We start from the raw sequence: 53,073 nt of genomic DNA on the forward strand, positions 1-53,073 counted from the left end.
GCTTCAGAACGGCAACAATCTGTTCTGCAGGAAAATGTTTTCGCTTCATGGTCATCCTCCATCCGCTAAGGGATTATTGACCAAAAAACTCGCGCTCAAAAGCGTCTAATTTTTCCAGAGCAGATCACACCATGCCCCGGTCGCGGCCACCAAGTTCATCCGGATCAGCCAGCAACAACATGCGCTCTTGCAGCGCACTCAACGCCTGTTGGCGCCGCCCTTCCCGTACTTCGTGTGTGTCATCGGCATGGTGCTGGTCTCCTCCATGGTATGGCGACAGGCTGGCCAGCAAGTCGCGCACCAATGCATGCTGGCCGGGAATGGTTTTATCCGACTGCAGCTTGCCCATCAGGTAAGTCTGAATGCGTTCAGACCGGCTGGCCGTTTGGCTCAGCCTTGCTTTGAACAAGTGGCCATCTTTATAGCCCAGTTCGACGTTGCTGTCGGCCGCGTCATCAATCTGGTGGTATTCATACGTTTGCGATTGCGGCGTGACGTCCAGTTTGACGTCGCCCCCCTTCTTCACCGCCGTATGGAATTGCGCCGTTAAATGCGCCTGCTGGGTTTGCGTCACGGTGCGGTCATCTACACGGGGGCCGTCAATGCTGGTGGCTTGCGAGACGGCATAGCTGAAACTTTCTTTTTCCGCTGACCGCAGCGGGTTATTCCACTTCGGCGCTTGCGTGATGGAAGCACTGAAGTCGGCCAGGCCGGTCAGCGCAGCATGGTCTTCATCGGCCAGCGGCCATTGCGCCGGCAACGTTAGCCCCGTGCTGCGTTCTTCTTCGCGCACAGCCGTGCGGTTCATGTCGGAAAACGCATCCTTGAACATGGCCATCAACTTCTTGTCGCCGTGTCCCCGCTCGGCAGCCTGATCGAACTGCTTCAAATAATTGCCGATGGCTTTGGTTTGCTGTTCCTTCGTCCCCAGGCTGGCCAGTTTGCTGGTATCGACCGACACGTCAGCATTGCCGGCCGGGCCGCCAATGCTGACCTTGCGCTGCTTGCCGTCCGCATGGAAGTCCAGCGACTGGGTTCCCGCCGGCTGCTTGACGTCCGCATGGAAATCCACGGCCTGCAACGCCTTGCTGTCGAACTGTGCCAGCGCGCCTATGCGGATTTGCGGGTCGGCCGCCGCCATGCCGTCTATCGCTGCCTGAAAACCGTCGGCCAGCCGCGCTAAGGCCGTGCGCTCAGAATCGCTCAGCTCGGCATCGGCGCTGATCTGGTACAGCATGCCATCGTCCTGGCTGGCCAGGGTCAAGTCTACTTTGACGCCGCTGCGCGTAACGATATCGAGCGTGAACTTGTTATCGAGATTGTCCGGCAGCGCCGCCTGCGTGGCGGGGACCGGCGCCCCCGTGCTCAGTTGCCTCAGCATGGCCGCGCCCACCTCCTTGAAACGGGCGGCCGCTGGCAACACGGCTTGTTCCGTGTCGGCTTGCCGGGCAGCCGCCAGGCTTTCCGGACTGAGCTTGACGATGGAAGACGGCGCCGCAGTGGGCGTGTCATAGACGGCAGCGCGGCTGGCCGCTGCGCTGGGTAAGCGCACGGCCGGCTGCCAGTTGGAAAGCGAAGATATCGGGTTCATGAGTCCGTTAACGGCAAATGTTTCTGTTTCGTTAAGCACGTGAACAAATTTTCCTTGTAGAAACTTTGTTGTTTTCACGTCAATCCCAAGGCATAAAAACGTTATCAAGATTGACCTGCTTCGGGAAGGTTCATAACATCGCCTTTCCATGCCGCCGCCAGCCGCACTACCGTGCCAGCGGTTTTACGTTCACGATTCCACTTACCAGGGAAGACCATGTTCCAATCCACCAAGAGCACCATCGCAGCAGCGGTAACGGTATTGATTGCAACTGCCGCAACGTCCAGTGCTGTCCACGCAGCGCCAGCCGCCACCGACGACACCGCACGCGTGATCGTCGGCTTCAAGGCCGGCGGAAAACAAAACGGCAAGGCCGCCATCGCCGCAGCAAAAGGCAACGTCAAAGTGGATATGGACGACATCAACGCCACCGTGGCGGAAATGCCTGCCAGCGCCGTCAAGGATTTGCGCAATAACCCGAACATTGAATTCGTGGAAAACGACAGCAAGCGCTACCTGACGTCGCTGACCACGCCATCGACCGGCGCCCCATACAAAACCGGCCAGCAAGTGCCGTACGGTATCACCATGGTGCAAGCCGACCAGCTGCCGGACACGTATGCCAGCAACCGCACCGTCTGCATCATTGACTCCGGCATCAACCTGGCGCACGAAGACTTGTCCGGCAACCACGTGACGGGCCAGACCAACCCAGGCACCGGCGACTGGTTCACCGATGAAAACCACCATGGCACCCACGTGGCCGGCACCATTGCCGCCCTCAACAATGCCGGTAAAGGCGTGGTAGGCGTCAATGCGAATGGCCAGCTGAACCTGCACATCATCAAGGTGTTTGGCGCGGATGGCTGGGCTTACACGTCGACCTTGATTGCCGCCGCCAACAAGTGCGGCGCGGCAGGCGCGAACGTCATCAGCATGTCGCTGGGCGGCGGCGAGCGCAGCATCGCGGAAGAGCGCGTATTTGACGGCCTGGCCAAGCGCGGCGTGCTGTCGATCGCGGCAGCGGGCAATGACGGCGACAATACGCAATCGTATCCGGCCGGTTACACCAGCGTGATGTCGGTGGCTGCGCTGGATGAAAACAAGAAAATTGCCGACTTCTCGCAATTTACGGACAAGGTGGAAATCGCCGGCCCAGGCGTCGGCGTGCTGTCGACCGTACCGATGGGCAGCGGCCGCGAATCCGCGTTGAAAGTGGGTTCCACCACGTACGCGCCAGGCGGCATGGATGGGTCGCCAGCCGCATCGGTGACGGCGCCGCTGGCGGACTTTGGCATTGGCGACGCCACCAATGCCGCCATGGCCGGCAAAGTGTGCCTGATCAAGCGCGGCAGCATTGCGTTCTCCGTCAAAGTCGCCAATTGCCAGGCCAGCGGCGGCGTGGGCGCCGTGGTCTACAACAATGCACCGGAAGGCTTTGCCGGCACCCTGGGCGGCGCCGCATCGGCCATCCCGTCGGTTACCGCATCGGGCGTGGAAGGCGCCACGCTGGTAACCCAGCTGGGCCAGGCTGCCAATGTCAACGTGACCGCCACCAACTACGCGTACTTCAACGGCACGTCGATGGCAACGCCGCACGTCTCGGCCGTGGCGGCGCTGGTGTGGAGCTACTTCCCGAAATGCACCGCTGCGCAAATCCGCAGCACGCTGGACAAGTCCGCACTGGACCTGGGCGCGCCAGGCCGCGATCCATACTATGGCTATGGACTGGTGCAGGCCAAAGCAGCGTATGACCGCATCCGCACGGGCGGCTGCAACAACTGATCCTGCTAACCACAGGGCGGTGCTGCCGGCCGGCAGCCCGCCCTGCGTGTCCCTGTCACGATTACCGCACCGGCTTGCCACAATGCCCGCCATGCGGGCTGCCAGCGCCAGCTGCGGGCGGCTTGAACGGCTACGGGTGGCTGGCTTCCGCCGCCTGCGCCCTGGCCGCCTTGTGCGCAGCCTTGCATGCGTACATGGCCTGGTCCGCATAGCGCATTAATTGGTCAGCGGCGTCGCCATGTTCCGGATAGAGCGCTATGCCGATGCTGGCAGCGGCCTGCAGGCAGACGCCCGGCAGCGGCAAGGGCTTGCCGATCGCCTTGTGGATTTTTTCCGTCACGGCCCTGGCCTGCGCCATCGTCTCGACATGTTCCAGCAAGGCCACGAATTCATCGCCGCCGATACGGGCCACCGTGTCGCATTCGCGCACGCATGCGGTGATGCGGCGCGCGACGGCTTGCAGCAACTGGTCGCCAATCGCGTGGCCATATGCATCATTGACGCGCTTGAAGTCATCAAGGTCGATAAACAGCAGCGCGCCGCCCGAGCGGTCGCGGCGGCAGCGCGCAAAAGCGGATTGGATGCGGTCCTGGAACAGGCGCCGGTTCGGCAAGCCCGTCAATTCATCATAGCGCGCCGCGTAAGCCAGGTCCGCATTGAGCGCCAGCCGTTCCACCACGGCGGCAGCCTGGGCGGCGGCAAATTGCAACACGTCGCGGTCATGCCCGGACAGCAGGGCGGCGCGCTCCACATCGAAACGCAATTCGCCGAATTTCATGCCCGGCGTCGACATGGGTTCCGCATACCAGCGCGTCGTGTCAGGCACGGCGCCGCCGGTGGCTCCCGGCAGCGCAGCCGCATACGCCACGCGCGCGCCCGGATCGAGCACGGCGGCCAAGCCGCGCAGCGGCATCAAGTCCAGCAAGATCGCGTGGAACGCTGTGAACAGCGCGTCCAGCGATTCCGCGCCATGGGCCGCCGTCGACAGCGCCAGCATGCCGGCCTGGCGCTGCTCGGCCATCTTGCGTTCACTGACATCGCGCGCCACGCCGATGCGCAACTGGTCTTCTTCCGACCAGCGCGCCGTCCACATGATGTGCGCCACGCTGCCATCCTTGCGCAGGTAGCGGTTTTCAAAGCCCAATCCATGGCGCCCCTTCACCACGTGGCGCATTTCATCGATAGTGCGCTGCAAATCGGCGGGATGGATAAAATCCAGGATCTGGCGCCCCGTCATTTCACTGGGCAAATAGCCGAACACGGCGGTGCAGGCATCGTTCACATATGCAATGCGGCCGCCCTCTTCCACCAGGAAAACCACGTCCAGCAGCAAGTCAGCCAAGCGGTGCAAAGTGTTATTCATTGCCGGGATTAAACGTCGAAGTTGCTTGATTATAGCAAGCTGCTTTGGGGAAACGGCCGGGATAGCTTGTATAGTGTCGTCTCCAATTGACGAATTGAGACGAGCGGCACATGGATGATTTTATCGGGGTATACGACAACGCCCTCACACCGGAGCAGTGCGAGCACATCATCGGGCGTTTCAACGCCAGCAAGGACGTCATCCGCGGCAAAACGGGGCAAGGCGTCGACATCAGCAAGAAAGACAGCTATGACTTGACCATTTCCAGCCACCAGGAATGGAACGATGTCTCGAACCTGATCATGTCGGCGCTGCTGCAACACCTGGTCAGCTATGTAGACCAATACCGCATGCTGCTGATGGGAGCGCTGTCGCCGACGCTGCTGCACCTGAAAACCGGGCAGCCGGCCGTGTTATCACTGGACAACTTTGACGATTTCGATGCCGGCCGCATCAGCGACGTCCTTCGCGCCATGTACCGGGGCGGCGCCATCAATGTGCAAAAGTACCTGCAAGACAGCGGCGGCTACCACCATTGGCATTCCGAGGTGTATCCGCAAAACGCCAGTTGCGAGACGCTGCACCGGGTATTGCTGTTCCAGTTTTACCTGAACGACGTGCAGGAAGGCGGTTCGACTGAATTTTATTACCAGAAGCGCCACGTGGAAGCGCGCCAGGGCCGCCTGGTGATCGCCCCGGCCGGGTTCACGCATTCCCACAAGGGACACATCGCAAAAAGCGGCGACAAATACATCGTCACGTCGTGGATTCTGTTCCAGCGGGCGGAGACGCTGTACGGCAAATAAAGACACTTAGTGTTACATGCAGCCAATTGACCGCCGCCAGCGCAGCCCGGATACTTGCCGGATTTCTGACGCCATTCACCCACAAGGAGATTCCCAGTGAAGAAAAACGCCATGCTGGCTACCACCATGCTGTTGGCTACTGCCGCCGCCACCGCGGCGGACGTGCAGTTTGATGCACAGCGCCTGTCGCAAGACGTCAAAGTACTGGCTTCCGACGAATTCGAAGGCCGCGGCCCGAATACCGCCGGCGAAACCAAGACCGTCAATTACCTGATCGAGCAATTCAAGGCGGCCGGTTTGAAACCCGGAGGCGACATGATCAAAGGCAAGCGCGCGTGGACACAGGAAGTGCCGCTGGGCCGCTTTGAAATCAAAGGCCCTGTCGCCCTGGCCTTAAACGATGGCAAATCCAGCCAGACCTACGTGCAAGGCGACCAGATGGCCGTGCGCGCCGCCATGAATGGCCAAAAACGCGTGGATTTCGACAAGGTTCCCCTGGTCTTCGTCGGCTATGGCGTCAAGGCGCCGGAGCGCAACTGGGACGACTTCAAAGGCGTCAACTTGAAAGGCAAGCTGGCTGTCGTGCTGATCAACGACCCTGATTTCGAAACCGGCGAAGGCGATTTCGGCGGCAAGGCCATGACGTACTATGGCCGCTGGACCTATAAATTTGAAGAAATGGCGCGCCAGGGCGCGGTCGGCACCATCATCGTGCACGAAACGGCGCCGGCGTCGTATGGCTGGCCGACTGTGAAAAATTCCAACACCAACGTCATGTATGACATCGTGCGCAAGGAACCGGGCAAGGCCCACGCGCCGATGGAAGCGTGGATCCAGCGCGACGTCATCGCGGACTTGTTCAAGCGCGCCGGCCTGGACTTCGAAGCTGCGAAAAAACAGGCGCAAACGCGCGCCTTCAAGCCGGTGGAATTGAAAGGCATGACCTTGTCCGCGCACTATGCGGTGGATACGCAAGTGATCAAGTCGAAGAACGTGGCTGCCGTCAAGGAAGGCACGGACCAGAAAGACCAGACCGTCATGTACACGGGCCACTGGGACCACCTGGGCGTGGGTGAGCCGGACGCCAAGGGCGACAAGATTTATAACGGCGCCATCGACAACGCCACCGGCATTGCCGCGCTGCTGGAACTGGCCCGCGCCTACGGCAAGGCGCCGGCGCCGAAGCGCAGCGTGCTGTTCCTGGCTGTGACGGCGGAAGAAAAAGGTTTGCTGGGTTCCGAATACTATGCCGCCAACCCGCTGTATCCGCTGGCCACGACGGTAGCCATGATCAACACGGATGCGCTGTCGCCATTCGGTCCATCGCGCGATTTCAGCACGTCCGGCAGCGCCAAGCAGGATTTGCTGGACATGCTGGTGGCCAAGGCCAAGAACTGGAACTTGACCTACTCGCCGGATTCCAAGCCGGAAGCGGGCCACTTCTTCCGTTCCGACCACTTCCCGATGGCCAAGCGCGGCGTGCCGGCGCTGTCGTTTGAATCCGGTGAAAATCTTGAAGAGGGCGGGCTGGCTGCCGGCAAGGCATGGAAGGATGCCTACAACGAAAACAATTACCACCAGCCGTCCGATGAGTGGAGCGCCAGCTGGCCCTTCACCGGCATGGCGCGCGACTTGCAATTGCTGTACAGCGTAGGGCGCGACCTGGCGGAATCAAAAGACTGGCCTAACTGGAGCAAGGATTCTGAATTCCGTGCACCACGCGACGCCAGCGCCGCCAAGCGCCATTAATTAATGTTTGTACGCCCCCGGCCGCTGTGCCGGGGGTGCGTAGTTTATCGACAACACCGCAATAGTTCCCCGCACGCGTGTAACCAAGCACAGCTAAAATCAAATCACAGACTATCCCATGCGGGGAGGATTTGTGATGTCTCGCCGGCCACAGTATATTGCCCGGGTTGCCAATCTTGCAGCAGCGCTGCTGGCTTTCCCTATGCTGCGCGCCTCCCTGCAAGCTGCCTGCTTTTCCCGCCCTAGCATCCCAGCCTGTATCAATTTGGCGACGGCTACCGTTCCAGCCTGGCTTAGTGCGCCACGGCGCCGCCACTGCAGCTGGCATTTGCGTGGACCGGGCCGTCCGCAAGCCCCCCGGCAAACGCCATTTTCCATCATACAAAAACCGGTTCCCACATCGTGAAATCGAACTGGTCAAAAATCGCCCGCGATCGCTTCATTTCCTGAAAAACGGTTTCACATAATAAAAACATGATCGTAAGTACTTGATTTACAACGATCAACACAAGTTATATGTCTTATATAAGACATCTTTTACAAAACCAAAAAAGGCGCTACTATTTAGTCATGCAGTGAGCGTTTGAATTCAGTAACTTTAGTACCGGACCGCGTTGCATAACGCTTTCTTTATCCAGCTTTTTAAATAGGATCACTACCATGTCTACCTACACCGACGACATCAAATCCATCGCTACCCTGAAAGACAAAGAAGGCAGCTCGTGGAACGCCATCAATCCTGAATACGCTGCCCGCATGCGCGCGCAGAACAAATTCAAGACCGGCCTGGATATCGCCCGCTACACTGCAAAAATCATGCGCGCCGACATGGCCCGCTACGATGCCGATCCTTCGCAATACACGCAATCGCTGGGCTGCTGGCACGGTTTCATCGGCCAGCAAAAGCTGATCTCGATTAAAAAGCACTTCAACAGCACCGACCGCCGCTACCTGTACCTGTCCGGCTGGATGGTTGCCGCGCTGCGTTCGGAATTCGGCCCGCTGCCAGACCAGTCGATGCACGAAAAAACCGCCGTGTCGGCCCTGATCAAAGAGCTGTACACGTTCCTGCGCCAGGCGGACGCCCGCGAACTGGGCGGCCTGTTCCGCGAACTGGACGCTGCCGCTCCTGCCGACAAGCCAGCCATCCAGGCCAAGATCGACAACCACGTGACCCACGTGGTGCCGATCATCGCCGACATCGACGCAGGTTTCGGCAATGCGGAAGCGACTTACCTGCTGGCCAAGCAATTCATCGAAGCCGGCGCCTGCTGCATCCAGATTGAAAACCAGGTGTCCGATGAAAAACAATGCGGCCACCAGGACGGCAAAGTCACCGTGCCGCACGAAGATTTCCTGGCCAAGATCCGCGCGATCCGCTACGCATTCCTGGAACTGGGCGTGGAAGACGGCGTGATCGTTGCCCGTACCGACTCGCTGGGCGCCGGCCTGACCAAGCAAATCGCTTACACCTCGGAACCAGGCGACCTGGGCGACCAATACAACTCGTTCCTGGACGTGGAAGAAGTCACCACCGACACCATGAACAATGGCGACGTCGTCATCAAGCAAGGCGGCAAGCTGGTACGTCCTAAGCGCCTGCCAAGCAACCTGTTCCAGTTCCGTTCGGGCACCGGCGAAGCGCGTTGCGTGCTGGATTGCATCACGTCGCTGCAAAACGGCGCCGACCTGCTGTGGATCGAAACGGAAAAACCGCATATCGCCCAGATCGGCGGCATGGTGAAAGAAATCCGCAAGGTGATCCCGAACGCAAAACTGGTGTACAACAACAGCCCATCGTTCAACTGGACGCTGAACTTCCGCCAGCAGGTTTATGACGCAATGAAAGAAGCAGGCAAGGACGTGTCGGCTTACGAGCGCAGCAAGCTGATGAGCGTGGAATACGACAACACGGAACTGGCGCGCGAAGCCGACGAACGGATCCGCACGTTCCAGGCGGACGCTTCCCGCGAAGCCGGCATCTTCCACCACCTGATCACGCTGCCGACTTACCACACCGCCGCGCTGTCGACCGACAACCTGGCCAAGGAATACTTCGGCGACCAGGGCATGCTGGGCTACGTGGCTGGCGTACAGCGCAAGGAAATCCGCCAGGGCATCGCTTGCGTCAAGCACCAGAACATGTCTGGTTCGGACATCGGCGACGACCACAAGGAATACTTCAGCGGCGAAGCAGCACTGAAAGCTGCTGGTAAAGACAACACGATGAATCAGTTCCATTAATTCATCGGTTGTACCGGCTGGACTGGTCGCTGGCCGGTTCTCCAGTGAAACAAGGCGCCACCTTCGGGTGGCGTTTTGCATGCAGCTTATGAAAAAACATGCATGTTTCTGAGTATATGTGCAATTGACAATTTGATATGCCGCAGAGATACTCCTGCGCATGATCGAACTCCGCAATATCCGCAAGACTTACCGTCAAGGCGGCAGCGCTATCCACGCGCTCGATGGCATCGACTTGCATATCCGGCAGGGCGAATTCATCGCCATCATGGGACCCTCCGGTTCCGGTAAATCCACGCTGCTCAATGTGCTGGGCGGGCTGGACCGCCCCGACAGCGGCCGCTACCGGCTTGCCGACGATGAAATCAGCGCGCTAGACGATGACGCTGCTTCCGACGTGCGCAACCGCCGCATCGGCTTTGTGTTCCAGTCTTTTCACCTGTTGCCGCGCCTGACCGTGCTGGAAAACGTCTTGCTGCCGCAGCGCTATGCGCGCACGGCCGATACGCAGGCGCCGCAGCGCGCCCGCGCGCTGCTCGAACGCATCGGCCTGGGGCACCGTCTCGATCATTTGCCCGGCCAGCTGTCCGGCGGCCAGTTACAGCGCGCCGCCATTGCCCGCGCGTTGCTGAACCAGCCAGCCTTGCTGCTGGCCGATGAACCCACTGGCAACCTCGATTCCAGCAGCGCCGCCGACGTCATGGCCCTGCTGCGCGAATTGCATGCGGCCGGCCAGACCCTGGTGCTGGTCACGCACGATCCGGCCATCGCCGCCAGCGCACAGCGCACCATCCACTTGCGCGACGGCCGCATTGCCGGGGACCGCGCATGAAGCGCCGCTACCTTGCCGCGATTGGCGCGCTGCCCTTGCTGGGCGTGGTCATTGCCGCCGCCGTCAGCCATGCCAATACCGTCCCGGCCGCAACCTCCCCTGCAGGCAAAAGCGGGCCGACTGCGCACAGTGCAGCCGGCCCTCAAGCGCGGCCCGTCTTGCTGACCGGCGAAGTGGAAGCGCAAGATTCGCAAACCATCTTCGTGCCGCCGTCGAACAATTCACCGCTGGTGCTGCGCAATTTCGTTGCCGAGGGCAGCCAGGTCAAGGCAGGCGACGTCGTGCTGCGCATCGAGACGGGCGGCGCCGCCAATGTCGACCGCCTGAAAATTGAACTGGATGCGGCCCGTGCACGCGCCGAGCGCGAAACCGCCAACCTGGAAGTGGCGGCCGTCGAGGCGGAAAAAGCGCTGGCCACGGCACAAGCTGCGCTGGACAAGGCGAAGGTCGATGCGGCGCTGCCCAAGCAGCAAATCACGGCGCTCAATTACGACCGCTACCAGGCAGAACTGGACCGTGCCACGCGCGACTTCGCCATCAAGCAAGGCAGCCTGCAAAACGCCCGCGAAGCCGTCAAACGCCGCAAGGAAGATGGCGAACTGGAAGTCAAAAAACTGCAAATCAATGTCGCGTTCCAGATCGCCCAGTTGGCGCAGGCGGAAGTGCGCGCCGAACGCGACGGCGTCGTCGTGCATGGCTACAGCCCATGGCGCGGCGAACGCCTCGATGAAGGGTCCACCGCCTGGCCCGGCAATGCCGCCGGTGTGGTCATGGGCAATGGCCAGATGAACGTGACGGCATGGGTACTGGAAGCGGATCGCCCGTATTTGCGCGACAGCCAGCCCGTCACCGTGCGCTTCGATGCGCTGCCTGGCGTGGCGCTGGCCGCAAAGATCACCGCCATTACCAGCGCACCGGAAGCGCGTCCGCGCTGGGGCAGCGGACGCTATTTCAAGGCCACCATTACTTTGCCGGACAACCATGGCTTGCCGCTGGTGGCCGGCATGAGCGCACTGGCCGAACCGGTGGCGATGGACAAGCCGGCAGCCGCCAGAACGCCCGCAACCCAAGCGTCCGCTGCTGCCGCTGCACTGACTGTCGAAGGCGAAATCGCGTCACGCCGCGCCATGCCGGTTTCGCCGCCCACGATTCCCTACGTGTGGCAATACAAGCTGGCGCAACTGGCGCCGGAAGGCATGATGGTGGAAGCGGGCCAGCCGATTGCCGTGTTTGAATCGACGGAAGTCACGAACCAGCTGATGAGCCAGCAAAGCACGCTCAATGAACGCTTGCGCGCGCTGGAAAAATTGCAGCTGGACCAGGCCGAAGCGGAGCGCGCCGGTGCACTGGCCCTGGCGGAAGCGCAAGCCAATGCGGAAAAAGCTGAGCGCAAGGCCAGCCAGCCCAAGGAATTGATCCGCCGCGTCGATTACGACAAGCTCGTTATCGAGCGCGCCGAGAAAGCCGGACTGGCCAAGCTGGCGCAGGCGCAGCTCGATGCGCAGCGGCGCGCCCGCCAGGCCGAACGCGCCGGCCTGCAAACGGAAGCCGCACAATTGAAAGCCCAGCTGGCCGAGCTGCAACGGGGCCAGGCGGCACTGACCGTCACAGCGCCTCGGCGCGGGCTGGTGCTGTACCGGACCAATTTCAATGGCGAGAAATTCACCGCCGGCAGCCAGATCTGGATGGGCTTGTCGGTTGCCACCTTGGCCGATCCCGACCAGTTGTGCGTCAATGCCAAGGTGCCGGAAGCGCAGGCGGCTGCAGTCGCGGTGGGCCAGGCTGCGCGGGTCAAGGTGTCGGGTGCGCGCCAGGCGCTGCTGGCGAAAGTCAGCGCACTGGGCCGCGTATTCCACAGCAAGTCCGGCGCGCAATCGACCATCGTGCGCGACCTCGAACTGCAATTCGATACGCCGCCCAAAGACTTGAAACCTGGCGCCGCCGTCCAGGTCGAACTGTTGCCGCCTGCCGCCGCGCGCGCAGCGAAGACATCAACCCAGTCGTAAGCACGCCATGCACGTCCTAAGCAAAACTACCGGCCGTCCCGCCATTGCCGCCTTGTTCACGGCCAGTCTGGCGGCCGCCCTGCTGTCCGGCTGCGGTGCGCCGGATGCCTCTTCGACCAGCCCCAGCGAGACGCTGGCGGCGCGTGCCTGGAATGAAACGCTGGAAGCCGACGGTGAAATCAAAGCGGCCGCCAATACGCCGCTGACGGTGCCGGGCGGCGGCTGGTCCGCCCGGGTGCTGGTGGACATGGTGCCCGATGGCAGCAGCGTAAAGAAAGGCCAGGTGGTGGCCCGCTTCGATGCGCCGCAGGCGCGCGTGGATTTGAGCCAGGCTGAAATGGAATTGCTGCGCAAGACGCTGGCCGAAGAAGCCAGCCGCCAGAGTGCCGCCGTGGACCGCAGCGTGCTAGCCGGCGAGCGCGCCAAAGTTGAAGATGATCTCGGCCTGAGCCAGCGTTATGCCAAAGTCGACCTCAGCGTGTTTGCCCGCAATACCATCCTCGATGCGCTGGCCGACGTCGGCTTCCTGACCACCAAGCGCAATTACCTGGACTGGAAAAGCGGCCAGGCGCAGGCGCGCAATGCGGCGCAAGACGCCGTGCTGCACTCGCAGCGCGACAGCGTCGTGAAGACAGCCGACCAGAAACGCCGCAGCCTGGCCGCGCTGGAACTGGTGGCGCCGCACGATGGCGTGTTCTTGCTGGCGTCGCGCTGGGATGGCGCCAAGGCGCAAGTCGGCGCCAACCAGATGGGCGGCGAAGAATTCGGCGCCTTGCCGGACCTGGACCAGCTGGTCGCGCATTTCAGCGTGCCGGAAGGCCAGGCGTTCGGGCTGAAAACCGGCTTGCCGGTGCGCGTGCGGCTGGCCGGCACGGGCACGGAACTGGACTTGAAAGTCACGCGCGTCGGCAGCAGCGCCACCACCACGTCGCCTGAATCGCCCGTCAAATACAGTGATTTCGATGCGGCCATCGATACCGAGCAGGCGCACCGGCTGGGATTGAAACCGGGCCAGGCGCTGCATGGCACGGTCACGCTGGTGGCGCGCCCCGGCGTGCTGACGGTGCCCAATATCGCCATCGTGCAGGATGGCGCCAGCTATGCCGTCTATACCGGCGACGCCAGCCAGCCCGTCAAGCATCAGGTGGAACTGGGCCAGCGCGGCCCCGTGCGCAGTGAAGTCAAGGGCGGACTGGCGCCCGGCGCACGCATCTTGCTGGTGCCGCCAACGGATAAAAAAACGTCATGAACAAAGCATTATTACTGGAAGCCGTCGCCGAACTGCGGCGGCGCAAATTGCGCACCGGCCTGACGTTGCTGGGCATGATCTTCGGCGTGGGCGCAATTGTCGCCATGCTGGCGGTGGGCGAAGGCAGCAAGCGCGAAGCGCTGCGGCTGGTGGCGGAACTGGGACTGGACAACGTGCTGGTCGAGAGCAAAGCCATTGAAGCGGAACAGTTGAAGGAAGTGCGGACCCGCTCACTGGGCTTGTCGGCTGCCGATGGCGCGGCCGTGCTGGCCGTGGTGCCGGGCGCGCAATCGGTCGCGCTGAAAAAAGAAATCAAGGTCGAGCAGCTGGTGTATGGCGAACAGGTGGCCAGCGGGCGCGCCTTTGCCGTGTCGCCCGGCTATGCGCAACACAGTGGCTTGACGCTGGCGGCGGGCCGCTGGCTGGCGCCAAACGACAGCGCCACGCTGGCGCCCGTATGCGTGCTGGGCGCGCGGCTGGCGCGCTCGCTGTTTGGCGAGACGTCCGCTATCGGCCAGCGCATCAAGCTCAATCACGTGTGGCTGGAAGTGGTGGGCGTGCTGGCCGACCGTGCGCAAAGCAAGGCGGAATTCGAGGGCGTCAAACTGGGGCTCGACGACGAGCGCCTGTTCGTCGCCTGGGAAACGGGACGCGCACGCTTCGCGTTCAAGCGCATTGAAGATGAAGTCGACAGCCTCAGCGTACGGCTCGATGGCAACACCGCGCCGGACAGCGCGGCGCGCGTGCTGCAAGCGCTGATCAGCCAGCGCCACGGCGGCGCCGACGATACCAATCTGATTGTGCCGATGGGACTGTACCGCCAAAACCAGCAGACGCAGCGCATTTTCACCATCGTCATGAGTTCGATCGCGGCCGTGTCGCTGCTGGTAGGCGGCATCGGCATCATGAATATCATGCTGGCCAACGTACTGGAACGGCGCCGTGAAATCGGCTTGAAGCGGGCGCTGGGCGCGCGCCGCCGCGACGTGGTGGAACAATTCCTGGCCGAAGCGCTGGTGATTTCCGTCAGCGGCGCCGTACTGGGCATCGTGCTGGGCGCCGTGGCGGCCTACAGCATTGCCGCACTGGCCGGATGGTCGGTCGCGTGGTCGCCACTGAGTTTGCTGGCCGCCGTGCTGCTGTGCGTGGCGGCGGGCCTGGGCTTTGGCGTCTACCCTGCCCGCCAGGCTGCCGCGCTGGATCCGATCGCGTCGCTGCGCAGCGATTAAAAGGACCGCGCCACACTGAGCACCACGTCATGCGTGGTGCGCTCATCATTGCCGTAATAATAGCCGCCAGTCTTGCGCTTGCGCGCCGCATCGAATGACAGTTCCGCACGCCAGTCATGCCAGCCGCCCTGCACGCCGATGCGCGCGTCATAGCGGCCGATCATTGAACCCGGCGCGGCACGGATGGAACCCAGGTAACCCACGTGCCAAAAGGCGCGCAGCCGCATGGCGGGCAATTCAGGCAGTTCCGTGCCGCCACTGATTTCGCCATACCACGTGCGGGTATGCATGCCAAGGTAGTCGGGTGCATAGGAAATGCGCGCGCTGACATTGTCCAGCACCACGCCGCCATACAGCTCATTGAAATGCCAGCCAGGCCGCTGCGGGAAGGCATAGCGCGATACGCCCGCTTCCCAGCTGATGCCGGACGCCGTTTGCTGCGCATAGCCGGCATAACCAAGCCACTGCGCGCTGCGGTGCGTGGCGCCGCCCAGCCGGGCATCGGCCACCTGGCCGCCCGCATACCAGCCTTCGGCGCCGTCATAGTTGATGGCCACGCGCGGCGCGGGCTGGTCTGAACTCAGGCTGACGCCCCGGTATAAATAATTCGATACGATGCCGGCGCTGCCGCTCAGCTGGGCGTGCGCGGCAGGACTGTCCAGCAAGATGATGGCGGCGCACAGGCACGCAGAGCCCTTACGCAATGGAGCTCCCGCAAAGGCGGGCCATTATGGCGAGCGCGCATAGTTGGCCGCGCTGGCGTTGGCTGGTGTGCATCCGCATGGGCATTTTCCTGTAACGCGCGTCAAAGTCGCGCACATGTCGATGCTGGTGGAACTGGCCGTGGCGCCGGTCACCAGCGTGCCGCGCAATTCTGCCAGCGCCATGCGCGGCTTCAATTCCGTCAGCACGGCCATCATGCCAGAGACATGCGCGGCTGCATAGGATGACCCGGACACCAGGCCCCAGCGCGCACCGGTCAATGTGGTGGGAATGTCGCGGCCCGGCGCCACCAGCACCGATGCCGGCTGCGCTGCCTCGGCCGCCACGGCAAAGACGCCCGGATGCGAAGCGGGAAAGCCGCCGTCCGGCCGCGCCGCATCGTATGCGCCCACCAGGCGCACGCCGCGCGCCTGGGCCAGGCCGATCAATTGCTGCAGCAGGCGGTCGTCCGGTCCGGACAAGCTCATGTTGATGACTTGCGCACCATGCAGCAGCGCATAATTGAGCGCCTTGGCCAGTGTAAAGCTGTTGCAGCGCGTCGCGCCACTGGCTTCTTGCCAGCACGCGCGCAGCGCCATCAGCCGCGCGCCCGGCGCCACGCCTTCAATGCCGACGCCATTGCCCGCGTGGGCGGCGATCACGCCCGCCACTGCCGTGCCATGCGTTTCACTGGCATAGCGCTGGCCATCGACAAAGTTTTCCTGCACGGCCACTTGCCCGTCCAGGTCGGGATGGTCCGCTTCAATGCCGCTGTCCACCACGGCCACCAGCACCTTGCGGCCGGTGGCGACTTTGCGCACTTCCGCCAGTTGCCACAGTTGCGCGGCCGGCTGCACGGGATATAACGGGTCGCTGGCGGCTTGCGCCGAATAGCTTTGTACGGGCTGCGCCCATTTCACGCGGCTGTCGCGCGCCAGCGCTTCTAAGATTGGCGCGCTGGCCGCGCCGGGCGGCAATTGCATGCGGTAGCAATCGACATTCAAGGCCGGCATGGCCCAGTCTTCCACCAGCGCCAGCCCATGTTCACGTGCCAGCGCCTCAGCTGTGCGGCGGCGCGCGGCGCGGGCCGCGTCATCGCGGTAATTGGCGCCATGGTAGCCGTCCGGACGGAAATGCGGCGGCGGCAGGTGCAGCATGATGAGGATTTCACGGGGCGCCTGCGCGTCAGCCGCGGGCGCGTCCGTTGCTGCGGATTGTGCAGCAGCAGCGCCTGCCGCCATGGCGATGGCGGCCAGCAGCGGGACGCGCAACTGCACGCGCCGTATCCAGCACAGGGCTGCGCGCAGCGGCCCTGCCGCCTGGCGCCCCGCCGCGACCATAGGGATAGCTGACAGCTTCACCGCGCCACTCCCGTACCCAGCGGCTCGGCCAGCCGCACGGCAGGATCCGCGCGCAGCGCCGCCAGCAATTGCGGCTGGTGCGCCGCATCCACGCCGATCAGATAAGCGCCAGCCACCGTCGGCCCATCGACGATGCGGGCGCCCGACGCCTGCAGCACGCGCTGCACTTGATCGAAGCGCGCATCCGGCTGGAACATCACGACGACGTCCGGCGCGGCCGCCTTGCCGCTGCCCAGCGCGCGGTACGACGGTTCATTGCTGCCAATGGCTTGCCACAGCGTCACTCCCAACCCGGCAATGATGGCAAATTGCGCGGCCAGCGCCCAGTTGCGCCAGCCGCCGGCGTCAAAGTAAGCAGCAATGCGGTGCAGGACGCCATGCCGTGGCGGCTGTGCCGCGCCATTTAACTGCGGCATCAGCCGCGCCAATGCAGCTTCTGCATCCAGTCCGGCCGGCAATGGCGGTTCAGCCGACATCAGGCGGCGTTCCCGCGCCACGTCGGCACGGCAGGCAGCGCAACTGTCCAGGTGCTGCGCCACCCTGGCTTGTTCGGTGGCCGGCAGCGTGCCGGCCACATGCCACGGCAACAATTCCTGCACGGCCAAATGTTCGTGCAATTGGGGGGATGGCTGCGGTTTCACTCTATTTCTTCCCTATGCGAAGACAGCATGGTTTTCAAACGCTGGCGAGCGTGAAACATGCGCGTTTTGACCGTGTTGACGGGGCAGCCCATGGTGTCGGCGATTTCCTGATACGCCATGCCATGAAAATACGTCAGGCTGACCACCATGCGCTGTTCCAGCGGCAAGGCGTCCAGTGCTGCGCTGACGCCCTGCTGCAATTGTTTACCCGATGCGGCGCGTTCCGGTTCCAGTTCTTCGCCGCCCGGCAATTCCGATGTGAATTCTTCCGGTTCATCGACGCCCCGCAGCGCCTTCAGCGCCTGCCGGTAGGCGATGCCGAATATCCACGTCGACACTTTGCTGCTGCCATCAAATGTTTGCGCTTTTTGCCACACGACCAGCAGCGTGTCATTGATGACTTCCTCAATCAGCGGGGCATTGCGCGTCATGCGCCCCAGGAAGCGCGCCAGGCGGGGAAAATAGGCGCGGTACAATTCTTGAAAAGCATGGCGGTCGCCACGGCTGATGGACGCAATCAGCCGCGCGTCGCCGTCGCCGGCGCCAATTCCTGCCCATCCCCAGTTTTTCAGCATGCAGCTATTCTCCAGCTTATCTTCCTTTGAGCGGTCTATACCCGTTCGGCGCAGAAAGGTTCAATAGCGCAGCACAATTTTACGCCCGCCCGAGCCCACGCCCGCGCCATGTTCTGGACAATTTGCCATCAGGCACGACACAATGGACTGTCTCCACTCTCTGACGCCACCATGTTCCGCACCGTGCTGCTTGCCTGCTTGCTAACGACAGCGCCCGCCATGGCGGCAACTTGTCCCGACCCGCTACGCGCCGGCATCAGCGAACTGGGCTATTCCGGCTACCTGGAGCAGGAACTGCCCCGTGGCGCCGCAGCCGACGTGCTGCGCGAAGCGGCGCGCCGCAGCGGCTGCACGGTCGAATTGACGCTTTATCCCCGTTCCCGCCTGTTTGTGGAATTCGATCAGGGCCACGTGGACGTGGCGGCCAGCGCTGCCCGCTCCGATGAACGGGACCGCAGCGGGGTTTTCATTCCGTATGCGATGTCGCGTTTCGATCTGGTGCTGGCATCCCGCCCGGCGCGCCGCTTCCACAGCCTGGCCGATTTTGTCACCCATGGCACGGGCACGTTGAATATTGTGCGGGGTGCGTTTTATACGCCAGACGTGCTGCGCCAGCTGGAGCGCTTGCGCAGCCTGGCGCGGCTGGAAGAAGTCACGGATTTTGAAATGGCGTTCCGCAAAATGGCAGCCGGGCGCGCTGCCGGCACGCTGGCGCCGGAAATGGTGTCGGCGCGGCTGCTCGATCAATTCAGCCTGGCCGCGACCAGCCATGTCATCGCCATTCCGGAATCCCCGCCGATGGAGGTGGGCGCTTACCTGTCGCGCAATTCGCTGTCCGTGGCAGAACAGGATGCGCTGGCCAACGCCCTGCGCGCGATGGCGCAAGATGGCGCCATCCTGGCGATTTACCGCAAATACCTGGGCGACGCCGCGGCGCGCGCCCTGCTGAGCGGAGGGCGGCGGCGCTGACCGGCGCTATGGCAGCGGCCCGGCCTTGCACATCCGGTAAGGATAAGGCTGCGTGCCCACTGCCGCGTGATAATTGGCGCAGCTGGCCGGGTCGTAAGCCAGCCCGACATAGCGCAAGCGGCGCGCCGCTTCCACTTCCATCGCGCGGTCTTCCGATGCCGTATCCTTGCGGTATTGCGGCTGCAGCGCCAGCGTACAGCCGCCAGCCGCCCCGCGTTCCACCTGCGCCTTCATGCGCACATGCGCCGTCAGCCATTCCAGCTTGCGGCATCCCGCCTCGCTGTCCGTGAGCCCCAGCGTACGGGCAATGGCGGTCTTGCGCTGCATGCCGGTGGCGCGCTGGTCGGTCGCCAGCGGGAACATAATGTAGTGCGGGCCGCCCCGCTGCGCAATGATGTCTTGCCTGTGCTGCACGTACGCGGGCGATTCCGGAAAACCGGAGCCCAGCCCCACCACCGCTGCTTCACGCGGCATGAATTGCGCCAGCCAGCCCATAGGGGAATCTTGCGACGCCTGGAAAATCACGGCGTGCTGCGGTTGTTCGATGGCCGGCGTGTCCGCCGAAAACGCCTGTTCCGCCCAGCCCGCATGGCCCCACGTGGTAAACGGCAGCACAGCAACGGACGCCGCCAGCAACAGCCAGCCTGCCAGGCGGCGTGCATAGTCCGCGCAAGCCAGCGTATGCACCAGCAGCCAGAACAGCAAAGGCGCGAGCAATTCCAGCGGCGCCAGATAGCGGTAAATACTGAACAGGCGCACCCACACGACGTACGCGACTGCGGCGAACACCAGCAGGAACACGCCGCGCGGCGCCAGTCCAGGGTGACCGCCGCCACGCACGCGGCGCAGCACAGCCCCGAGCGCCCATGCAATGACGGCGGAATACAGCAGCGGCCAAATGATTTGCTGGATCGGCACTTCCGCGATCCGGCTCATGTTGCCGCTGAAGACAAAGGGCCACAACAGCGCTTCCTTCGCGTTGCGCGGCAAATGGCCTTCATCGAGCACGCCCAGTTCCGACGCCATCGGGCTGTGGAACAGGTTATTAAATTGCGGGAACAGCGGATTACCGAAGCGGCTCCACATGTGGAACATCCAGTAGCCGGCTGTCGCCGCCATCCCTGCCAGGACACCGACGCCATACACGAACGCGGTACGCACGCGCACCCACGGCGTTGCCGCCACCGTCAGCAAGGCCACGCACGCGCCCATCGCATACGACACATTGGTGAGTTTCAAACCCAGCCCCAGTCCCATGACCGCGCCCGCGCTCAACAGCAAGCCCGACGCATCCCGCTGCGCCAGCCGCTCCCAGTGGCGCAACAGGCTGTAGACGGATGCCAGCACCAGCAACGCGGTCAGGTTGTCGCCCATCGAATTGCCCAGCTCCGACAGGAAGGCCGCGCTCATGATCCCGGCCACTGCCAGCAGCATGGCCAATCGCCCTTCCCCCACCAGCACGCGCGCAATGGCCGCTACCAGCACAAAGGCCAGGCCATGCAGCGCGCCAAACACAAAGCCGGCCACCGGCGCCGGGAACCAGTGCGTCACCAGGTAATACGGCACATCGAGCATCGGGTTGAAATAGGTCTGGAAGCCGGCCGGCGACAAGTCCACACCCAAACGCCCGTTCAGCAGCGCATACACGTTATACAAATGGTAGTTGCGCATATCCCAGCCATCGTCCTGCCCCATGGCCAGCGACAGCAGGCCGCACAGCAGCGGCACGATGACGGCAGCGCGGGCCGGCGCGCGCGGATGGCCCAGCGGCGCCGCGCGGCGCAGCAGCCACGCTTCCAGGCGAGCCAGCCGCGTCATCGCTGCGCCCCGAAGGCAGGCACGGACAAATACGCAAAGCGCTTTTGTTCGATACGGGATTTGGTCACGGCGTCGAGGATGATGCCGCACACCAGCAAGATTATCCCCAGCAGCATCAGCGATGCGCACAGCACGGCCGTCGGCAGGCGCGGCACGAGGCCCGTGTCCAGGTAGGTTGCCAGCACCGGAACCGCCAGCACGATGGACGCCAGGAAGCACAGCAGGAATCCGATGCCGTAAAACATCAATGGCCGCTCGGATTTAAACAGCCGCAAAATCGTCATCAATATGCGGGCGCCATCGCGGTACGTATTCAATTTACTGAACGACCCTTCCGGCCGCGCTTTATAAACCGTTTCCACTTCCGCCACCGGCAAGCGCAATTCCAGCGCATGCACGGTCAATTCAGTTTCCGTTTCAAATCCCGTCGAATGGGCGGCAAACGATTTGACGTAGCGGCGCGAAAACACGCGATAGCCGGACAAGATATCGTTGAACGTGCGGCCAAACACGGCAGCCAGGCAGCCTGTCAGCAGGCGGTTGCCGAAACGGTGGCCAAAGCGGTAGGCGGCCTGCTCGTCCGCCACGCGGCTGCCCACCACCATGTCCAGCCCCTCGTTCAGCATTTTCTCCACCAGTTGCGGCGCAACGGAGGCGTCATACGTATCGTCGCCATCGACCATGATGTACGCGTCAGCCTCGACGTCGGCAAACATGCGGCGCACGACGCTGCCTTTGCCCTGCGCCGTCACGTGGCGGACGGTGGCGCCCGCCTCGCGTGCAATGCGCACCGTATCGTCAGTGGAATTGTTATCGAAGACATACACCTGCGCGGATGGCAGGTAGCGGTTGAAATCGCGGATGATGGCGGCAATCGTGGCCGCTTCGTTATAGCAGGGAACGAGCACCGCGATGCGTACATTGGGGAACTGTGGCATGGACAATCTGGCCAAAAAAATAACCCGCCATTATAGCGGGCAACGCAGGCATCCACGGCATGCTGGGCCATTGACGCTCAGCCCAGTTCAAACGTCGTGATGCCATACGTCCGCGCCAGGTCCAGCACCGGCGCGGCGCCCGTATACATGCGCGCAGTTTCAAAACACGGCTGCATGCCGTAACTGCGGGCCAGCGCCATGGCTTCCCGGTTCGGTTCCGGCACATCCAGGTAAATGGGGCTGCCGGCCGGTACATGCAGCAATAACGCGTCGAACAGCGCGTGCGCTTGCGCCGGCGTATCCGCAAACAGGGGCCCCACCTTGTAGCCGGTGCGGCATGGCCGCAGCACCGCGTAACCCGCCAGCCGCCCTGCCGCGGCAATGCCCAGCGCCACACTGCCCGGCTGCGTGATCCAGTGCTGCACGAAGATGCTGCGGTCGCCGGCAAAAAATGGCCGGTCGTAGCGCACCACTTCAGTGGCGCTGACCGATGCCAGCGGCACCACGCCGCCATGCGCGCCGTGCATGCCGGGTCCGCCAGAGTCTCCAGCCATACCGCGTCCCGTCCCTTCGAAACGCACGTTCCGGTGCGCCAGTACAAAGCCGGACTTCGCATAATTGCCCTGCTGCGCCGGCACGCCATCCAGGCCCACCGTGCGCCCCGCCAATTGCGCCATGCCTGCGTTCCAGATGGCCATGCCATGGCCTTGCCCCCTGAATCGCGGCAGGGCGATGTAGCCGCCGATAAAGCCAAACCGTTCGCCATAGCGCACGGCAAAAATACTGGCGGCAGGGACGCCATCCACCAGCGCCAGCAAATAGCCGCCCGGATCGGCCGCATAAAAACTGTCCGCATCGTGCAGGCCGGGATTCCAGCCCTCCGCGGCAGCCCAGTCCAGCACCATGCCCAGTTGCGCTTTGGTCATCACACATATATCCATGGCCGTCTCCTGTTTATCCAGCACGCTACGGCGCGGACACCCCGCTGTCAATTGTTGCCCGAAGTCCACAGCCAGCTTGTCACGACGCCCGGCAAGCCGCACACTGAATCCACTTTCCTCATGCCACCATGACCAAGCTACGCCGCCTTGCGCTCACCCTGCTGCTGACCTGTTGCGGCGGCGTCCATGCCGAGCCGCAGCTCGACCACGTCCGCATGCAGCTGCGCTGGATGCACCAGTTCCAGTTTGCCGGCTATTACGCGGCCGTCCAGCAAGGCTATTACCGTGAAGCGGGCCTGGATGTGGAACTCATCCCCGGCAATAACGTGGCGCCCGCCATTACACGGGTATTGAAGGGGGAAGCGGATTTCGGCGTCACCAATGCGGGCCTGGCGCAAGCGTACGTCGAAGGCAAGCCGGTGGTGGCGCTGGCGGCTATCTTGCAGTCATCGCCCAGCGTGTGGATCACCCGGGGCGACTTGACGCGTCCCGCCGACCTGGTGGGCAAGCGCCTGATGACGCTGCCATCGCCTGAAAATGCCGAATTGCTGGCCGTGTTCCTGTATGAAGGCATTCCGCTGGAACAGTTGAACCTGCAAATGACCAGCTACCGTATCGATGACCTGGTCGAGGGCAAGACCGATGCCTTCAATGCGTACATCAGCAATGAACCGGACCAGTTGCGCAGGCGTGGCATTCCATACAACGTTATCAGCCCGCGCCAGTATGGCGTGGACTTTTACAGTGAAGTGCTGTTCACCAGCCAGGAACAAATCCGCGAGCATCCGGAGCGTGTGCGCGCCTTCCGCGCCGCTACGTTAAAGGGCTGGCAATATGCACTGGACCATCAGGACGAAATCGTCAAACTGATCCACGAAAAATATGCACCGGAATTATCGGAAGACCACTTGCGGTACGAAGCGCAGGAAATGGCCAAGCTGGCATTGCCGACACTGGTGCCGCTGGGTCATATGAACCCGGGCCGCTGGCAGCATATTGCGGAAACCTACCGCAAGCTGGGCCTCGTCCAACGCACGGTGCCGCTGGACGGTATGATTTACGACCCGGAACCGCCGCGCGCCGACCTGCGCCCGCTGTATTACACGCTGGCCGGCATCAGCGTGCTGTTGCTGGCGGCCGCGGGGCTGGCCATGACGTATCACCGCCTGTACCGCCAGTTGCAGCGTACGACGGCGGAACGGGAAGCGGCGCTGCGAGAAGTGCGGCGCCTCGCGCATTACGACCCGCTCACCAGCTTGCCAAACCGCCTGCTGCTCGATGAATTGATGCAGCAGGCGCTGGCCAGTGCGCGCCGCCAGCGCCAGCACGTGGCCGTCTGCTTTATCGACCTCGATGGCTTCAAGCCCATCAACGATGCCTTGGGCCACGCGGCAGGCGACCACGTGCTGCAAGAAATTGCGTCGCGGCTGCGTCAGTCGCTGCGCAACAGCGATGTCGTGGCGCGCTGGGGCGGCGATGAATTCGTCGCCGTGTTGCCGGATACGTCGGAGCTGGCCGCCGTGGAATGCATGGCGCAAGTGCGGCAGCGGCTCGTGCAGTCATTGCGGCTGTCCGGACACGAATACCACGTCAACGCCAGCGTCGGCATCGCCATGTATCCGGCCCACAGTGAAAACCGCGCGGAATTATTGGAACTGGCCGACCAGGCCATGTATTGCGCCAAGACGCAGGGAAAAGGCCGGACGTGCATCGCCTCCCGCCCCGGCGCGTGAGGTAAAAAAAAACCGCTCCGTGTGACGGGAGCGGCTTTTGCATGGCGGGGCAAGCCCCGCCTTACGCGATCAGATGCAATCAGAAGCGGTAGTTCAGCGACGCTGCGAAGGTGCGGCCCAGCTGGCTGAATTGCGAACCGTCGTAGGTCATCATCGAGTAACGGCCGTTGAAGGTGATCAGGTTGCGCTGATTCTGGATCGGGGTCAGGCCGGTGATCGCATCCTTCTTCTTGTCGTCGATGATGGCCTGGCCAGCCGAATTCAACGCGTTGAATTCCCACACTGGCGTCACGTTCAAGATGTTGTTGATGTTGAACGACAGCGTGGTGTTCTTGGTCAGGTTGTAGTTCATCGCGAAGTCGGTCACCGCGCGGGTCTTGAACTTGACTTCCAGGTTGGTGTCCATGCCGGCATTACGGAAGCGGGTCGGGCCGAATACCGTATTGTTCAACGAGAAGTTCATGTTCTGGTAGTCGAGGTCCGCACCGATGATGGTCTTGAACTTCGGACGCGACGTGAACATCAGCGCTTCCTGGGTGGCGTCCAGTACGGACTGCTTAGCGCTGGCAATCGGGCTCGGATTGTTCACAGCACCATCGCGCTCATTCTTCAGCGAGTAGTTACCGGACAGGTTCAAGGTCATCTTGCCGCCCAGCGCAGGAATATTCTTGCGCGACACCACGTAATCAATACCTTCGGTGATACTGTCCAGCGCATTGACGAAGAAACTGACCGATACCAGACCGGCCGGCACCATCACTTGATCAAGCGAGCTGGCGGCATAGCACTTCTTGTAGGCGTCGCTGCCATCGTTCTTACCGCAGATTGGCGTAATTTCCTTGCCCAAGATGATGCGGTCCTTGACCTTGATATGATAGTAGTCGACCGTCACGGACGTATCGCTGTCCGGCTTCAGGCCCAGGCCCAAGGTGATGTTGTCGGATTTTTCCGCCTTCAGCTTAGGCACTTGCAGTGCTGCCGCTTGCGATGACACGTTATTCACCAGACCCGACACCTGGATGCCCGAACCCGGCACGAACGAGTACTGTGCTTTTTGCGTGAAGGTCTGCGCCAGCGATGGTGCGCGGAAGCCGGTCGATGCCGATGCGCGCAGGGTCACGACATCGGACACCTTGTAGCGGGTCGAACCTTTCCACACGAATGCACTGCCGAAGTCCGTGTACTTCTCGTAGCGGCCGGTGCCGTCGATCAGCCATTGCTTGGTGATGTCCCACGTTGCGCCGCCGTACACGCCATAGTTCGAGCGCGACGATGGGAACGAGTTTTCCGGCGCATTGCCTGCGAACGAGTCGGCGCCGCCCTTGATATACGACGCTTCCTCGCCAGCCAGCACTTCATACTTCTCGTGGCGCATTTCCGTACCGGCGTACACGGACACGTCCGGCGCCACCTGTTTCGAGATATCGCCGTTCAGCACAAAGTGCTGGAACTTCACGCCGCCGGCATAGAACTCGGTTGGCGATTGGACTTTGCTGGCGCCGGAAGCGAAGTCGGCGGCCATGCCACGGTTGACGGAATTGCCGACGTGGTACTTCTGCTGGTTGCCGCCATAGGTCAGGCTGACGTCGGTGTTCCAGCCATTCAAGTCCATCTTCACGCCACCGGTGGCGTTGTAGTCATCCAGCGTACCGATAAAGGTCGGCACATAGCCGATGTAAGGCTCGCCTGCCTTGTGCAGCAAGCCATAGTCGGTTGGACGCCAGTATGGGGTACGGTAGTTCGCGTAGCTGTCCACGTCCTTGCGCACATACGCTGCATTGCCATAGATGCTGATGCCTTCGCCAATGTCATAGCGGGAGTTGACCAGACCTTTGTAGGCATTGGTCTTCGGCGAACCGTTGATGTTGCCGGCATCCGGATGCGCGGTCAGGAATGGCAGAACCTTGTTCTTGTAGAAGTCGTAGTAGACATTTGCTGCATTCGGAGCATTCTCTGGGCTCAGGTAATCGCTAAAGTCCGCCGCTTCGCCGTTGGCGATCACGGTGCCGGGACGATTGGACAGACCGACAGTGGAAACATCCACGGTGAAGTTGACGAAGCCCTGGTCGCCCAGCGCCACGCCCTGGTTCAGCGACAGGCCGCCCATCTTGCCGTCATGCTTGTGCGTGATGCCGGTACGCGCCGTGACGGAACCGCCTTCGGCATTGTCTTTCAGGATGATGTTGACGACACCGGCAATGGCGTCGGAACCGTATTGTGCGGAGGCGCCGTCGCGCAGCACTTCGATACGCTTGATGGCGTCGGCTGGGATGGCGGAAATGTCGGCGCCGCTTTCACCACGGCCTGGCGACGTTTGCGTGTAGATCAGCGAGCTGGCGTTCTTGCGCTTGCCGTTGATCAGGACCAGCACGCGGCTCGGGCCCATGTTACGGATTTCATACGGGTCCAGCAGCGACGTCGCATCGTTGACTGGCGTTTGTACGGTATTGAAGGAAGGCACCCGGAACTGCATCGACTTGTCGAGGGACACCTGGCCAGTCTTGGTCAGCTCGCGCGCGCCCAGGATATCGACCGGCACTGGCGTGTCGATCATGGTGCGCTGGGAACCGCGGCTACCGGTGGAAACAATGACGACCTTCTGGACGTCTTCCTGCGGCGCAGTCGATGCCGATGGATCGATCGACTGGGGCGCCGCAGCATCGCCGGATTGGGCGAATGCGACTTGGCTGGCGCACAGCATCATTACTGCAAGTGGAATACTTTTGATCTTCATCATGTACTTATCTCTCTTCTATTGACGACGGCTGGTCCGGGCACTTCCTTGCATGCAAGCCAAGAAAATATATGCAATCCGTCTATACATCCATGCTTTAAGCTGATGGGTGAATAAAAAACAACACTTTCGTGCAATTTTGTTACGTACGGCAGATTTTTATTAACAAAGCAAGTGGTATTAGCGCCACACCCAGCCTAACGTTGGTGGTTTCACAACGCAAACAGAGAAAAAGATTGTTTGTCTTGAACAGCGGTAATACGGGTGCTACAACAAATGAACGGATGCAATAAATCTGTCCGCACAAAAATAGCGACCAATACAGGGAGGATAGCGATGCTTTCGAGAAAGATATCCCGTATTTCCACCATTTCCGTTGTCGTGCTACTCGCGTCCTGCGGCAGTTCTGACAATCCCTCCACCCCTACTACCACCACGCCATCCACGACGACGACGACGACAACCACCACCTCGGCCGCCTCGGTGGTTGCAGGTTCTGTCGTCAAAGGGAATGTGGCAAACGCCACGGTCACCATCAAGAATGCCGCCACCGGCGCGACACTGGGCACCGGCACCACGGATGCCAACGGCGCTTATTCAGTCAACATCACGTTCACGGGCGACGTCGTGGTGGAAGCCAGCGGCGGCACGTACACGGATGAGGCGACCAACCAGCCGGCCCAACTGTCGACACCGCTGCGCGCCGTGATTGCAGTCGCCCCCGGCAATTCCACCGCCATGGTGACGCCGCTGACCACCATGGCGTATGCGAACGCGTTTTCCAGCGCCGGCACGGCCATCACTGCCGCCGCGTTCAATACGCAGGCGGCCAATGTGGCCAAGCTGTTCAAGTTGAATGGCAGCCTGACGTCGACCATGCCGACCGTCACCGGCGCCAACATCAACGATTATGGCCGCGCACTGGCCGGCTTGTCGAAATACCTGCAAGCCAACAGCGCCACGCTGGCCAGCGTGACGGCAGCCGCATTCAACAGCGACCAGTGGGCCAAGTTCGTCAGCGCGTATAACAATGCCTACGTGGCGATGTTCCCCAACATTTCGTTCAGCCTGGACGGCTCGGCCTTCAACATCAGCGGCACTGGTATTGGCGGCGGCACCGGCAGCTGCGGTATCGCCGTACAGGGCTCCGTCTCGGCCAACGGGTTGACCGTGCCCGTCAACTTCAACTACTGCATCACCGGCATCGCAGCCGGTTCCTGCGGCGCCGGCAACGCGTCGATTTCGCAGGCGCTGGCAGGACAATCCGGACTGGCAGGCGGCGTGAATTTGACGTACCAGTATTCGGCGACTTGCGCGCCGGGCGCCATCACCATCAACTTGAAGTAACGTAATACCTCAGGCGCCGTCCGATGCGGACGGCGCCCTCCCGCGTCATTTGTAGCTACGCGTCTCGAACAGGTAATCCCCGCCTGCCGTATGACCCGCCGATACAGCCGCGCCATACTGCGGCACTTGGGGATACGCTGCCGTCACCTGCTCGCGGGTGGCGTCAAACACGCGGACACCCGGCTCCACCTGGCCTACCTTCTTAATGCTTTGCATCAGGCTCCAGGCAAAGATCGAATGCCCTTCGACGCCTTCGTCCGACACCGGTTCTTCGCCGCCGGACGACATCACCGTTACCGAGCGCTTCGCCAAAATGGATGACGCATCGCCACTGGCCGCCACTTTTTGTTCGCGGCTGAAGGTGCCCGAATAGCAGCTGTCCGATACCAGCATCACTTGCTTGGCCGGGATATTGGCCAGCAGTTTCGACACGTCCGCATTCGACATCCAGTTGGCCGGGCTGCTGACTGTGCCATCCGATGGAATCCAGTAGCCTTGCGACTGGCCTTTCGCCACCGGACGCAGGTAGCCATGGCCCGCGTAATACACGACCAGGCTGTCGTTGGGATCGAGCTCGCGCGCCACACCCTGCAGCGCCGCCACGATATCGGCCTTGGTGGCGTTGCGCAGCACCCGCGTTTCGTAACCCATCGACGTTTCCAGCTGGCGCGCTACCGCATCGGCATCGGGCACCGCCGTATCGAGCTGCGGAATGCGTTTGTCGGCGTACTCGTTGATGCCGATGACAATCGCCACCTTGCGTTCGATTTGCGGCAGGTAGGCGGCAACCGGTTTGCGCACCAGCGGCCGCGACGTCGGCCATTCCATGCGCGCCTGCGCAAAGCTCGGCATGCACGTGTTGCTGACAGTGCCGCCGCAGGCCGGCAAGTCGGCCGCGCGGCCATTTTGTTCCAGCACTTTCAACGCATCCTTGAACAGCAAGCCTTTGTATTCATGGCGCAGCGCTGCCAGTTGCGCCAGCTGGCTGGCCGTCATCGACGCATTGGCGCCCGCGACGAACGCTTTCACGGCGCGGTCGCGGCGTGCCGCGTCGCGGCGCGCCACCTCTGCCATACCTTCGTCGGCCTTGCGCTGCTTGGCCTCCGCTGCCTGCGCCTTGGCGTTCGCAGCAGCCTGGCTGGTTTCGGCCCGCTTAGTTTCCGCTGCCACCAGTTTTTCCGCCGCGTCCTTGCCGCCTTGCGCCGACCGCCCCGCTGCGCCTTTGCCACCCAGCGCTTCTTCCTGGCGGGCACGGGCCAGGGCGCGCTGCACGCGCATTTCATCGCGGCGCGCCGCTGCCATGGCCAGTGCCGCCTGGGCTTGCGCCTGGCGGGCATCGGCTTGCGCCTTGCTTTGTTCTGAAGCGAAGTGCAAATCATCGGCGATGGATTTGCGGACGTCGCTTTCCGCCGTGCGCTGCGTGGCTTCAATGCGTTTGTCGTCGGCCAGCCGCTGGGCCACCGCACGGGCAGCGGGATCTTTCGCTTCACGGGCGCGCAGCAGCGCTTCCGTGTGGGCGGCGCTGGCAAGCTTGGCTTCCGCCGCGGCTTCCTTGGCGCCAGCGTCATACACAGCCGATTCCGCCTGCGTACGGCGCGCGCCTGCTTCGCTGCCCTGCGCGCCCAATTCGGCGCGTTTGGCGCGGGCGTCGGCGAGTTTCGCTTCCGCACCGGCGCGGGCCGCTTCGGCTGTCGCCAGGCGCAATTGCGCCTGGGTTTTCAACGCAGGGGTGGTAGCGGCGCTCAGCGCGGCGCGGGCTTCGCGGGCGTCCGCTTCTGCGGCGCGCAAATCGCCTTCCGCCGCACCGACTGCCGCGGTGGCGCGCGTCGCCTGCGCTTCCGTCTTCGCCGCAGCGGCGGCAAGGCGCTTGGCTTCCGCCGCTTCCTTTTGCGCAGCCAGCGCAGCCTTGCGGGCGGCTTCCTGGCTGGCTTTGACGACGGCGGTGGCTTCTTTGGCTTCGCGTTTCAAGTCTGCCGTCGATTTCCTGTCTTCGGCAGCCTTGGCCTCTTCCTTCTCACGCGCGGCGACACGCGGACCCTGTACCTTGGGCGCAGCGGCAGGCGCCGCCTGCGCCGCCGGTGTTTCCGTCTTCGCTTGCGCCAGCGATGCGGACAGCGGCGTTTCATCGACCCCGCCAGTCAGCTTCACGTCAATCACCACTGGAGCGACCGCACTGGTCGGCGTGGCGGCGGCAACGGGCGGTGTCACGCACAGTGCCGGGTTGGACGTGCAGGCCGTCTGCGCGATGACTTCATCCGCATGGGTTTCCACGATCGGCGAGTTATCCGGCAAAATGAAGCGGAAGTTTTGCGCATTGCTGCTGTCGTAAGCTGCCGTCGTCCATTGGTAGCCGTGCGACGCCAGCGCGCTGTAAGTCAGCGTGTTTTCACTGGATCCCACCTGGGCCGCGGCTTTGGGGCCGAGGACGGCAATCCAGCTGCCATTCGGCGTATTGATGCCTGCGTTGTCGCCCACCTCAACTGCATCGCTGGCATAGATTTCCGCAACCAGCGGCTTTGCTCCGAGCGCGCGCCAGCCGGGGCCATTGATGGTGCCGCCGCTGTAGCTGCCGACCAGCTGTGCATCCTGGGTGGAACCGGTGACATTGATGGTTCCTTCCAGCGTAAAGCTCTTGCTGGACGAAGCAAAGGTCGACGTGGTGACGCTGTCTGCCGTGCCAATGGTGACGCCGGCCGATCCGGCTGCCGGCAGCGCATCGGCGCCCGTCACACCGGTGGTGATGCCCGCTTGCGATGCCCCCGCATCGATGCGGGTGGCGCCGGCAATGTTGGCGGTAAGCTTGCCGCCGTTAGTCAACGCAATCCCGGCAGGGGAACTGATCCCGCTGCCGCCATGGATGACCAGGTTGCCGCCGACTTTCAAGTCGACATTGCCCCGTGCGGTAATCCCGGCCATCGAACCGAAGTCGGGCCAGTATGCCTTGGCAGGATCGGTGGGCGCCACGAAGGCTTTGTTGCTGGTGCCGCCATTCATGACCAGGTCGCTGGTCACGTTGACGATGCTGTTGCCATTGCCCGTCGCCAGCAGCGCGCCGCCCCGCTCGCTGGCGCCGCCACCGCCGTTGAGGGTAATGGATTTCGCATTGATGGTCTTTAACCCGTTGGCGGCCTGTGCCGACGTACTGGCGTCAAAGGCCCCGATCGCCGCCACGTTGCCGGCGTTGGCGCCATCGGCGGCGTTGTAATAGCCGCCGCTGCCGCCCGTCATCGAGATGACAGGGTAATTGGCGGCGCCGCCGGAACTGGTGATGGTTTGCGTGGCGCCATTGTCCATATTGCCGATCAACAGCGCGGTATTGTCGCTGCCGCGCGTGCCCCCGGTCAGCGTCAGCGTACCGCCGGACACGAAGTCCACCACCTGGCTGCTGCCTTGACTGTAGATCATGGCGCTGTTGGAACTGAGTTTGCAGCCGTTGCAGTAGTCGGACTGTTGTCCGGTTGCCGGCAGCGTATCGCCGGTCCCGCCCTGCAGAGTCAGGGAGCCGCCGCCTTTGATGGTGATGGACTGCGTGCCGCCGCCCGCGCCTTTATAAATCCCGGCCGAGCTGCGCAAACCGCCGCCGCCCGTCAGCGCGATGCGGTTGGCGCTGATGGCCTGGTCTGCGGTGTTGCCGCCGCTGATGTAGGCACTGGTGTTGGTTCCCGTCCCGCCGCCGACCAGCGTGATGCTGTCCGCGGCAATGGTCTGGCTGCGATTGGTGATCAGACCGGCAAATGCATTGTTCCCCGCCCCGCCCGTGACTTGCAGCGCGCCAGTCAATTCCACGCTTTGCGCGCCGGTGCCGCCGCTAGTATTCCCATTCTGCACATAGGCGGCAGTCTGGCCGGCCGCCAGCGTCATCGAACCGCCTTTGATGGCCTGCGCGCCATAGTTCAGGATCAGCGCATTGGTAGCGGAATTGGCAGCAGTGTCGCTGCTGCCGGCCAGCTTGAGGGCGCCTGTAGTAATACGCTGCGTGGAGGGCGTCAAGTCCTGATAGCCTGCGGCAACGTGCGCCCAGTTGCCCGTGCCATTGCCGGCAGCCACTGTCAGGCCGGTGGTGGCATTGATGTCTTGCGTCACCCGCGTGCCATTGGCATGCAGGCCCGCAATATTGTCGCTGCCGCCCTGGCCACCCTGCATGGTGATGGTGCCGGCCGTGACTTTCTGCACCGTGTCGGTACCGCCGGTCATGGAAACGTTAGCGTGGTTGGATGTGCCGCCCGAACCACCGGTAATGGCAATGGTTGCCGCCGCAATGGTCTCGTTGCCGGCGCTGCCAATGGTCGCACTGTTGCCGGTGCCGCCTGCGCCGGCTGTGAGGTTAAACGCATTCGCTACTGTGACGTTCATGGCGGCGCCGCTGTTCAAATTGGCGCTGTTGCCGCTGCCCGTCGCGCCGCCCGCCATGGCAATCGACCCGGCATTGATGGTGAGACTGGCCGATGACGATACGTTGGCGCCGTTATTGGTGCCGGCGCCGCCTGTCAGGTTCAGCGCGCCATTGACGGTGACCGTCACATCTTTGGACGCGTTGATGGAAGCGCTGGTACCCGATCCCGCCGAACCGCCTTGCAGTGAAATCGAATCCGCCGTCACACTGGACGTGCCGCTGCCGCCGATGCGCGCTTCCGCGCCGTTATTGGAACCCGCCTTCATCGTCAGCGCATTCTTCACGACGATGACCTGGTTGCCGTCGGTGCCGATCGTGCCGCCGGCATTCACACCGGCGCCGCCCGTGAGCGCAATGGAGTCGGCATTGACGCGCTGTTCGCCATTGCCGCCTATCATGGCATTCTGGTCGGTACCGCCGGCCCCGCCCGTCAAAGTAATCGTGCCGGCATTGATGGTTTGTTTGCTCACATTCGCGCCGCTCGTGTCATTGAGCCACAAGTGAGACCAATTGCCGCTGGTATTCCCCCCACCGCCGGTCATGGACAGGTTATTCGCCGTGACGGTTTGCGTGATGCCCGTGCCATTCGTGTGGAAAGCCGTAAAGTTGTCCGTGCCGCCGCCGCTCAGCATGGTAATGGACGGCGCCGTGATGCGCTGAGTGACGTTGGCGCCATCCATGCCGATATACGCGGCATTCCCCTTGCCTGCAGCACCGGCTTGCAGCACAAGCGAGCCCGCCGTGAGGTTGATGGTCTGGTTGGACGCGCTGTAAATGTACGCTTCGCTGCCCAGAGTGCCGGCCCCTGCGGTCAGGGCCAGGTTTCCAGCCACATTGATAGTCTGGCCGCCGGCATTACTGTCGATGCTCGCATACGGGGCGGAACCCGTGGTGGCCGTACCGCTGTCGCCGCCCGTCAGCGCGATCGACTTCGCGGTCACACTTTGCGCCCCGGTCGAATCAATGGTCGCGTAGTTGCCGCCACCACCACCACCACCGGTGATCTTGATGGCGCCTGCCGTGATGGTCTGCGTGGTCGCGGAATCGGTAGCGCCGCCCTGGCTCTTGATAATGCCGAAATTACGCACGCCGCCGGCGCCGCCATTGATATTCAGGGCGGAAGTGGCGGTAATGTCCTGTACTGAATTGTCGCCGCTGTTGATGATGACGGCGCGGCTGTCGGTTCCCGCTGCGCCGCCGCTCACGGTAATCGAGTCCGCTTTAATGGTCTGCTTCGCGCCCGTCGCGTTATTGCTGATGATGGCCCATCCTGCCTCGCCCGCCTGCAGCGTGACATCCGTTGCAGTAATGGTTTGGCTGCCCTTCGCATTGATTTCCACCTGGCCGCCCGATGTACCGGCGGCGTTGCCGGCACGCAAGGTCAATTGGCCGGCATTGATGGTTTGCGCCCCGTCCGAGAACAAGGCCGCCTGGCGTGAACTGCTGCTGCCGCCGGCCAGCAGCAATTGGCCGGTGGTAGAGAGCGACTGGGTCCCGGTGGCCGATGTCATGCGCAGCGCAGCAAAGGCGCCACCGCGGTTGGCCAGCAAAATGTTGCCGGTACTGAGCAGGGTCTGGCTTGCATTCGACGTCAAGTCGCCGCCGATGGCGATGGTGCCGGTCAAGTTGGCGCCGCTGGTATCCGCTAGCGTAGTCGTCCCGTAGGCACTGGACGCATCCAGCACCAGGCCCACGGCCCGCGTATTGATCGTGCTGCCGTTGCCGACTTCGATATACGGCGCCTTTACTGTCATCGTGACGCCGGACGGTATCGTCGGGGCGACAGCGGCATTGCCGCCGCTCGGCAGGAACGTGATGAAATCCGTCGCCTGCAAGGTGCCGCCCGTCGACACGAGGATATTACCCAGCTGGTTAAAGCTGGTGGCGCCCGCCGCAGCCGCGCCCGTGCACTCGCTGGAACTGCTTGCGTAAAAGCAGAATACGGCCGGATCCAGCAGCCAGTTACCCGTCAAGCCTTTCGGCGCCAGCGTATTGACATAGCCCTTGTCAAACGACAGCACCTTGCCCGACGTTTCCACCTGCCCGCCATTGCCGCCCTGCGCGCCGCCGCGCGCAAAAATACTGCCCGCGAAATCTGTTTTATCGTTGGACCACACGACGACTTTACCGCCATCGCCGTTGCCCGTCGCGCTGGCGTCGATCTGCGCGCCCGCAGCCACAGTGGCGGTGCGCGCATTGGCGACTGCAGGATTGGCCCCTTTAAAGTCGCCGCCCACCAGCACCGTGCCGCCGCCCTGCGCACCAGACGCATCGATGCGCGCGCTGCCGCCCAACGCCACACTATCGCCCAATACCTGTACCGAGCCGCCCTGCCCTGCCGTGCCGGCGGCGCTGATGGCGCCGGTCACCGTGGCGGCGTCTGTCGCCTTCAATACGATATTGCCGCGTGCATCGACTGCCGCGCTGTCGGCGCGCGCAATGCCCTGGTGGTCCACCAGCGCGCCATACATATCGATGCTGCCGCCCTGCGCATTGACTTCACCCAGGTTCAGCGCCTTGTTGCCATTGGCCTTCAATGTCACGGACAATCCCGGCGTGCCGGCATCGGCCAGGCTGATGGACTGCCCCGCCGCCAGCAAGATGCGGCCGCCCGGCGCCGTGATCACGCCGCTGTTGGTAACGTCGCCGCCCAGCAGGAACACGCTGCCGCCCAGCGGCGTCGTGATGCGTCCCTGGTTGTTCAGCAAGCCGCCACCGCCATTGAACGCCATGCGGCCCGCAAGGAAGTCCGCGTCGGACAAGTTCAATGTCGACGCAATCAATCCCGCCACATCGACCTGTGCATTGGGCCCGAACAGGATACCGTTCGGGTTCACCAGCACGACTTTCCCGTTTGATTGCAGCAAGCCGAACAGCTGGCTGGGGTCATTGCCCGTCACCCGGTTCAGCACGACCGATTGCGGGTTTTGCTGGATAAAGCGCAGCAATTCGCCATTGGCGGTATTGAACTGGCGCCAGTCGATGATGGTGTTGGGCGCATTGGTGACGGTGTACACGTTGCCATTGATGGCAAACGTGGCGGTCCCGGCGCGCACCACTGGATCGACAGGTGCAGCGTCCGCCGACAAAGGCAACAGCAAGACAGATAACAGCGTGGCGCCCGAAGCGGCCAGGTAGGCAGCGCGGATCTGGGCAGTCAGGCAGGCAAGGCGTGGCATGGGAGGTCCCCCGAAATACAAATCAGAACGAATAAGTGAAGTTCACGTGCGCAAAGGCGTCATGGCGGTCGCGCGCCGACGGCGTGCCCGCCGTCACGGCAGTCTGCGCAAAGCCGACATCGCAGCGCAGCGCCACATCTTTGCCAAAGCCATAGCGCACGCCCGTGCCAATGCTGCTCAAGTGCTTCGCCGCCGGCGGCGTGCCGTCCGTGTTGTGCACGTAGCCCGCGTCATAAAAGGCCAGCGCGCGCAAGGTGTGCCGTCCAGGCTGGCCGCCTGCCAGTTCCGGCGTGTACAGCTCCAGGCTGCCCGTGACGCCCTTGTCGCCGGCCGCCGTGCGCTCATCGTAGCCGCGCACGGACGCGGCGCCGCCGATGCCAAATTGTTCGCTGGGGATCAGTGCATCGCTGCTGGCCTGGCCATTGATGGTGGCGCGCCACTGCCAGTCGCCGGCCGACATGCCAACGAATGCGCTGCCGCGCAACGCCTGCCAGCTGCGCGGACGCGCACCATACTCCGTTGCGCCGCCATGGCTGCCGCCAGGGATATTGCGGTAATAGCCAAGGCTGGCGCCGGCCTGGAAGCGGGCGCCGACTGCCTGGCCCAGATACGTGACGCTGACCGGCACGCTGGTAATGGTACCGCAGCGGTCCAGTGCGATGGACCCGATGCGGCAACTGTTATTGAAGTCCTTGTAATCGACGCCATACACGAGCTTTTGCCGGTAATCGCCACGGCTGGGCAGCGCCTGGTTCAGCCGCAGGCCCGCATACACGCCTTTGCCGCTGAAGAACAGCGGTCCGGCAATCGACGTGGTGTCGCTCTTGCTGTCCGAGTACGCTGCTATCACGTCAAGCGACAGCCGCTGCTGGTAAAACGGTATGCGGTAGGCCGCCGTCAGGCTGGAACCTTTACCTGGATGTTCGAGACCGGCCATCGCCTGCAGGTTCAGCACGTGGTCGCGGTCAAACATGTTGGCATGCTGGTAGCCCAGCGCCACCCTGCCCCGGCCGGTGGCGCGCGAACCGGCATTGTCCAAGGCAACGCTGGTTTTGCTGACCTTGTCTTCGGCCACGTCGATGCGCGCATCGACCTCCCCCGGCGCCGCGCCGGGCGAGAAATTCACCGACACTTGCCGCGCCGGGTTATCGTTGGCCAGCAGCACGGCCGCCGCCACTGCATTGGTATTCGGGTACGTCCCTTCCCGCAACGGCGGCAAGCTGGCCCGTACATTCTGTTCCGAATACGCCTTCTGTCCGGCCACGGCGACTTTGGCCACCTTGCCTTCCACAACGCGCAACTTCACGGCGCCGCCCACCAGCTCCTGGGCCGGTGCATAGACTTGCACGATCGGATACCCCGCTTGCGCGTAGGCTTCCCGAATGGCCGCCGAAGCGGCGTTGACCCCGTCCATGCCTTTTCCGGCGCCGGCAAAAGGCGCCGCCACCGCCTGCAGGCGGGCGGCATCGACCAGGGTCGCGCCTTCTATGTTGAAAGTAGCAATATCAAATGCGGGGGATTGTGCCAGCGCAGTCTGGCAAGCGAAAACTACCGGAAGTAAACCGGCCATGCGGGACATCGTCATCAAGCTTCTCCCAAGCTATCCCAAGTTGCTCACAAGCTAGCATTGGGGAAATATCATGTAAATACGATATAGGTGTTTCGCGGTCCGACCGGATGGAAACACCACCCGGCCGGGGACGTTTGTTGTAGACATACATCAATCCCGTCACACCGCAAGCTTGCTGCAGCTCAACCCAACGTTACTGCAATTCATCGCAAATTTGACAATTCTCTCCACGTCCTCCCCTACAATCGTGACATCAAATTACATAAGGACTTTCGCCATGCGCCGTTTCCTGATTCTCGCCGCCGCCTCCGCCACGGCCGCCGCCGCCCTTTCCGCCCCGGCCCGCGCCGACGAAAAGCAGGTGCGCGCCGTGCAGCCATTCACGGCCATCGACAGCCGCGGCCCGCTCAGCATCACGGTGGAAGGAGGCAAAGCGCAAACGCTGACCGTCTCTGGCAATGCCGAGTTTGTATCGCGCGTGGCCACGGAAGTGGTCAACGGCGAATTGAAAATCTATCTGAAAGACAAAGGCCCGCTGACATTGAAGGGCGAACCGCGCATCACGATCACCATGCCGACACTGGTGAAATTCATTGGCGAAGGCGCCGGTGAAACCATCTTGAAAAACATCAATGGCGAGCGGCTCGACGTCAGCTACCAGGGCGCGGGCAGCTTCACGGCCAGCGGCAAAGTGGCGCTGCTGCGCATGCGCGCCGAGGGTGTGGGCGAAGTCAATACCAAGGGACTGGAGGCCGAACGCGCCGACGTGAACTTCAATGGCCTGGGCAGCGTCAAAGTCACGGCCAAGGATACGTTGAATGCCGTCGTCAATGGCATGGGCAGCTTAAATTACTATGGCAAGCCGCGCACCGTGAACAAGACGGTCAATGGCATCGGCAGCGTCAACGCAGGCGATTAACTGCTGCGGATGGCATTTCCAGTGAGTTTCAGCTTATCCTATACAGGAATGTGCTGATTTATTTCGATGCGGACTTGCAGCGGCAAGTCTTGCAGCGTTTTGCGCGCTTGCCGCACGTTGATGGTTTCCTCGTGCCGGGACCGCAGGACGGCTTGAATTTGATCGCACAAGAGCAGGGTTCTGACCCTTATCGGGCCGGCAGCCACATTTGCCGGCATGGGAGATCGCATGGCTGACACGTTCAACGTCCTTATTGCGGACGACAATCCAGGCAACCGCGCCACCTTGCGCGCGTTGCTGTCGCGCCTGCCTGCATGTACCGTGGTGGAAGCTGGTTCAGGCGAAGCGGCCTTGCTGAAAACCGTGGAAACATCGATTCATTTGATCTTGCTGGACATGCATATGCCCGGCATGGATGGCTTTGAAACGGCGCGCCGTTTGCAAATGACGGAGCGCACCCGCACGATCCCTGTCGTCTTCATCACGGCCGGGTACAGAGCCGACGAATTTGCCGCGCATGGCTATGCGATGGGCGCCGCTGATTACCTGGTCAAACCGATAGAAGACAACCTGCTGCTGAACCGGGTGCGTCAATACCAGCACTTGCACGAACGTGAATTGACGCTGGAGCGCTGTACCAGCGGCCTGGAAGCGTCGAACGTGGAATTGCGCCAGGCGCTGGAACGGCTGCACATGGCGCAGGACAAGCTGGTGCAGTCGGAAAAGCTGGCGGCGCTGGGCGCCATTGTCGCTGCCGTCGCGCATGAATTGAATACGCCGATCGGCAATTGCATGACGGTGGCGTCCACGCTGGACGACAAGATCGTGGAATTTGAACGGGCGCTGGCCGATGGCAGCGGCGTCAAACGGTCGCAATTGCAGGATTACCTGGCCGTTTCCCGTACGGCGACGCAATTAATGCTGCGGGGCCTGGGCCGCACGGCCGACCTGGTCGACAGTTTCAAGCAGGTGGCGGTGGACCACACCAGCTCACAGCGCCGCCGCTTCGACTTGAAGCAAAATATCGACAGCATCGTGGCGCTGATGTACGCCGGCTTGCGCAAGACGCCATACCGGATCACGATGGATATTCCGGAAGGGATCGGCATGGAAAGCTATCCCGGCCCCATTGACCAGATCATTTCCAATTTGATCAACAACTCCGTCGTGCATGGCTTTGCAGGCCGCAGCCATGGCGAAATCCTGATACGTGCAGAAACAGAGGGCGAATACGTGCGCCTGATGCACAGCGACGATGGCTGCGGCATGAGCGACGACGTGCGCCAGCAAGTATTCGATCCATTCTTCACGACGCGCCTCGGCAAAGGAAGCAGCGGCCTGGGCATGAATATCTGCTACAACCTAGTGACGGGACTGCTGGGCGGCAGCATCGAAGTGCGCAATAACGCCGGCTGCGGCAGCCTGTTCGTCGTGCAGCTGCCGAAAGTGGCGCCGGCGATGGCCGCCGCGGCGCCACTGGTGCACGCTTAGTGCAGCAAACCCGGTAACTTACTTCTTCTTTTTCGCGCTGGCTGGCGCTTGCGGCGCTGCCGCTGCATTGAGCGATGCGGGCGTCGTGCCCCCCTGTACGCCCAGCGCGCCGCCCGTCCCCAGCCCGCCCTGCACCTCCTGCGCCTTGTAATTGCGCACGGCTTTCACCAGCTGGTTGTACGAATCCATGAACGACGCCACGAGGATTTTGCCTTCCGGCGTTTTCGAATAGCCGCTGGCGCCCGCAAAGCCGCCCGAGAACAGGCCGCCGAACATGTTGAAGTCATAGTTTTTCGCGCTGCCCTCCGCTGCCGCCAGCTGCACGCCGGAACGGTTATCCACCATCAGCAATGTGGTTGACGCTTCATTGGCTTTCATGCCGCCCGCCACCATGCCGGCCACGCTGCCAATCAGGCCAAACCCGCCCAGCGCGCCGGAAATGCCTTGCGTGCCCTTTTGGCTGAACGTGATCGATGGCGTCATCGTGTAGTCTGCCGCCACCATCTGCCCTTTGCCGAAGTTGCTGTTGGCGCGCATTTCACCGCTTTCCGCCAGCGCGCGCTCTTCGCGCATATTGTTCATGGCGGCGCCGCGCTCGATGACGACGAAGCAATTCGATTGCTGGATCATCAGGCGCAGCACGGGGACAGTGGAACCCAGCTTGTATTGCGACAGGTGCTGGTACCACGGCGCGGAGGCATCTTCATGCACGGTCAAGGTACCCAGCGAGCGGTCGCACTTTTCCAGCTGCGAATTGGCGTTGGCGGCAGTCTCGCCGCCGGCGGAACCGGTAGCGACCGTGCTGGCGCCGCCCAGGGTTGGCGTGGTGCCGGCGCAACCGGACAGGATGGCAGTGGCGGCAGCAATGGCGAGTAAATGCGTACGATTGGTCATGTTCATAAAATTATCAATGGGAAATAATGGCAATTATTTCACATTGTTTTAATGAAAATGTTTTTTTGACATTCAATCGTGCGCGGGGTAGGAATCAGGCCCCGTGCGGGGAAAAGCGGCTGCGGTATTGGCCCGGACTGATGCCCAGGTGGCGCTGGAAGGCGCGCCGCAAATTCTGTTCATCCACATAGCCATTGCGGGCGGCAATGCTTTTCAGGGGCAGGCTGGTTTCTTCCAGGGCGCGCCGGGCCGCTTCCAGCCGCATGGTTTCCACCATCTTGCCAGGCGTGACACCCATTTGCGCACCATAGCTGCGGGCAAATGTGCGGGGCGCCATGCCGGCCTGCGCAGCCAGCCGCTCCACCGTCAATTCTTCATGCAAATGCGCGGCCATCCACGCATGCAGCTCGGCAAAGCGGCCGCCGGATTTTTCCTGCGCAGCCAGCGGCGCGGAAAATTGCGACTGGCCGCCGGATCGCTTCATATACACGACCATCTGGCGCGCCGCCGTAATGGCGACGCGGTGGCCATAATCTTCTTCAATCAAGGCCAGCGCCAGGTCGATGCCGGCGCTGACGCCGGCCGACGTCCATACGTTGCCGTCGCGCACAAAAATGCGTTCCGCATCGACTTGCACGCGCGGGTGCAACTGTTGCAGCTTGCCGGTCCAGGCCCAGTGCGTGGCCGCCACGCGGCCATCGAGCTGCCCTGCCGCCGCCAGCACGAAGGCGCCTGTGCAAACGGAACACACGCGCCGCACGTCCGGCGCACGGCGCGCCACCCAGGCCGCCAATTGGGGCGGCGCATAGAATTCATCGCCCGCGCAGCCGCCTGCCGCTATGACGGTGTCGACTGCCACGCCATCGAGCGCAGACAGCGGCTGCGTCATCACGGGCAAGCCTGCGCTGGTGGTGATCAGCCCACCGGATGCCGACACCACCACCGTGTCATATAGCGCACGGCCGCTGCTGCGGTTAGCCGTGCACAGCGCCTGCAATGGACCGCTGAGGTCCAGCAAGTTCATATGGTCATAGGCGAGGATGGCGATGCACAGCGGTTTCATGGGCAAACACAGGCGAGTGGCGACGCCGTCAGTTTGCCATATGCCTGCGCAAACGCATCGACAGGCCGATCGGCGACATGACAAACGCCATCAGCTCTTCCGCTTCCTTGCCGTCAGGCGTCTCCACTGCTTCGATATCGTAGCGGCCCAGCAGCATCGCCATCGCTACTTTCATTTCCAGCAGCGCCAGATAGCGCCCCGGGCAAATGCGGGGGCCTGCGCCAAACGGCATCGCGACTTTGCGGTCAATGGCGTTCGGACCTTGGTCCAGCCAGCGCTGCGGATCGAATTGCGCGGCATGCCCGACATGGCTGTCCGCCATGCTGTGGTGGCGCAGCACGCACCACACGAGGGTACGGGCCGGTACGCGGATGCCTGCCACCGACGTATCGTGCATGGCTTCCACCGGCAAAAATGGCGCCACCGGCTTGATGCGCATGGATTCCTGCACGCACGCATTCAAGTATTCCAGCTTGTCCATCTGCTCCATCGTAAACGCCGCCGGATCCGGCGCGTGCTGCCGCACTTCCTCGCAGGCGCGGGCCAGCGCTTCCGGATGGCGCTGCAGCTGGTACAGCAGCCATGCAATGGAATTGGCCGTCGTATCTTCACCGGCCAGCAGCATGGTCATGACATTGCCCACCACGGCGGTATCGTCCACGCCGCTGCCGGGCTGCGACGCGGCGGCCAGCATGGCTTCCAGCAAATTGGCGGGATGCGCGGAGCGGTCCGGGTCTTGCGCCATGCACGTACGCGCCTTCGCAATCAAGTCCTGGATCGATTGCTTGACGGTCGCCACCGAATGTTCGAGGCGGCGGTCTTGCGGCAATTTAAACACGCGCCAGTAAGCGACAAACGACAGCGTGCGCCGCGCAATGGCGGGCAAAATCACGTCCAGGTGGCGCTGGATGACTTCTTCGCCGCCATTGATGGTGTCGACGTCCGTACCGAATGCCAGTCCCGCAATGATATCGACCGTGTAGCGTTTCAAATCATCGGACAGCACGATGGTGCGGCTGTCCGCGGCCGCCGCGTCCCAGCGCCGCTGCAAGCGCTGAGCGACTTTCACCAGCGATGGGAAATACGCCTTGATGCCTTGCGGCGAAAACGCGTGCATGACCATGCGGCGCTGGTTGCGCCAGTCTTGCCCTTCCGCGTCGAACAATCCAGGTACGCCGCCCATTTCCCGCATGATGCGCTCGGACAGCGCCGGGCGGCGGAACGTATCGGGCCGCTGTTTCAATACCTGGGCGACGGCTTCGTGGTCGGCCACGACCAGCGTCTGTTCCGGCCCCATGTACATCTGGAAAAAGTCGCCGTATTTGCGGCACCACGCTTCCACGTCCTGGTGCAGCCGCAACGGGCGGATTTGCAGCACGTTGCCGACCAGCGGCCAGGGGCGCGGCCCGGGCAGCGACTCGATGGTGCGCAGTGGAGAAGAAATTGTCGGCAGCGGCAAGGCCGTTGGCGTGCTGTCCATATCAAAAAATTATTATCAAATATTTATTTCCGCATAATAACTCGTGTTGGGCAATTCGTGCATGCTGTGCGAGCCAAAATCGCCGCGGGGCGTAACATCGTTGCATGGAACGCAAACTGCACCCCACGCTGGCACGCGCGGCCCGGATCACGTTGGCGGCCGCGTTGCTGCTGTGCTGCGCCAGCGCGGCACAGCCACCGGCAACGCCGGTTCCATCCATCACGGTGCCAAATACGCGCGATCCGGTCGACAAGTCGTACCGCAAAATGGTGCGGGGCATGGACCGCTACGCCCGCGACCGGGCGCTGGCGCCACAGTCCACGTTGCGTTTCCGCCTGCTGCCACGGCTGCCCACCGTCAGCCTCGATGGCGTGGCATTGAAAGTCATGGGCGACCATATCACCTTGCCAGTCGAGATCGCGCCCGACCACAGTTTTACGCTGGAGCGCAATGAACAGGCATGGCGTGAAGATGCGGCGCTGGTGGCCAACCGCAAGACCAGCAGCATGACGTGGCGCGCGCAAGTCATCAGCAGCGGGGTGCCGGAAGGCATGCGGCGCCTCGGCGATTTGCGGCTGGAATGCCTGGTGGGAATGGAGGCGGGGCTGATCTCCAACAATGCGCGGATGTTCGCGTGGCTATCCGACTTGCTGGCCGGGCCGGACCAGGTGTGCACGTCCGCCGACGGCAACTACCTGCAATTCACGGAGCGGCCGCTGTTTGGCGTGACGCTGCGCGCCGGGGACCGCGTGGCTGTGCTGCCGTTCCGGGCGCTGTACGCAGGCGGCACGCAGACACCGGCCACCTTGCCGTACTGCGATTGCCAGGTATTGCTGGACCGCAGCTATTACGCGCCCGTGTGGGACCGCAGCTGGCCCGATGAGACGCTGCTGGAATTTGACTATATGGATGAAGCGCCCGCCGCGCCACCCGAAGCGCCGCCCGACCGCAACGCCGTGCTGGCCCGGCTGGGGGCGCCGCTGAAAGCCATCACGTTCGACAGTGGCTATGAAGTGTGGCAATACCAGTACCCGCCTGCACGGCGTATGCCCGACCATCCCGACGGGACGCCGCAGATGGCGGAACTGGTGCTGCTGTTTGATGCCGAAGGCAAAACAGTCAAGGCGCGGCGGCGCGAACCGTGATGATTAAACGCCGCCGTTCGCCTGCGGACTGTATTTATCCGCCTGCACCTTGCCGCTCACGCCATGAGTGCGCACTTCCGGCGTGATCGGCAGCATATCCGCGTTCCACCTTTCCCACTGCTGCTTCAATTCCGCCAATTTATCCGGATAGCGGTTCGCCAAATTCGCCCGCTCGCGCTGGTCCACGGCAACGTCAAACAAGAACTCGTTGCCATTCAATTTCAGATACTTCCAGTTCCCCGCCCGCACGGCGCGCTGTTCATTGGCCTTGTAGCGCCAGAACAGCGTGCGCTCCACCGGCGCCTGTTCGCCCAACAGCACGGGCAGCAAATTCGCGCCATCCGGCTGGTAAGCGGGATCCGGCGCCGTGCCCGCTGCCGCCAGCAACGTCGGCAGCCAGTCCATGCTGATGGCCACCTGGCTGTTGACCTGCCCCGCCTTGATGCGCGCCGGCCAGCGCACGATACCCGGCACGCGGATGCCCCCTTCCAGCAATTCCGTCTTTTGCCCGGAGAATGGCCACGTTTTCGAAAAGCGTTCGCCGCCGTTATCGCTGGAGAACACGACGATCGTATTTTCCGCCAAGCCCTTTTTTTCCAGGGTTTTCAGCACACGGCCTATCGAAGCATCGAGCGCCACCACCATCTTGCCGTACGTGGCCAGGTCGCCGCCGTCATAGTGGAAGATACCGCCGCCGGCTGCCGTCAGCGAGCGGGAAACCGCTTCATCTCCCGGGCCTTCCCATGGCCAGTGCGGCGCCGTGTAATGCAGCGACAGGAAAAATGGCTGCGCCGCGCTTTGCTGTTTGACGAAGCTTGACGCGCGCTGGCCCAGCAAGTCCGTGTAATACCCTGCTTCACTGACCGGCACTTCCCCTTCATACAAGTCTTCTTTCACATCTGGCCCCACGCCCGGCTTGTGCGTGAAGTAGTCGATCGCACCACCATAATTGCCATAGAAGGAATCGTAGCCGCTTTTAAGGGGGCCGAATTTCGGCAGCGATCCCAAATGCCACTTGCCGATCAGCGCCGTCCGGTAGCCCGCTTTCTTCAACAGCGATGGCAGCGTCGGGTGCTCGGGCGGCAGGCCGATGGTGTCGGATGCGCCGGCGATCGGTTCTTCCAGCCCGCCCCGCAAGCGGTACTGGTAGCGGCCCGTGATCAGGCCGAAGCGCGTCGCCGAGCACACAGCGGAATTCGAGTATGCCTGCGTGAGGCGCAAGCCTTGCGCGGCCAGCTTGTCGAGGTTGGGCGTTTTGAAATCCGTCTGTCCATACACACTGAGGTCGCCGCAGCCCAGGTCATCGGCCAGGATGAAAAGGATATTGGGCGGGTTATGGGCAGCCTTTGCCAGTGCGGCCGGCGCCACGGCGGACGCCAGGCCCAGGGCAGACAAACCGTTGATGACGGTGCGGCGTTTTTGATTCACGTTGCTCATGGTGCGATCCTCTTAAAATTCGTAGCGGCCGGTGACGCCGACAGTGCGCGGCGTGCCGATCACCGCGTTGTAGGAACCGAAGTTACTGTTCCACATGCTGGTGTAATAGTGCTTGTCAAATGCGTTTTTCACCCACAGCGACACATCCCATGCGGCGCCCCGCGTGCTGCGCAAACCTACGGAAAAGTTGCTGACGCTGTACGCCGGGATCTTCGAATATTCCGATGCATCCAGCGTGCCATAAGTATCGGCGCGGTATGCATAGTTGGCGTTCACGTACGCCTGCAAGCCTTCACCGGCGCGGTGCGCGTACTGCGCGCTGGCATTGGCGATCCAGCGCGGCGCATTGACCAGCGCATTGCGCCCGGACAGGTCGCAGAACGTGGCGCTGCGCTCAGGCGGGCATGGCGCATTCGTGTATTTCAGGTAGCTGGCGTCATTGAATGACACGTTCGAGCGCAGCGTCAGGCCGCGCGTGGGCGTCGCCACCAGTTCCAGTTCCACGCCGCGGGTACGCACATCGCCCGCATTGGTCAGGTACGACGTGCGGCTGACCTGATCATAGGCATTGCTCTGGTAACCGTGCACGATGGTGGCATACACATTGCCATTCAATTGCAGGTTGTTCTCAAACCATTGCGACTTGACGCCCGCTTCAAACGCGTTGGCGCGCTCCGTTCCCACCAGCAGCGATGCAACGCCGCCTGCCCCCGGCACGGACAAATTGATGCCGCCGGATTTCTCGCCGTGCGACAGGCTGGAATACAGCAGCACGTCATTGTTGACCTTATAGCCTGCGTTCAGCAAAGCAGTCGGACTGTTTTGCGACAACTGCACGTCGCCTGAATCAAATGCGCCATAGCGGGCATTACGGGATGCCAGCGCGGCGCCCGTGACGGCCGGGCCAACCGGCGCATTGCGGGTGATGCGGGCGCCCTTGTCTTCATACGTGACGCGGGCGCCGGCCGTGATATCGAATTGCGCCGTCGCGTGCCACGTCGATTGGGCAAACAGCGCATAGCTGTCGACATCGAGCGATGCGGGCGCCGTGCTGGTGACGTTGGACCACGCGCCGGCCGGCGTGCCGTTATACAAGTCGTTCAGTGGACCATTGACGTTGAAGGAATTGTTCGACAATTTCTGGCGGTAGTAATACGCGCCAAACACGGATTCCAGCGGCTGGCCGGACGGCGTAGCCCAGCGCAATTCTTGCGTGAATTGCTTGTGGCGCGCGGAGGCGCCGGCATTCAGCGTCACCGGCACGTTCAAGCCATCATCATTTTTCGGCGTGAAGTTCCAGAAGCGGTAAGCCGTCACCGACGTGAGTTTGGCATCGCCGGCAAAAGTCCAGTTCGCTTCGGCCGATGCGCCGCCCTGGCTGACTGCCACGTGCGATCCCGTATCGAGGTTGACGGCGCGGTCGCGCGCATCCAGCACGGGCGACGCGCCCACCAGTTTGGCCTGCGTCAGCACTTTGCCGCTGGGGCCTGCACTGTAAAACACCAGCGTGCCATTGTTGGAATCTTCTTCGTGGTAATCCGCAATCACGCGCAAGTTGAAATCGCGGCCCTGTTCCACCAGCGCCTGGGCGCGCACGCCATGCCGGTCGCCGCCCTGCACCTTGCTGCCATCGTAGCGGTTCGTGATATAGCCATCGTCACGCGATGCATAAGCCGTCAGGCGTCCTGCCACGCCATCGCTGATGGCGCCATTTAATACCAGGCGCCCCTGCTTGTGGCCATATTGGCCGTATGACAGGTCGGCGCTGCGCTCCGTATTGAAGGCCGGCTTTTTCGTCGCGATATTGAGCACGCCGGCCGTGGTGTTCTTGCCGAACAGCGTGCCTTGCGGACCGCGCAGCAATTCCAGCTGGGCAATATCGAGCGCGTCGAACGCTGCCATGCCGGGACGGGCCAGATACACGTTATCCAGATAGACGCCGACGCTGCCTTCCAGGCCATCGCTGGCCGGGTTATTACCGAGGCCCCGTACGGCAAAACTCATTTGGCGCGCATGCACATAATTGACGGTGGTGCTGGGCAGCAGTTGCGGCAAATCCTGCACGCGGTAAGTACGGCTGCCATCCAGTACATCTTCGCCCAGCACGCTCATAGGCGTCGGCACGTTTTGCGAACTCTCCACGCGGCGGCGCGTCGTCACGAGGATGGTTTGCACGGCGCCGGCTGCGCCAACGGCTGCGGAACCGCCCACGGTTGTATCAGCGGCCGTGATTGCCGACGTATCGTCAGACAAACCTCCGGCCGCTGCGGCCACGGCGGTGGCAATGGCTGCCGCCGCATGCGATTGCACGGGTTGAATCAGCGCCAGCACTGCCAGCGCGATGGCGCTGGGCTGCAATGCCCGCGCGCCTTGTTTTACTTGATGCGATACCACGATTTATCCCTTTGCTCTTGAATATTTTTGGCAAAGCTGCGCCCTGCCCTGCTATCCACAAGGCGCGCTTTGCTTGATTAGGTAGTCTGGAAAATCAGTGCTGGCCGGCGACTTTCACACCGCTGTCCGCGTTCTGCGCGGCCACGGGTTTTTCCGAACGGGGCGTCCCGGCCGGCGCCCAGTCATACGGCACGGGTTGCGCGCGGTAGACCCAGTTGGTTTTCACGGTTTTTCCCGCGCCGCCCACGGCGGAGTTGCCGAAGTACGGGCTGACGTATTCCCACACGATGTCGCCCTGCGGCGTGACCTGGAAGAAGCGGCCATTCATGCCTTCATCCACCAGCGTATTCCCGTTGGGCAGGCGGCGTGCGCTGCTGATGAACGCACTGTAGAAGCTCCACAGCGTCTGGCCGGAGTTGGCGGCCGTGTATTGCCACACGATTTGCTTCGTGACGGGATCGATTTCCAGCACCCGCGAGTGAGGGAACATGCCGGGGCTGACTTTCGGGTAGCCCGCTTCGCCCTGGTTGTCAAACACGAGCAGGTTGCCCGCACCCGGCAGACCTGGCGGTATCACGTGCGCATCGTGCAAGCCGATGATCTGGTCCACGGGCCGCGGCACGCTGGTGGGGCCAATCGCGGGATAATCCGGCCCCAGGTTCCACACGACTTTGCCTGTCTTCTTGTCAATGATGATAATGAAGTTCGCTTCACGTGAATTAATCAGCACGTTATCCGGATGGAAGCGCGTATCGCCCTGGTCATACCATTTGTTCGGGCCCACTACCGACATGTTATTGACGTGCAGGTAATCGACTGCCGTGGCGCCATTGCGGGGCTGCGCCGCGCGCACCAGTTTCAGCGCTTCCGGCGAAAAGCCGAATTCTTCGACGTGCTCGGACGCCACCCACTTCCACACCACATCGCCTTTCGGCGTGACTTCATAGATCACGTCGTCCAGCACTTGCGCAGCCTTGAAGCCCGCCACCGCGTGCACCTGGTTCGCCAGCACCAGCGTATTGCCGTTCGGCAGACGGCGCCAGTCATGGTGCTGCTTCACGCCGCCCTGCGGCGACCCTGTACTTTGCACGGTGGCCGACGCATAAGCATCCTGCGCACCTTCGCCCCACTGCCATACAACCTTGCCGCTCCAATCCAGTTCACCGATAGCCTTGTTGCCCAGGCCATTGCCGGAAGCGGCGCCTGGCGCGTTGGCCAGCTGTAGCAAGATGTTGCCGCGCTTGCCGCCGGCCAGCACGGGGTCCAGCAAGACAGGCGGGAAGCCGACGTGCTGCCACTGGTGCACTTCATTGCCATTCATGTCGATCAGGTGTGTTTTGCCATCCTGGCCGCTGAACACCGTATAGCCATTCCAGGCGCGCGCCGGTTCATAGCGCGTGACGCCGGTGGGATAAACGCTGGGCGCCGCGCTTGCCGTGGCCGCAGCAAAGGCGCAAGCCATCGCGGCGCACATCATGGCGAATTGCCGTGCGCGGCGCGGACGGCCTTTACCTTCAGGGGAAACTGCTGCGGGCAATGCAAACATCGGTAGCTCCTTGGTGGTTATCAAACAGTCAGTGCATCTTACGCAGCACTCCATGTTGCAAGCCACGAATTAATTCGCATACGGATATTTACAGCGGCCGCATTTGAAAAGTACAAATGCGATGGAAGGATGGCAGGCTGCCGGCTAGCGCGGCACGATGGCGTAAGCCAGCTGCTCCGGCGAATAGTACTTATTAAAGTGGCGCCACAGCACGCCTTTGCCCAATGCGGCAAACAGCGTCCGCAATGTGCGCTGGTCAGCCGGCGGCAGCGAACGGCGCGATATATATGCGCCGCTTTCCGTCATCGGCATCCCTGCCAATGGCTGGAATGCCAGATCCGCGCCGATACCGTCCATATCAGCGGCGCCCTGCAGCGCGGACAGGAACAGTGGCGGCACATTGATGGTGAAGTCGGCCCGTCCCGCGCGCAGCAAGCGGCCCGCCGTCACCAGGTCATTGACATAGTGGATGCGCTGCTGCGCTTCCAGTTCGCGCAGCAGCGCATTATATTCATTGCCAAATGCATAGCTGCGCACTGCCACGCCCATCAACTTTTTTTGCGCCAATAATTCACCCACGCTGTCTGCGCGGATGGCGCGCTGGCGTACCGTGATCAGTTCGACCTTCCACTTCATCATAGGAATGAACATGGCGTCCCTGTCGCGCTCCGGCGTGCGCGACGCGGGTACCAGCACATCCGCCTCGCGCGACTGCATGAACTGGTACGTCAGCCGGGCACGCGGCATCACGGGAAATTCGAACGTGCACCCCATGCGCGCACCCAGTTCACGCAATGCATCGGGAATCGCGCCGGATACGTCTTCGTCTGAAATGATCACGCTGGCCCCGGTCGGTGCGGCCGGTACGCGGATCGTGCGCGAACAGCCGGCGTGGGCCGCCGCCAGCGGCGCCAGGATCAATAATGATGCCAGCAATGAAGAAACAATGCGCATGTGCATCATTCTAGCCCGCCCTGCCGCGCCACAAGGGAGTTGCCCATTATTTAGGCAAAACACTGGAAAACCCGCAGAAATGCCAGCAAATAAATTAAAAAAGGCTAGGCAAACCGGAATCATGCCGCTATAATCTCGGTCTCTTGGCCTGGTAGCTCAGTTGGTAGAGCAGAGGACTGAAAATCCTTGTGTCGGTGGTTCGATTCCGCCCCGGGCCACCAAGAACATCCCAAGCAAAACGCCAACCCATGCAGGTTGGCGTTTTTGTTTGTGCGGCAAGAAGGCTTAGTGCCAAACCCGGTAAGATCGTCCCCCCACAATAAAATAGACTTCGACCGGCTGAGCCAGGCCCAAAGGGTCTATCTTCCTGAATTCCTGAACGGCTTCCCGGACAATTTGCTGCGCCAATTCCAATAGCCAAGGTGCATCCGTTACGTCAACGGTCACGACCAAGTGGTCCTGGCTGCCTTTGAGTCTACTTGCATAATATTTGCTGAACTTGCCGGCTATGGCGTTCCGGATGGAGTTGATGGTCTCAGTTTTTTTCTTGTCGTGCTCGGGGCCCGGATTAAGTACAACCTTACCTCGCGCAATCGAGATACCTTCCTTTCGGAAGTTATCGCCAACGATCCGGTGTCCAACGTAATCGGGGCTGTCCTCGCCGTGTTTCAACGCCGCAGGCCCAGGCGAAAGGGCAACAGGCGTATTCCGGTCGAACCACAGCGCTTTTGCCGAAACATATTCGGACAGCTTCTTGATCATATTCCTGTCGGTGACGTCGTATTTCCTTAGAAATTGCGCCACCAGCGCAGCCGTATCCGATGGGGAAACTGCTGGATTGACAATATCGCGAATCAATTCGGCGATGTCGCGGTCAACCGCCGCCTTGCGCTCTGCAAGAAGAAGTTCGCGCGCTCGTTGCACTGAGACGCTATGCTTGCGGGCGTATTCGGCAACGGATTGCTTCGCGGTTTCTTTTGGCAGTTCGTATATAAACTTAAGTGGAGGCAATCCACCACGAATCACCCGCTCGTTCCAGGTCTTGGACCAGAGTGCGTGGTATACAATCCGGTTGTATTGGTATATGTCGCGCCAGGCCCGTTCCCAGGCAGCCAGCCGCTCCATCGCTTGTGCGAACTCCAACTTGCCTGCCTCACGTTCCGCACGGTCAAACTCGGGATCAGCGGCGCGCCGGATTTCGTATTCTTTCGGCAGGTAGCCTGTCTCCCGGTAGTGGCGCTGCGCGGCTTCCTGCGCTTCGCGGTCACGATCGGCTTGTTCCTGTTTCTGGCGCAACGGGCTCCCGGGCAAGGCGAAATCGGGACGATTGATCGAATGCGGTTGAGGAAGCGCAGCAACAGGGCGGTTGGCCATTTCAATCCTGATTGGTTAATAAATACCCCTGGCAGGATATCACCCAATCTGCAGGCAAATTGCACAGATTGTCACACTGTGCCGCGCTCCGCGCAGACTGCTTTGCATCACCCGTGATGGCGTTTGTTATTTCCGGCGCGCCCAGCCTGCCCGCTGCGCGGCCCGCTCCCCTTCCGCATCCAGCGCCTGGCCGGCCATGCGGGCGTCGATCGCATCCAGCACTGCCGCCGGCATGGCGTTGCCGGCTTGCCGGTATTCGCCTGCCGGCCCCTGTTCCACTTCCGCCACCACCGGCAATGTCCATTGTTCCCCTTTGCGGCATGCCAGCCCAGCGGCAGTCCCGCTGGTGAAGCTGCGGCACAGCGCGCCATCTTTCGCAGCGAAGGTGACGCCGATGCGCACAGCCGCGTTGCCGGGCGCGCTGCTTGCCAGTTGACTGGACAAGGCGTCCGCCAGCGCACCTGTCGCCACCAGCGCGCCGCCGGTGCTGGCCACGCCGGATTGGCCACCGCCCAGCAGCACACTGCCAGCCAGCACCCCGATTGCCAGCGATGCCGCCATCCCGCCCCATTCCGCCCACGACCACGCGCGGCGCGGCGCACGGGCGCCGGCAAGATCCGC

At 62.3% G+C, this 53,073-nt stretch carries 36 protein-coding genes, 1 tRNA gene and 1 pseudogene; 16 read left to right on the forward strand and 22 right to left on the reverse strand.

Annotated elements, in window-relative coordinates:
* Positions 1-124 precede the first annotated feature (124 nt).
* A complete protein-coding gene (locus tag GM668_RS27250; protein ID WP_155442126.1) occupies positions 125-1,552 on the reverse strand; it encodes a hypothetical protein in 1,428 nt (475 codons plus the stop codon).
* Positions 1,553-1,807: 255 nt separating this feature from the next.
* Between GM668_RS27250 and GM668_RS27255 the strand changes: the two genes are divergently transcribed.
* On the forward strand, positions 1,808-3,376 hold the full coding sequence (locus GM668_RS27255; RefSeq protein WP_155442127.1) for a S8 family serine peptidase: 1,569 nt from the start codon (positions 1,808-1,810) through the stop codon (positions 3,374-3,376).
* 130 nt (positions 3,377-3,506) lie between these two features.
* Here the strand turns inward: GM668_RS27255 and GM668_RS27260 are convergent, their stop codons facing one another.
* Positions 3,507-4,739 (reverse strand): diguanylate cyclase domain-containing protein, encoded by a 1,233-nt coding sequence (locus tag GM668_RS27260; protein ID WP_155442128.1) that lies wholly within the window; start codon positions 4,737-4,739, stop codon positions 3,507-3,509.
* 110 nt (positions 4,740-4,849) lie between these two features.
* Here GM668_RS27260 and GM668_RS27265 point away from each other — a divergent pair, with 110 nt between their 5' ends.
* The 7 genes from GM668_RS27265 to GM668_RS27295 all read left to right on the forward strand — a co-directional run bounded on the left by GM668_RS27265 (position 4,850) and on the right by GM668_RS27295 (position 14,854).
* On the forward strand, positions 4,850-5,545 hold the full coding sequence (locus GM668_RS27265; RefSeq protein WP_155442129.1) for a 2OG-Fe(II) oxygenase family protein: 696 nt from the start codon (positions 4,850-4,852) through the stop codon (positions 5,543-5,545).
* Positions 5,546-5,641: 96 nt separating this feature from the next.
* Complete coding sequence (locus tag GM668_RS27270) at positions 5,642-7,294, forward strand: M28 family metallopeptidase (RefSeq protein WP_371868788.1); 1,653 nt, start codon at positions 5,642-5,644, stop codon at positions 7,292-7,294.
* Positions 7,295-7,954: 660 nt separating this feature from the next.
* On the forward strand, positions 7,955-9,538 hold the full coding sequence (locus GM668_RS27275; protein WP_155442130.1) for an isocitrate lyase: 1,584 nt from the start codon (positions 7,955-7,957) through the stop codon (positions 9,536-9,538).
* Positions 9,539-9,698: 160 nt separating this feature from the next.
* Positions 9,699-10,370 (forward strand): ABC transporter ATP-binding protein, encoded by a 672-nt coding sequence (locus tag GM668_RS27280; RefSeq protein ID WP_155442131.1) that lies wholly within the window; start codon positions 9,699-9,701, stop codon positions 10,368-10,370.
* Complete coding sequence (locus tag GM668_RS27285) at positions 10,367-12,376, forward strand: HlyD family efflux transporter periplasmic adaptor subunit (RefSeq protein WP_155442132.1); 2,010 nt, start codon at positions 10,367-10,369, stop codon at positions 12,374-12,376. Before GM668_RS27280 ends, GM668_RS27285 begins: the two co-directional genes overlap by 4 nt.
* Positions 12,377-12,383: 7 nt before the next feature.
* The gene (locus GM668_RS27290) at positions 12,384-13,625 is read left to right on the forward strand and encodes an efflux RND transporter periplasmic adaptor subunit (RefSeq protein WP_229499979.1); all 1,242 of its coding nucleotides are present in this window, start codon (positions 12,384-12,386) and stop codon (positions 13,623-13,625) included.
* Positions 13,622-14,854, forward strand: a complete 1,233-nt coding sequence (locus GM668_RS27295; protein WP_155442133.1) for an ABC transporter permease — start codon at positions 13,622-13,624, stop codon at positions 14,852-14,854. Before GM668_RS27290 ends, GM668_RS27295 begins: the two co-directional genes overlap by 4 nt.
* Here the strand turns inward: GM668_RS27295 and GM668_RS27300 are convergent.
* Genes GM668_RS27300 through GM668_RS27315 form a run of 4 tightly spaced genes read right to left on the reverse strand, consistent with a single transcriptional unit; the run spans position 14,851 to position 18,133 of the window.
* Positions 14,851-15,558 carry a TorF family putative porin gene (locus GM668_RS27300; RefSeq protein WP_155442134.1) on the reverse strand — a complete coding sequence of 236 codons (708 nt, stop codon included), beginning with the start codon at positions 15,556-15,558 and terminating at the stop codon, positions 14,851-14,853. The genes GM668_RS27295 and GM668_RS27300 overlap by 4 nt on opposite strands.
* Before the next feature lie 24 nt (positions 15,559-15,582).
* Positions 15,583-16,917, reverse strand: a complete 1,335-nt coding sequence (locus GM668_RS27305; RefSeq protein ID WP_371868789.1) for a S8 family peptidase — start codon at positions 16,915-16,917, stop codon at positions 15,583-15,585.
* On the reverse strand, positions 16,914-17,558 hold the full coding sequence (locus tag GM668_RS27310; RefSeq protein ID WP_170305868.1) for a zf-HC2 domain-containing protein: 645 nt from the start codon (positions 17,556-17,558) through the stop codon (positions 16,914-16,916). The genes GM668_RS27305 and GM668_RS27310 overlap by 4 nt, the downstream gene beginning before the upstream one ends.
* Complete coding sequence (locus GM668_RS27315) at positions 17,555-18,133, reverse strand: RNA polymerase sigma factor (RefSeq protein WP_155442135.1); 579 nt, start codon at positions 18,131-18,133, stop codon at positions 17,555-17,557. The genes GM668_RS27310 and GM668_RS27315 overlap by 4 nt, the downstream gene beginning before the upstream one ends.
* A gap of 219 nt (positions 18,134-18,352) precedes the next feature.
* On the opposite strand from GM668_RS27315, the gene GM668_RS27320 reads away from it, so the two are divergent.
* The gene (locus tag GM668_RS27320) at positions 18,353-19,102 is read left to right on the forward strand and encodes a substrate-binding periplasmic protein (protein ID WP_170305869.1); all 750 of its coding nucleotides are present in this window, start codon (positions 18,353-18,355) and stop codon (positions 19,100-19,102) included.
* Positions 19,103-19,108: 6 nt separating this feature from the next.
* On the opposite strand, the gene GM668_RS27325 is transcribed toward GM668_RS27320, so the two are convergent.
* The 3 genes from GM668_RS27325 to GM668_RS27335 form a co-directional block, all read right to left on the reverse strand.
* The gene (locus GM668_RS27325) at positions 19,109-20,920 is read right to left on the reverse strand and encodes a glycosyltransferase 87 family protein (protein ID WP_155442137.1); all 1,812 of its coding nucleotides are present in this window, start codon (positions 20,918-20,920) and stop codon (positions 19,109-19,111) included.
* Complete coding sequence (locus GM668_RS27330; RefSeq protein WP_155442138.1) at positions 20,917-21,858, reverse strand: glycosyltransferase family 2 protein; 942 nt, start codon at positions 21,856-21,858, stop codon at positions 20,917-20,919. Before GM668_RS27330 ends, GM668_RS27325 begins: the two co-directional genes overlap by 4 nt.
* Before the next feature lie 77 nt (positions 21,859-21,935).
* Entirely contained in the window at positions 21,936-22,799 is an 864-nt protein-coding gene (locus GM668_RS27335) for a GNAT family N-acetyltransferase (protein ID WP_229499982.1), read from the reverse strand.
* A 128-nt stretch (positions 22,800-22,927) separates the two neighbouring features.
* Between GM668_RS27335 and GM668_RS27340 the strand changes: the two genes are divergently transcribed.
* Entirely contained in the window at positions 22,928-24,532 is a 1,605-nt protein-coding gene (locus GM668_RS27340; protein ID WP_155442139.1) for a GGDEF domain-containing protein, read from the forward strand.
* A 79-nt stretch (positions 24,533-24,611) separates the two neighbouring features.
* On the opposite strand, the gene GM668_RS27345 is transcribed toward GM668_RS27340, so the two are convergent.
* Together GM668_RS27345 and GM668_RS27350 are read right to left on the reverse strand one after the other, a co-directional pair.
* Positions 24,612-27,269 carry a TonB-dependent receptor plug domain-containing protein gene (locus GM668_RS27345; protein WP_229499984.1) on the reverse strand — a complete coding sequence of 886 codons (2,658 nt, stop codon included), beginning with the start codon at positions 27,267-27,269 and terminating at the stop codon, positions 24,612-24,614.
* 209 nt (positions 27,270-27,478) lie between these two features.
* Positions 27,479-27,805: a hypothetical protein gene (locus GM668_RS27350; protein ID WP_155442140.1), complete on the reverse strand. Its 327-nt coding sequence runs from the start codon at positions 27,803-27,805 to the stop codon at positions 27,479-27,481.
* Here GM668_RS27350 and GM668_RS27355 point away from each other — a divergent pair.
* Complete coding sequence (locus GM668_RS27355; RefSeq protein WP_155442141.1) at positions 27,780-28,613, forward strand: hypothetical protein; 834 nt, start codon at positions 27,780-27,782, stop codon at positions 28,611-28,613. The two genes, GM668_RS27350 and GM668_RS27355, sit on opposite strands and share 26 nt — an antisense overlap.
* Before the next feature lie 45 nt (positions 28,614-28,658).
* On the opposite strand, the gene GM668_RS27360 is transcribed toward GM668_RS27355, so the two are convergent.
* Positions 28,659-36,185, reverse strand: coding sequence for a caspase family protein (locus tag GM668_RS27360; protein WP_155442142.1), 7,527 nt, complete (start codon positions 36,183-36,185; stop codon positions 28,659-28,661).
* Positions 36,186-36,207: 22 nt separating this feature from the next.
* Complete coding sequence (locus tag GM668_RS27365) at positions 36,208-37,770, reverse strand: ShlB/FhaC/HecB family hemolysin secretion/activation protein (protein ID WP_155442143.1); 1,563 nt, start codon at positions 37,768-37,770, stop codon at positions 36,208-36,210.
* 262 nt (positions 37,771-38,032) lie between these two features.
* On the opposite strand from GM668_RS27365, the gene GM668_RS27370 reads away from it, so the two are divergent.
* From GM668_RS27370 to GM668_RS27380, 3 genes are read left to right on the forward strand one after another with little or no spacing between them, the layout of a single operon-like run.
* On the forward strand, positions 38,033-38,674 hold the full coding sequence (locus GM668_RS27370; protein WP_155442144.1) for a GIN domain-containing protein: 642 nt from the start codon (positions 38,033-38,035) through the stop codon (positions 38,672-38,674).
* 14 nt (positions 38,675-38,688) lie between these two features.
* Positions 38,689-38,910, forward strand: coding sequence for a CheR family methyltransferase (locus tag GM668_RS27375; RefSeq protein WP_170305873.1), 222 nt, complete (start codon positions 38,689-38,691; stop codon positions 38,908-38,910).
* Complete coding sequence (locus GM668_RS27380; RefSeq protein ID WP_170305870.1) at positions 38,903-40,165, forward strand: sensor histidine kinase; 1,263 nt, start codon at positions 38,903-38,905, stop codon at positions 40,163-40,165. The genes GM668_RS27375 and GM668_RS27380 overlap by 8 nt, the downstream gene beginning before the upstream one ends.
* Before the next feature lie 18 nt (positions 40,166-40,183).
* On the opposite strand, the gene GM668_RS27385 is transcribed toward GM668_RS27380, so the two are convergent.
* The 3 genes from GM668_RS27385 to GM668_RS27395 all read right to left on the reverse strand — a co-directional run bounded on the left by GM668_RS27385 (position 40,184) and on the right by GM668_RS27395 (position 43,602).
* Positions 40,184-41,065 (reverse strand): CsgG/HfaB family protein, encoded by an 882-nt coding sequence (locus GM668_RS27385; protein ID WP_211923462.1) that lies wholly within the window; start codon positions 41,063-41,065, stop codon positions 40,184-40,186.
* A gap of 88 nt (positions 41,066-41,153) precedes the next feature.
* Entirely contained in the window at positions 41,154-42,113 is a 960-nt protein-coding gene (locus tag GM668_RS27390) for a GlxA family transcriptional regulator (protein ID WP_443094199.1), read from the reverse strand.
* Between the two features lie 37 nt (positions 42,114-42,150).
* Entirely contained in the window at positions 42,151-43,602 is a 1,452-nt protein-coding gene (locus GM668_RS27395; protein ID WP_155442147.1) for a cytochrome P450, read from the reverse strand.
* Between the two features lie 104 nt (positions 43,603-43,706).
* Here GM668_RS27395 and GM668_RS27400 point away from each other — a divergent pair, with 104 nt between their 5' ends.
* Complete coding sequence (locus tag GM668_RS27400; RefSeq protein WP_229499987.1) at positions 43,707-44,747, forward strand: hypothetical protein; 1,041 nt, start codon at positions 43,707-43,709, stop codon at positions 44,745-44,747.
* Between the two features lie 3 nt (positions 44,748-44,750).
* On the opposite strand, the gene GM668_RS27405 is transcribed toward GM668_RS27400, so the two are convergent.
* The 4 genes from GM668_RS27405 to GM668_RS27420 all read right to left on the reverse strand — a co-directional run bounded on the left by GM668_RS27405 (position 44,751) and on the right by GM668_RS27420 (position 51,078).
* Positions 44,751-46,184, reverse strand: coding sequence for a sulfatase family protein (locus tag GM668_RS27405; RefSeq protein ID WP_155442148.1), 1,434 nt, complete (start codon positions 46,182-46,184; stop codon positions 44,751-44,753).
* A 12-nt stretch (positions 46,185-46,196) separates the two neighbouring features.
* Positions 46,197-48,578: a TonB-dependent receptor gene (locus GM668_RS27410; protein WP_371868790.1), complete on the reverse strand. Its 2,382-nt coding sequence runs from the start codon at positions 48,576-48,578 to the stop codon at positions 46,197-46,199.
* A gap of 94 nt (positions 48,579-48,672) precedes the next feature.
* The gene (locus tag GM668_RS27415; protein WP_229499990.1) at positions 48,673-50,124 is read right to left on the reverse strand and encodes an aryl-sulfate sulfotransferase; all 1,452 of its coding nucleotides are present in this window, start codon (positions 50,122-50,124) and stop codon (positions 48,673-48,675) included.
* A 144-nt stretch (positions 50,125-50,268) separates the two neighbouring features.
* Positions 50,269-51,078, reverse strand: a complete 810-nt coding sequence (locus GM668_RS27420) for a substrate-binding periplasmic protein (protein ID WP_170305871.1) — start codon at positions 51,076-51,078, stop codon at positions 50,269-50,271.
* A gap of 145 nt (positions 51,079-51,223) precedes the next feature.
* On the opposite strand from GM668_RS27420, the gene GM668_RS27425 reads away from it, so the two are divergent.
* Positions 51,224-51,299, forward strand: a tRNA-Phe gene (locus tag GM668_RS27425).
* A gap of 64 nt (positions 51,300-51,363) precedes the next feature.
* Here GM668_RS27425 and GM668_RS27430 read toward each other — a convergent pair.
* Positions 51,364-52,452 carry a hypothetical protein gene (locus GM668_RS27430; protein WP_155442150.1) on the reverse strand — a complete coding sequence of 363 codons (1,089 nt, stop codon included), beginning with the start codon at positions 52,450-52,452 and terminating at the stop codon, positions 51,364-51,366.
* Between the two features lie 126 nt (positions 52,453-52,578).
* A pseudogene (locus tag GM668_RS30645) lies at positions 52,579-53,073 on the reverse strand (hypothetical protein); the annotation flags it as partial.

Source organism: Pseudoduganella ginsengisoli, from assembly GCF_009720865.1.
GTDB classification, from domain to species: Bacteria; Pseudomonadota; Gammaproteobacteria; order Burkholderiales; family Burkholderiaceae_D; genus Rugamonas; species Rugamonas ginsengisoli.

What these genes read in the sequence shown, in the direction of transcription:
- GM668_RS27255 (WP_155442127.1), top strand. Translation starts at nt 1,808, where the DNA reads ATGTTCCAATCCACCAAGAGCACCATCGCAGCAGCGGTAACGGTATTG.
- GM668_RS27260 (WP_155442128.1), bottom strand. Translation starts at nt 4,739, where the DNA reads ATGAATAACACTTTGCACCGCTTGGCTGACTTGCTGCTGGACGTGGTT.
- GM668_RS27265 (WP_155442129.1), top strand. Translation starts at nt 4,850, where the DNA reads ATGGATGATTTTATCGGGGTATACGACAACGCCCTCACACCGGAGCAG.
- GM668_RS27275 (WP_155442130.1), top strand. Translation starts at nt 7,955, where the DNA reads ATGTCTACCTACACCGACGACATCAAATCCATCGCTACCCTGAAAGAC.
- GM668_RS27280 (WP_155442131.1), top strand. Translation starts at nt 9,699, where the DNA reads ATGATCGAACTCCGCAATATCCGCAAGACTTACCGTCAAGGCGGCAGC.
- GM668_RS27285 (WP_155442132.1), top strand. Translation starts at nt 10,367, where the DNA reads ATGAAGCGCCGCTACCTTGCCGCGATTGGCGCGCTGCCCTTGCTGGGC.
- GM668_RS27290 (WP_229499979.1), top strand. Translation starts at nt 12,384, where the DNA reads ATGCACGTCCTAAGCAAAACTACCGGCCGTCCCGCCATTGCCGCCTTG.
- GM668_RS27295 (WP_155442133.1), top strand. Translation starts at nt 13,622, where the DNA reads ATGAACAAAGCATTATTACTGGAAGCCGTCGCCGAACTGCGGCGGCGC.
- GM668_RS27315 (WP_155442135.1), bottom strand. Translation starts at nt 18,133, where the DNA reads ATGCTGAAAAACTGGGGATGGGCAGGAATTGGCGCCGGCGACGGCGAC.
- GM668_RS27320 (WP_170305869.1), top strand. Translation starts at nt 18,353, where the DNA reads ATGGCGGCAACTTGTCCCGACCCGCTACGCGCCGGCATCAGCGAACTG.
- GM668_RS27325 (WP_155442137.1), bottom strand. Translation starts at nt 20,920, where the DNA reads ATGACGCGGCTGGCTCGCCTGGAAGCGTGGCTGCTGCGCCGCGCGGCG.
- GM668_RS27330 (WP_155442138.1), bottom strand. Translation starts at nt 21,858, where the DNA reads ATGCCACAGTTCCCCAATGTACGCATCGCGGTGCTCGTTCCCTGCTAT.
- GM668_RS27335 (WP_229499982.1), bottom strand. Translation starts at nt 22,799, where the DNA reads ATGGATATATGTGTGATGACCAAAGCGCAACTGGGCATGGTGCTGGAC.
- GM668_RS27340 (WP_155442139.1), top strand. Translation starts at nt 22,928, where the DNA reads ATGACCAAGCTACGCCGCCTTGCGCTCACCCTGCTGCTGACCTGTTGC.
- GM668_RS27345 (WP_229499984.1), bottom strand. Translation starts at nt 27,269, where the DNA reads ATGATGAAGATCAAAAGTATTCCACTTGCAGTAATGATGCTGTGCGCC.
- GM668_RS27360 (WP_155442142.1), bottom strand. Translation starts at nt 36,185, where the DNA reads ATGCCACGCCTTGCCTGCCTGACTGCCCAGATCCGCGCTGCCTACCTG.
- GM668_RS27365 (WP_155442143.1), bottom strand. Translation starts at nt 37,770, where the DNA reads ATGACGATGTCCCGCATGGCCGGTTTACTTCCGGTAGTTTTCGCTTGC.
- GM668_RS27370 (WP_155442144.1), top strand. Translation starts at nt 38,033, where the DNA reads ATGCGCCGTTTCCTGATTCTCGCCGCCGCCTCCGCCACGGCCGCCGCC.
- GM668_RS27380 (WP_170305870.1), top strand. Translation starts at nt 38,903, where the DNA reads ATGGCTGACACGTTCAACGTCCTTATTGCGGACGACAATCCAGGCAAC.
- GM668_RS27385 (WP_211923462.1), bottom strand. Translation starts at nt 41,065, where the DNA reads ATGAACATGACCAATCGTACGCATTTACTCGCCATTGCTGCCGCCACT.
- GM668_RS27395 (WP_155442147.1), bottom strand. Translation starts at nt 43,602, where the DNA reads ATGGACAGCACGCCAACGGCCTTGCCGCTGCCGACAATTTCTTCTCCA.
- GM668_RS27400 (WP_229499987.1), top strand. Translation starts at nt 43,707, where the DNA reads ATGGAACGCAAACTGCACCCCACGCTGGCACGCGCGGCCCGGATCACG.
- GM668_RS27405 (WP_155442148.1), bottom strand. Translation starts at nt 46,184, where the DNA reads ATGAGCAACGTGAATCAAAAACGCCGCACCGTCATCAACGGTTTGTCT.
- GM668_RS27415 (WP_229499990.1), bottom strand. Translation starts at nt 50,124, where the DNA reads ATGTTTGCATTGCCCGCAGCAGTTTCCCCTGAAGGTAAAGGCCGTCCG.
- GM668_RS27420 (WP_170305871.1), bottom strand. Translation starts at nt 51,078, where the DNA reads ATGCGCATTGTTTCTTCATTGCTGGCATCATTATTGATCCTGGCGCCG.
- GM668_RS27430 (WP_155442150.1), bottom strand. Translation starts at nt 52,452, where the DNA reads ATGGCCAACCGCCCTGTTGCTGCGCTTCCTCAACCGCATTCGATCAAT.